The organism is Variovorax sp. Soil_C_19, assembly GCF_057657255.1.
Genome location: NZ_JBDGIV010000001.1, coordinates 387,329 through 443,409 on the forward strand (window position 1 = coordinate 387,329; position 56,081 = coordinate 443,409).

Annotated in this window: 54 protein-coding genes and 1 tRNA gene (2 of these 55 running past the window's edge); 39 read left to right on the forward strand and 16 right to left on the reverse strand. The window is 62.5% G+C overall.

The genetic code is table 11. The features are described from left to right. Nucleotides 1–162, reverse strand: partial view of a hypothetical protein gene (locus AC3A6R_RS01905; RefSeq protein WP_487860030.1) — the 5' portion only. Its footprint begins 138 nt before the window's first position; the window shows 162 of its 300 coding nt (coding positions 1–162); its start codon is at nt 160–162; its stop codon lies off the left edge, out of view. A 136-nt stretch (nt 163–298) separates the two neighbouring features. On the opposite strand from AC3A6R_RS01905, the gene AC3A6R_RS01910 reads away from it, so the two are divergent. Next, a complete protein-coding gene (locus AC3A6R_RS01910; RefSeq protein WP_487863609.1) occupies nt 299–1,072 on the forward strand; it encodes an AraC family transcriptional regulator in 774 nt (257 codons plus the stop codon). Between the two features lie 102 nt (nt 1,073–1,174). Here AC3A6R_RS01910 and AC3A6R_RS01915 read toward each other — a convergent pair whose 3' ends face one another. Together AC3A6R_RS01915 and AC3A6R_RS01920 are read right to left on the reverse strand one after the other, a co-directional pair. Further along, nucleotides 1,175–1,624 (reverse strand): SWIB/MDM2 domain-containing protein, encoded by a 450-nt coding sequence (locus AC3A6R_RS01915; RefSeq protein WP_487860032.1) that lies wholly within the window; start codon nt 1,622–1,624, stop codon nt 1,175–1,177. Nucleotides 1,625–1,778: 154 nt separating this feature from the next. Continuing rightward, nucleotides 1,779–2,648 (reverse strand): DMT family transporter, encoded by an 870-nt coding sequence (locus tag AC3A6R_RS01920; RefSeq protein ID WP_487863893.1) that lies wholly within the window; start codon nt 2,646–2,648, stop codon nt 1,779–1,781. A gap of 375 nt (nt 2,649–3,023) precedes the next feature. On the opposite strand from AC3A6R_RS01920, the gene aceA reads away from it, so the two are divergent. The 10 genes from aceA (at nt 3,024) to AC3A6R_RS01970 (ending at nt 12,722) form a co-directional block, all read left to right on the forward strand. Further along, complete coding sequence (gene aceA, locus AC3A6R_RS01925) at nt 3,024–4,355, forward strand: isocitrate lyase (protein WP_487860033.1); 1,332 nt, start codon at nt 3,024–3,026, stop codon at nt 4,353–4,355. 284 nt (nt 4,356–4,639) lie between these two features. Then, nucleotides 4,640–6,547 carry a threonine--tRNA ligase gene (gene thrS, locus AC3A6R_RS01930; RefSeq protein WP_487863610.1) on the forward strand — a complete coding sequence of 636 codons (1,908 nt, stop codon included), beginning with the start codon at nt 4,640–4,642 and terminating at the stop codon, nt 6,545–6,547. Nucleotides 6,548–6,651: 104 nt separating this feature from the next. Beyond that, nucleotides 6,652–7,263 carry a translation initiation factor IF-3 gene (gene infC, locus AC3A6R_RS01935; protein WP_487860060.1) on the forward strand — a complete coding sequence of 204 codons (612 nt, stop codon included), beginning with the start codon at nt 6,652–6,654 and terminating at the stop codon, nt 7,261–7,263. A gap of 167 nt (nt 7,264–7,430) precedes the next feature. Then, entirely contained in the window at nt 7,431–7,634 is a 204-nt protein-coding gene (rpmI, locus tag AC3A6R_RS01940; RefSeq protein WP_158720412.1) for a 50S ribosomal protein L35, read from the forward strand. Between the two features lie 26 nt (nt 7,635–7,660). Continuing rightward, on the forward strand, nt 7,661–8,020 hold the full coding sequence (gene rplT / locus AC3A6R_RS01945; RefSeq protein ID WP_012747009.1) for a 50S ribosomal protein L20: 360 nt from the start codon (nt 7,661–7,663) through the stop codon (nt 8,018–8,020). Between the two features lie 114 nt (nt 8,021–8,134). Continuing rightward, nucleotides 8,135–9,211, forward strand: coding sequence for a phenylalanine--tRNA ligase subunit alpha (gene pheS / locus AC3A6R_RS01950; protein WP_487863611.1), 1,077 nt, complete (start codon nt 8,135–8,137; stop codon nt 9,209–9,211). Nucleotides 9,212–9,260: 49 nt separating this feature from the next. Further along, nucleotides 9,261–11,693 (forward strand): phenylalanine--tRNA ligase subunit beta, encoded by a 2,433-nt coding sequence (gene pheT, locus AC3A6R_RS01955; protein WP_487863612.1) that lies wholly within the window; start codon nt 9,261–9,263, stop codon nt 11,691–11,693. Between the two features lie 7 nt (nt 11,694–11,700). After that, the gene (locus tag AC3A6R_RS01960) at nt 11,701–12,075 is read left to right on the forward strand and encodes an integration host factor subunit alpha (protein WP_487860037.1); all 375 of its coding nucleotides are present in this window, start codon (nt 11,701–11,703) and stop codon (nt 12,073–12,075) included. Nucleotides 12,076–12,139: 64 nt separating this feature from the next. Next, nucleotides 12,140–12,619 carry a MerR family transcriptional regulator gene (locus tag AC3A6R_RS01965; protein WP_487860038.1) on the forward strand — a complete coding sequence of 160 codons (480 nt, stop codon included), beginning with the start codon at nt 12,140–12,142 and terminating at the stop codon, nt 12,617–12,619. A gap of 26 nt (nt 12,620–12,645) precedes the next feature. Continuing rightward, a tRNA-Pro gene (locus AC3A6R_RS01970) sits at nt 12,646–12,722 on the forward strand. A 70-nt stretch (nt 12,723–12,792) separates the two neighbouring features. Here the strand turns inward: AC3A6R_RS01970 and AC3A6R_RS01975 are convergent. Next, the gene (locus AC3A6R_RS01975; RefSeq protein ID WP_487863613.1) at nt 12,793–13,698 is read right to left on the reverse strand and encodes a LysR family transcriptional regulator; all 906 of its coding nucleotides are present in this window, start codon (nt 13,696–13,698) and stop codon (nt 12,793–12,795) included. A gap of 108 nt (nt 13,699–13,806) precedes the next feature. On the opposite strand from AC3A6R_RS01975, the gene AC3A6R_RS01980 reads away from it, so the two are divergent. The 23 genes from AC3A6R_RS01980 (at nt 13,807) to AC3A6R_RS02090 (ending at nt 38,703) form a co-directional block, all read left to right on the forward strand. Continuing rightward, entirely contained in the window at nt 13,807–14,577 is a 771-nt protein-coding gene (locus AC3A6R_RS01980; protein WP_487863614.1) for an SDR family oxidoreductase, read from the forward strand. Nucleotides 14,578–14,595: 18 nt separating this feature from the next. Further along, complete coding sequence (locus tag AC3A6R_RS01985) at nt 14,596–14,865, forward strand: hypothetical protein (protein ID WP_487858636.1); 270 nt, start codon at nt 14,596–14,598, stop codon at nt 14,863–14,865. A gap of 46 nt (nt 14,866–14,911) precedes the next feature. Next, nucleotides 14,912–15,340: a hypothetical protein gene (locus AC3A6R_RS01990; protein WP_487863615.1), complete on the forward strand. Its 429-nt coding sequence runs from the start codon at nt 14,912–14,914 to the stop codon at nt 15,338–15,340. 258 nt (nt 15,341–15,598) lie between these two features. Beyond that, a complete protein-coding gene (locus AC3A6R_RS01995) occupies nt 15,599–16,657 on the forward strand; it encodes an RNA methyltransferase (RefSeq protein ID WP_487863894.1) in 1,059 nt (352 codons plus the stop codon). A 169-nt stretch (nt 16,658–16,826) separates the two neighbouring features. Next, on the forward strand, nt 16,827–17,987 hold the full coding sequence (locus tag AC3A6R_RS02000; protein WP_487863616.1) for a polysaccharide biosynthesis/export family protein: 1,161 nt from the start codon (nt 16,827–16,829) through the stop codon (nt 17,985–17,987). Between the two features lie 108 nt (nt 17,988–18,095). Next, complete coding sequence (gene wecB / locus AC3A6R_RS02005) at nt 18,096–19,250, forward strand: non-hydrolyzing UDP-N-acetylglucosamine 2-epimerase (protein WP_487863617.1); 1,155 nt, start codon at nt 18,096–18,098, stop codon at nt 19,248–19,250. After that, entirely contained in the window at nt 19,247–20,524 is a 1,278-nt protein-coding gene (gene wecC / locus AC3A6R_RS02010; protein WP_487863618.1) for a UDP-N-acetyl-D-mannosamine dehydrogenase, read from the forward strand. The genes wecB and wecC overlap by 4 nt, the downstream gene beginning before the upstream one ends. A gap of 1 nt (nt 20,525) precedes the next feature. Further along, nucleotides 20,526–21,524: a UDP-N-acetylglucosamine 4,6-dehydratase (inverting) gene (pseB, locus tag AC3A6R_RS02015; protein ID WP_487863619.1), complete on the forward strand. Its 999-nt coding sequence runs from the start codon at nt 20,526–20,528 to the stop codon at nt 21,522–21,524. Beyond that, a complete protein-coding gene (gene pseC, locus AC3A6R_RS02020) occupies nt 21,524–22,690 on the forward strand; it encodes a UDP-4-amino-4,6-dideoxy-N-acetyl-beta-L-altrosamine transaminase (protein WP_487863620.1) in 1,167 nt (388 codons plus the stop codon). The genes pseB and pseC overlap by 1 nt, the downstream gene beginning before the upstream one ends. After that, nucleotides 22,687–23,388 (forward strand): pseudaminic acid cytidylyltransferase, encoded by a 702-nt coding sequence (gene pseF / locus AC3A6R_RS02025; RefSeq protein WP_487863621.1) that lies wholly within the window; start codon nt 22,687–22,689, stop codon nt 23,386–23,388. Before pseC ends, pseF begins: the two co-directional genes overlap by 4 nt. A gap of 2 nt (nt 23,389–23,390) precedes the next feature. Continuing rightward, complete coding sequence (gene pseG, locus AC3A6R_RS02030; protein WP_487863622.1) at nt 23,391–24,518, forward strand: UDP-2,4-diacetamido-2,4,6-trideoxy-beta-L-altropyranose hydrolase; 1,128 nt, start codon at nt 23,391–23,393, stop codon at nt 24,516–24,518. A 52-nt stretch (nt 24,519–24,570) separates the two neighbouring features. Then, nucleotides 24,571–25,152 carry a formyltransferase family protein gene (locus tag AC3A6R_RS02035; protein ID WP_487863623.1) on the forward strand — a complete coding sequence of 194 codons (582 nt, stop codon included), beginning with the start codon at nt 24,571–24,573 and terminating at the stop codon, nt 25,150–25,152. Next, nucleotides 25,145–26,197 (forward strand): pseudaminic acid synthase, encoded by a 1,053-nt coding sequence (gene pseI / locus AC3A6R_RS02040; RefSeq protein WP_487863624.1) that lies wholly within the window; start codon nt 25,145–25,147, stop codon nt 26,195–26,197. The genes AC3A6R_RS02035 and pseI overlap by 8 nt, the downstream gene beginning before the upstream one ends. A 99-nt stretch (nt 26,198–26,296) precedes the next feature. Continuing rightward, a complete protein-coding gene (locus AC3A6R_RS02045; RefSeq protein ID WP_487863625.1) occupies nt 26,297–27,559 on the forward strand; it encodes a hypothetical protein in 1,263 nt (420 codons plus the stop codon). Beyond that, nucleotides 27,556–29,385 carry a hypothetical protein gene (locus tag AC3A6R_RS02050; RefSeq protein WP_487863626.1) on the forward strand — a complete coding sequence of 610 codons (1,830 nt, stop codon included), beginning with the start codon at nt 27,556–27,558 and terminating at the stop codon, nt 29,383–29,385. Before AC3A6R_RS02045 ends, AC3A6R_RS02050 begins: the two co-directional genes overlap by 4 nt. Continuing rightward, a complete protein-coding gene (locus AC3A6R_RS02055) occupies nt 29,382–30,632 on the forward strand; it encodes a lipopolysaccharide biosynthesis protein (RefSeq protein ID WP_487863627.1) in 1,251 nt (416 codons plus the stop codon). The genes AC3A6R_RS02050 and AC3A6R_RS02055 overlap by 4 nt, the downstream gene beginning before the upstream one ends. A 416-nt stretch (nt 30,633–31,048) precedes the next feature. After that, on the forward strand, nt 31,049–32,599 hold the full coding sequence (locus tag AC3A6R_RS02060; protein ID WP_487863628.1) for a heparinase II/III family protein: 1,551 nt from the start codon (nt 31,049–31,051) through the stop codon (nt 32,597–32,599). Then, complete coding sequence (locus AC3A6R_RS02065; protein WP_487863629.1) at nt 32,596–33,870, forward strand: glycosyltransferase family 4 protein; 1,275 nt, start codon at nt 32,596–32,598, stop codon at nt 33,868–33,870. The genes AC3A6R_RS02060 and AC3A6R_RS02065 overlap by 4 nt, the downstream gene beginning before the upstream one ends. Then, the gene (locus AC3A6R_RS02070; protein WP_487863630.1) at nt 33,867–34,481 is read left to right on the forward strand and encodes a sugar transferase; all 615 of its coding nucleotides are present in this window, start codon (nt 33,867–33,869) and stop codon (nt 34,479–34,481) included. The genes AC3A6R_RS02065 and AC3A6R_RS02070 overlap by 4 nt, the downstream gene beginning before the upstream one ends. Then, entirely contained in the window at nt 34,471–35,133 is a 663-nt protein-coding gene (locus AC3A6R_RS02075) for an acetyltransferase (RefSeq protein ID WP_487863631.1), read from the forward strand. The genes AC3A6R_RS02070 and AC3A6R_RS02075 overlap by 11 nt, the downstream gene beginning before the upstream one ends. Before the next feature lie 6 nt (nt 35,134–35,139). Further along, nucleotides 35,140–36,318 (forward strand): DegT/DnrJ/EryC1/StrS family aminotransferase, encoded by a 1,179-nt coding sequence (locus tag AC3A6R_RS02080; RefSeq protein WP_487863632.1) that lies wholly within the window; start codon nt 35,140–35,142, stop codon nt 36,316–36,318. After that, a complete protein-coding gene (locus AC3A6R_RS02085; RefSeq protein ID WP_487863633.1) occupies nt 36,315–36,701 on the forward strand; it encodes a VanZ family protein in 387 nt (128 codons plus the stop codon). The genes AC3A6R_RS02080 and AC3A6R_RS02085 overlap by 4 nt, the downstream gene beginning before the upstream one ends. Nucleotides 36,702–36,729: 28 nt before the next feature. Then, complete coding sequence (locus AC3A6R_RS02090) at nt 36,730–38,703, forward strand: polysaccharide biosynthesis protein (RefSeq protein ID WP_487863634.1); 1,974 nt, start codon at nt 36,730–36,732, stop codon at nt 38,701–38,703. A 64-nt stretch (nt 38,704–38,767) separates the two neighbouring features. On the opposite strand, the gene AC3A6R_RS02095 is transcribed toward AC3A6R_RS02090, so the two are convergent. The 9 genes from AC3A6R_RS02095 to AC3A6R_RS02135 form a co-directional block, all read right to left on the reverse strand. Beyond that, nucleotides 38,768–41,035, reverse strand: coding sequence for a polysaccharide biosynthesis tyrosine autokinase (locus AC3A6R_RS02095; protein WP_487863635.1), 2,268 nt, complete (start codon nt 41,033–41,035; stop codon nt 38,768–38,770). Next, the gene (locus AC3A6R_RS02100) at nt 41,032–41,466 is read right to left on the reverse strand and encodes a low molecular weight protein-tyrosine-phosphatase (RefSeq protein ID WP_487863636.1); all 435 of its coding nucleotides are present in this window, start codon (nt 41,464–41,466) and stop codon (nt 41,032–41,034) included. Before AC3A6R_RS02100 ends, AC3A6R_RS02095 begins: the two co-directional genes overlap by 4 nt. Nucleotides 41,467–41,528: 62 nt before the next feature. Beyond that, nucleotides 41,529–44,579: a YjbH domain-containing protein gene (locus tag AC3A6R_RS02105; RefSeq protein WP_487863637.1), complete on the reverse strand. Its 3,051-nt coding sequence runs from the start codon at nt 44,577–44,579 to the stop codon at nt 41,529–41,531. Further along, nucleotides 44,576–45,196, reverse strand: a complete 621-nt coding sequence (locus AC3A6R_RS02110) for a YjbF family lipoprotein (RefSeq protein WP_487863638.1) — start codon at nt 45,194–45,196, stop codon at nt 44,576–44,578. The genes AC3A6R_RS02105 and AC3A6R_RS02110 overlap by 4 nt, the downstream gene beginning before the upstream one ends. A gap of 131 nt (nt 45,197–45,327) precedes the next feature. Next, entirely contained in the window at nt 45,328–45,615 is a 288-nt protein-coding gene (locus tag AC3A6R_RS02115) for a hypothetical protein (protein WP_487863639.1), read from the reverse strand. A 189-nt stretch (nt 45,616–45,804) separates the two neighbouring features. Then, nucleotides 45,805–46,608 (reverse strand): 4-hydroxy-2-oxoheptanedioate aldolase, encoded by an 804-nt coding sequence (gene hpaI, locus AC3A6R_RS02120; protein ID WP_487863640.1) that lies wholly within the window; start codon nt 46,606–46,608, stop codon nt 45,805–45,807. 31 nt (nt 46,609–46,639) lie between these two features. Continuing rightward, nucleotides 46,640–48,106 carry an NAD-dependent succinate-semialdehyde dehydrogenase gene (locus AC3A6R_RS02125; protein ID WP_487863641.1) on the reverse strand — a complete coding sequence of 489 codons (1,467 nt, stop codon included), beginning with the start codon at nt 48,104–48,106 and terminating at the stop codon, nt 46,640–46,642. Between the two features lie 28 nt (nt 48,107–48,134). Next, nucleotides 48,135–49,658, reverse strand: a complete 1,524-nt coding sequence (locus tag AC3A6R_RS02130; protein ID WP_487863642.1) for a UxaA family hydrolase — start codon at nt 49,656–49,658, stop codon at nt 48,135–48,137. Nucleotides 49,659–49,663: 5 nt separating this feature from the next. Continuing rightward, nucleotides 49,664–50,659: a tripartite tricarboxylate transporter substrate binding protein gene (locus AC3A6R_RS02135; protein ID WP_487863643.1), complete on the reverse strand. Its 996-nt coding sequence runs from the start codon at nt 50,657–50,659 to the stop codon at nt 49,664–49,666. Nucleotides 50,660–50,782: 123 nt separating this feature from the next. On the opposite strand from AC3A6R_RS02135, the gene AC3A6R_RS02140 reads away from it, so the two are divergent. Further along, entirely contained in the window at nt 50,783–51,724 is a 942-nt protein-coding gene (locus tag AC3A6R_RS02140) for a LysR substrate-binding domain-containing protein (protein ID WP_487858665.1), read from the forward strand. Nucleotides 51,725–51,730: 6 nt separating this feature from the next. On the opposite strand, the gene AC3A6R_RS02145 is transcribed toward AC3A6R_RS02140, so the two are convergent. Then, nucleotides 51,731–51,964, reverse strand: a complete 234-nt coding sequence (locus AC3A6R_RS02145) for a hypothetical protein (protein WP_487863644.1) — start codon at nt 51,962–51,964, stop codon at nt 51,731–51,733. Between the two features lie 157 nt (nt 51,965–52,121). Here AC3A6R_RS02145 and AC3A6R_RS02150 point away from each other — a divergent pair, with 157 nt between their 5' ends. The 3 genes from AC3A6R_RS02150 to AC3A6R_RS02160 are packed head-to-tail and all read left to right on the forward strand — an operon-like array spanning nt 52,122 to nt 54,501. Further along, nucleotides 52,122–52,658 carry a hypothetical protein gene (locus AC3A6R_RS02150; protein WP_487863645.1) on the forward strand — a complete coding sequence of 179 codons (537 nt, stop codon included), beginning with the start codon at nt 52,122–52,124 and terminating at the stop codon, nt 52,656–52,658. 38 nt (nt 52,659–52,696) lie between these two features. Next, complete coding sequence (locus AC3A6R_RS02155; RefSeq protein WP_487863646.1) at nt 52,697–54,043, forward strand: SDR family oxidoreductase; 1,347 nt, start codon at nt 52,697–52,699, stop codon at nt 54,041–54,043. Then, nucleotides 54,025–54,501 carry a DUF2269 family protein gene (locus tag AC3A6R_RS02160; protein ID WP_487863647.1) on the forward strand — a complete coding sequence of 159 codons (477 nt, stop codon included), beginning with the start codon at nt 54,025–54,027 and terminating at the stop codon, nt 54,499–54,501. The genes AC3A6R_RS02155 and AC3A6R_RS02160 overlap by 19 nt, the downstream gene beginning before the upstream one ends. On the opposite strand, the gene AC3A6R_RS02165 is transcribed toward AC3A6R_RS02160, so the two are convergent. Both AC3A6R_RS02165 and AC3A6R_RS02170 read right to left on the reverse strand, forming a co-directional pair. Further along, on the reverse strand, nt 54,498–54,758 hold the full coding sequence (locus AC3A6R_RS02165) for a hypothetical protein (protein ID WP_487863648.1): 261 nt from the start codon (nt 54,756–54,758) through the stop codon (nt 54,498–54,500). The two genes, AC3A6R_RS02160 and AC3A6R_RS02165, sit on opposite strands and share 4 nt — an antisense overlap. An 8-nt stretch (nt 54,759–54,766) precedes the next feature. Next, a complete protein-coding gene (locus AC3A6R_RS02170) occupies nt 54,767–55,672 on the reverse strand; it encodes a ZIP family metal transporter (protein WP_487863649.1) in 906 nt (301 codons plus the stop codon). A 355-nt stretch (nt 55,673–56,027) separates the two neighbouring features. Between AC3A6R_RS02170 and AC3A6R_RS02175 the strand changes: the two genes are divergently transcribed. After that, nucleotides 56,028–56,081 carry the 5' end (the start) of a hypothetical protein gene (locus AC3A6R_RS02175; protein ID WP_487863650.1) on the forward strand. It continues 228 nt past the right edge of the window, so the window shows 54 of its 282 coding nt (coding positions 1–54); the start codon lies at nt 56,028–56,030; its stop codon lies beyond the right edge, outside the window.

A 56,081-nucleotide genomic window follows, 5' to 3' on the forward strand; every position in this document is an offset into this window, starting at 1 on the left:
GACGAGGTCCTCGCGTGCGGTCTGGCGCTCCGCAACGGATGCGCCGGCGTCCTCCAGCACGCGCACGTTGGCGAGGAAGGCGCCGACCGAGCCCTTGCGCACGGTCCGGCCGCCGAGCAGGGCGAAATCGTGATCGTCGGGCAAGACATCCTGGGCTTTCATGGCAATTCCTTCGGGAAGACGGGGATAGGTGGATCGATGAGGATTCCGATGCTAGGCAGAACCCCTTCGGCGGGCTTGCGGCGCTGGGCCGATCGACATCGCGATCGGGCCATGCATCGATCCGCGCAGGGACGCGATGGCTGCTGATCCTTCCCCACCGCACCTGCACCTCTCGGTCGATGCCCATGACGCCGCGCGCGTGACCCACGCGCATGCGCATGCGCAGGGACAACTGTTCGCCTTGCGCGCCGGCCTGCTGCTGATCGAGACGCCGGCCGGCCGGTGGGTGCTGCCGCCCGGTTGGATCGGCTGGATCGCGCCGCGCTGCACGCATGCGGCGCACAGCCGTGGCGCGACGGCCGGCTGGAGCCTCTACCTCGATCCGGCACTGACCGGCGCGCTGCCGGCGCAGCCGCATGTGTTCGCATCGACGCCGCTGGTCCGCGAACTCTTGGCGCGGCTGCTTTCGCTGCCGCAGGAGCCCGACGCCGATCAGGCGCAGCGCCGGTTGCGGCTGGTGGCGGTGCTGCTCGATGAACTGGCCGCGAATGCGGGGGCTTCGCTGCACCTCCCGATGCCGCGCGACGCGCGCCTGCTCGCGATGGCCGCCGCCCTGGCCGAAGACCCGTCGCCGGACGACACGATCGCGCAATGGGCCGGGCACATCGGCATGGCGACACGCACGCTCACGCGGCGCTTCGCGGCCGAGACCGGCTTGAGTTTCGCGCAGTGGCGCCAGCAGGCGCGGCTCTTCAAGGCGGTGCAGTTGCTGGGCGCTGGAGCGCCGGTGACCGCGGTGGCGCTCACGGTGGGCTACAGCTCGGTGAGCGCTTTCATCGAGACCTTCCGGCGGCATTTCGGCTGCACGCCTTCGCGCTTCCTTGCGCCGGCGGTGGACGCGATGCGCTGAGGCTTCGAGGAAGAAAAGCACGGACGAAAAAAAGCCGGCTTTCGCCGGCTTTCCTGAGCGACCCGGGTGCCTGCGGCACGGAGGTCTTTCGGGGTGGTGCGCTTACTTGACGTGCTTGCCGATCAGCGCGGCCAGTTCGAACATCGACACTTGCGGCTTGCCGAAGATTTCCTTCAGCTTGGCATCGGCGTTGATGTTGCGCTTGTTGGCCTTGTCCTGCAGGTTGTTCTTCTTGATGTAGTCCCACAGCTTGCTCACGACGGCGGTGCGCGGCAGCGGCGTGGAGCCGACCACGGCGGCGAGTGCCGGGCTGGGGGTCAGCGCCTTCATGAAGGCGGCGTTGGGCGTGCGCTTCTTGGCGGGAGCGGCCTTCTTGGCAGGGGCCTTCTTCGCGGGAGCAGCAGCCTTCTTGGCAGGAGCAGCAGCCTTCTTCGCCGGTGCGGCAGCCTTCTTCGCAGGAGCAGCAGCCTTCTTGGCCGGAGCCGCCTTCTTTGCAGGTGCAGCCTTTTTAGCCGGAGCTTTCTTGGCCGGAGCCTTTTTTGCAGTTGCCATGGTTGATTTCCTTTTTTGGTTGAACGTTCACCAATGAAAGACTGGCGTCTCCAGTGGCACTGCGGATGCTAAAGGAGAAAAAACGCGTTTCCAAGGGAAAAAACGCTTTTTTCATTGGGAGTTGTTGTTTTTTCAGAGGGGCGTATGCGTCTCTTCAGCTCCGGCGTGCGGGCCACGTGGCGAGCACCACGCCGACGAGTGCAAGCGCGAACGCAACCAGCTGTGCCGCAGAGAGGTTCTCCCCGAGCGCCAGCACGCCCACGAATGCCGCACTCACGGGCAGCATCACGGTGAAGACGCCGGCCTGCGCAGCGGGCACGTTGCGCAGGCCCGTCATCCAGAGCCACACCGTCCAGATGCTCGCGGCGAGCGCATAGAGCACGAGCAGCGCCCACATCTCGATGCGCACGGCCGAGAAGTCGAAGTGCCATGCGAGCCACACGCCGAACGGCATCGACAACACGAAGCCCCAGAGGTTGATCAGCGACGAGATCCGCTTCGGGCCGAGCCGGCCCGTGAGCGACTTGCCGATCACCGCGTACGCGGCCTCGCAGAGCACCGCGCAGAAGACCAGCAGGTTGCCGAGCCAAGGCATCGCGGACGGCGACGCGCCGCCGGGCGTTGCCGCGGGCGCATGCGCCGGCGTCAGCGCCAGCAGGCCGATGCCGAGTGCGGCGCAGCCGATGGCGAGTGCGATGCGCACCGTGATGCGCTCGCGCAGGAAGAGCCAGCTCGCCACCGCGACCGCAGCGGGGATCGACGCCATGATCACGCCGGCCGACACCGCGCTCGTCATGCTCACGCCGAACAGCATGCAGATCGAGAACAGGAAGTTGCCGAGGAACGACTCGAGGAACACGAGCCAGCGCGTGCGCCCGCTCATGGGAGGTTCGCCGGGCGCGCGGCGCAGCCAGTGCGGCATCGCGAGCGCCGCGATGCCGAAGCGCAGCCACGCGAGCAGCAGCACCGGGAACGCGACGGTCAGGGGCTTGGAAAGTGCCACGTAGGCGCCGACGAGCGACATGCTCAGGGCCAGGCAGCCATAGGCCGCGAGGCGGCTCGAGGTGGGGGCGGTAGCGGTCAATGGGAGCTTGTTGAACAAGGAGCCGCCGATGATGCCCCAGCCGCTCGACACCCAGGGCCGCACGGCGCGTGCTCGAGGCCGCGCCATTTTTCACACTGAAAGATTGACTCCACAATGCGGAATGGGCGCCTGCTGCGCTGCAATATTTTTTCTCAATATGAGAAAGACTATTTCATATAGAGGGATATGCGTCTAAGTTGTTGATTTTGTTGATGCAAAAATATGTCTTCTATAAGACATAAGAGTGGTGCGCAGGTTTAAAGTGGATGCCAAGGCCCCAGCGGCCGATGCCTTCAACAACCTCACGGAGTGACCATGCCCCAGACCCTTACCGAACAACTGAGCCGCGAACAGCAGATTGCCGCCCTCGAGAAAGACTGGGCCACCAACCCGCGCTGGAAGGGCATCAAGCGCAACTACAGCGCCGCCGACGTGGTCCGCCTGCGCGGCTCGCTGCCGATCGAGAACACGCTCGCGCGCCGCGGCGCCGAAAAGCTGTGGGACCTGATCAACGGCGGCGCCAAGAAGGGCTACGTCAACTCCTTCGGCGCCATCTCCGGCGGCCAGGCGCTGCAGCAGGCCAAGGCCGGCCTCGAAGCCGTCTACCTGTCGGGCTGGCAGGTGGCTGCCGACGGCAACACCTCGGAGACGATGTACCCCGATCAGTCGCTCTACGCTTACGACTCGGTGCCGGCCATGGTCCGCCGCATCAACAACACCTTCAAGCGCGCCGACGAAATCCAGTGGGGCCGTGGCCTGAATCCCGGCGACAAGGAGTTCATCGACTTCTTCCTGCCGATCGTGGCCGATGCGGAAGCCGGCTTCGGCGGCGTGCTCAACGCCTTCGAGCTGATGAAGAACATGATCGCCGCGGGCGCCGCCGGCGTGCACTTCGAAGACCAGTTGGCTGCGGTGAAGAAGTGCGGCCACATGGGCGGCAAGGTCCTGGTGCCGACGCATGAAGCCGTCGAGAAGCTGCAGGCCGCGCGTTTTGCCGCCGACGTGATGGGCGTGCCGACCATCGTGCTGGCCCGCACCGACGCCGAGGCCGCCAACCTGATCACCTCAGACCACGATGCCAACGACAAGCCTTTCCTCACCGGCGAGCGCACGCAAGAGGGCTTCTTCCGCGTCAGGAACGGGTCGGAGCAAGCCATCAGCCGCGGCCTGGCCTATGCCGAAGTGGCCGACCTCGTGTGGTGCGAAACCGGCACGCCGGACCTGGGCTTCGCGCGCGAGTTCGCCGATGCCATGCACGCCAAGTTCCCGGGCAAGCTGCTGAGCTACAACTGCTCGCCGTCGTTCAACTGGAAGAAGCACCTCGACGACAAGACCATCGCTTCGTTCCAGGACGAGCTTTCGGCGATGGGCTACAAGTACCAGTTCATCACGCTGGCCGGCATCCACAGCAACTGGTACAACACCTTCAAGTTCTCGCACGCCTATGCGCGCGGCGAAGGCATGAAGCACTACGTTGAAATGGTGCAGGAGCCGGAATTCGCGGCGCGCGAACTGGGCTACACCTTCGTGTCGCACCAGCAGGAAGTCGGCGCCGGCTACTTCGACGACGTCACCACGGTGGTGCAGGGCGGCGCGTCCAGCGTCAAGGCGCTGACCGGTTCGACCGAGGAAGAACAGTTCCACTGATCGGGCAGCTCTGTCCGCTCGAATGAAGCCCGGCCCGCGTGCCGGGCTTTTTTGCGTCTCTGCGGCTAGAATCTGCGCTTTCCTCCGTCACCAACAAGGGCGAGAAAGGCAATCTGGTTATGACACCGCGAACTACGGACACCGCACTGGTTGTCCGTCTCGAAGAAGGCAGCTTCCTCGAGACGGCCCGTTAGGCCGCGCGCGCTGGTTCTTCCAGCCAACCAGACCCCAGCAAAGCGCGGCCAACCCCCGCGCTTTTTGCTTTTTCTCAGCAGGTTTTTCACATGATCCAGATCACGCTTCCCGACAACTCGCGCCGCGAGTTTCCCGGCCCGGTTTCGGTGGCCGAAGTCGCCCAGTCCATCGGCCCGGGCCTTGCCAAGATGACGGTGGCCGGCAAGGTCGACGGCCGCCTGGTCGATGCCAGCGACGTCATCGACCACGACGCCAAGCTGCAGATCATCACGCCCAAGGACGACGAGGGCCTGGAGATCATCCGCCACTCGACGGCTCACCTGGTCGGCCATGCCGTGAAGCAGCTCTATCCGACGGCCAAGATGGTGATCGGCCCGGTGATCGAGGAAGGCTTCTACTACGACATCTCGTACGAGCGCCCCTTCACGCCCGAGGACATGGCGGCCATCGAGGCGCGCATGCGCGAGCTGATCGCGCAGGACTACGACGTCGTCAAGAAGATGACGCCGCGCGCCGAGGTGATCGAGGTCTTCAAGTCGCGCGGCGAAGACTACAAGCTGCGCCTCGTCGAAGACATGCCCGACGAGCAGGCCATGGGCCTGTACTACCACCAGGAATACGTCGACATGTGCCGCGGCCCTCACGTGCCGAACACGCGCTTCCTGAAGGTCTTCAAGCTCACGAAGCTGGCCGGCGCCTACTGGCGCGGCGACGCCAAGAACGAGCAGCTGCAGCGCATCTACGGCACGGCATGGGCCGACAAGAAGCAGCTCGACCAGTACATCCAGCGCATCGAGGAAGCCGAGAAGCGCGACCACCGCAAGCTCGGCAAGGAACTCGACCTGTTCCACATCGACGAAGTGGCGCCGGGCGTGGTGTTCTGGCACCCCAAGGGCTGGGCGATCTGGCAGCAGGTCGAGCAGTACATGCGCGCGATCTACCGCGACACGGGCTACTGGGAAGTGAAGGGCCCGCAGATCCTCGACAAGAGCCTGTGGGAGAAGACGGGCCACTGGCAGAACTACCGCGACAACATGTTCACGACGGAGTCGGAAAAGCGCGAATACGCGCTCAAGCCGATGAACTGCCCCGGCCATGTGCTGATCTTCAAGAGCGACCTGCGCAGCTACCGCGACCTGCCGCTGCGCTACGGCGAGTTCGGCCAGTGCCACCGCAACGAACCGAGCGGCGCGCTGCACGGCATCATGCGCGTGCGCGGCTTCACGCAGGACGACGGCCACATCTTCTGCACGGAAGACCAGATCCTCGAAGAGTGCGTGGCGTACACGGCGCAGCTGCAGAAGGTGTACGCCGACTTCGGCTTCACGGACATTCTCTACAAGGTCGCGACGCGGCCCGACAACCGCGTCGGCTCGGACGAACTCTGGGACAAGGCCGAGCATGCCGTCATGGAGGCGCTGCGCCGCTCGGGCGTCGACTTCATCATCTCGCCCGGCGATGGCGCCTTCTATGGCCCCAAGATCGAATACACGCTGAAGGACGCACTCGGCCGCCAATGGCAGTGCGGCACGATGCAGGTCGACTTCAACACGGCCGAGCGGCTGGGCGGCGAATACGTCACGGAATCGAGTGGCCGCGCCAACCCCGTTATGCTGCACCGCGCCATCGTCGGCAGCCTCGAACGCTTCATCGGCATGCTCATCGAGCATCACGCCGGCGCGCTGCCCGCATGGCTCGCGCCGGTGCAGGTGGCGGTGCTCAATATCAGCGAAGGGCAGGCCGATTACGCCAGCTCAGTGGCGAAAACGCTGCAGAATCAAGGGCTTAGGGTTCAGCTGGATCTGCACAACGAGAAGATTACGTATAAAATACGCAAGCATTCGTTGCAAAAGCTTCCCTATATCCTCGTCGTCGGCGACAAAGAGAAGGAAGCTGGTGCCGTCGCAGTGCGCGCCCGGGGCAATCAAGACCTCGGTGCAATGTCCCTCGAATCGTTCACGCAACGGCTCGTCCAGGATGTTGCTGACAAGCGTTGATTTGTCCGCGAGGCACCCCAAAGTGTGCTTTTCGAACCATTTTGCCGCTTGTCCGCGAGGGCTGACCCGGCGTCCGCTACAGATTTTGTAGCAATTTTTGAAGGATTCTGACCATCGCTACTGCATTTCGCGACCGCCGCCACCGCGAGGAACGCCAACACCGCCTGAACCGGGAAATCATGGCCCCGGAAGTCCGCCTTGTCGGCCCGGAAAACGAGCCAATGGGTGTCATGAGTCTCTCCGAGGCCTTGCGCCTTGCCGGTGAGGCCGATGTGGATCTGGTTGAGGTCGTCGCGGCGGCCAATCCGCCGGTCTGCCGCCTGATCGAGTACGGCAAGTTCAAGTACCACGAGCAGAAGAAGGCGGCCGAGGCGAAGTCGAAGCAGAAGGTCATCGAGGTCAAGGAAATCAAGTTCCGGCCCGGCACCGACGACGGCGACTACAACATCAAGATGCGCAACATCCGGCGCTTTCTTGAAGAGGGTGACAAGTGCAAGATCACGCTCCGCTTCCGCGGCCGCGAAATCACGCACCAGGAACTCGGTCTGGCCCTGCTGCAGCGCATTCGCGAAGAGCTGGGCGACACGATCGTCGTCGAGCAGTTTCCGAAGCTCGAGGGCCGGCAGATGATCATGATGATCGCACCGGGCCGCAAGAAGCCGGGCGCCAGCCCGAAGCCGGCTTCGTCGGAAACGCCGGCGCCCGCCTCGGCCTGAGCGAAACGCCCGCAAGGGCGTGACAGGGAAGGTTATCGAAGGGATTTCGCTGTTGCCGGCACTTCGCAAGAAGCGCAGGCAGCAGCGGGATGAAGAAGTGTCTCGGGGCCAACAAGTCCGTGGAGTATCCGCGGCGCCTCACGAGCACAAACTAAAGGAGCATTCACATGCCCAAAATGAAGACCAAGAGCAGCGCGAAAAAACGTTTCCGCGTTCGTCCCGGTGGCACCGTCAAGCGCGGTCAAGCCTTCAAGCGTCACATCCTGACCAAGAAGACCACCAAGAACAAGCGTCACCTGCGTGGTGCAACCGCAGTCCACGAGACCAACATGGTTTCGATGGCCGCGATGTTGCCCGGCATGGGCATTTGATCAACTGACGAACAAGGAGTAATCACATGCCTCGCGTCAAACGTGGTGTAACGGCTCGCGCCCGCCACAAAAAAGTTCTCGCACTCGCCAAGGGTTTCCGCGGTCGCCGCGGCAATGTCTTCCGCATCGCCAAACAGGCGGTGATGAAGGCTGGGCAATATGCCTACCGTGACCGCCGCACCAAGAAGCGCGTGTTCCGTCAACTGTGGATCGCGCGTATCAACGCCGCCTCGCGTGAACTGGGCCTGACCTACAGCCAGTTCGCCAACGGCATCCGCAAGGCCGGGATCGAGATCGACCGCAAGATGCTTGCGGACATCGCCGTGCACGACAAGGCCGCTTTTGCCGGCATCGTGGAGCAGGTCAAGGCCAAGCTGGCTGCTTGATTCTGCACAGCAGGGCGCTGCCTTCGGGCGGCTCCTGCGCCCACGGCTCAAGGGCTGGCGCTTGAAAAAGCTCCAGCTCTTTTTTATTTCCCCTCGAAATTTGTTGTTGTTGCTATGAACGAGTTGGACTCCCTGGTCGCCACCGCAGGCGCCGCCTTTGCCCAGGCCAAGACGCCCGCCGAGCTCGAGAACGCCAAGGCGCAGTTCCTCGGCAAGTCGGGCCGCATCACCGAGCTGATGAAGGGCATGGCCGCGCTGAGCGTCGACGAGAAGAAGTCGCGCGGTGCCGCGATCAACGTGGCCAAGCAGGCCATCGAGTCCGCGCTGACCGAGCGCCGCCAGCAGCTGGCCGACGAAGAGCTTTCGCTGCAGCTGCGCGCCGAGGCGCTCGACGTGAGCCTGCCGGGGCGCCGCCGCACCGCCGGTGGCCTGCACCCGGTGAGCCGCACGCTCGAGCGCATCGAGGAGATCTTCTCGAGCATGGGCTTCGACGTGGCCGACGGCCCCGAAATCGAGAGCGACTGGCACAGCTTCACCTCGCTCAACAACCCGCCGAACCATCCTGCGCGTTCGATGCAGGACACCTTCTATGTCGACCTGAACGGCGAAGACGGCATTCCGTACAACCTGCGTCCGCACACCAGCCCGATGCAGGTTCGCTATGCGCACCAGCACATCAAGAAGTACGCGGCCGAGTTCGAAGCCGCCGCGGCCGACAGCACCGGCACCGCCAAGGCGCCCGAGATCCGCGTCATCGCGCCGGGCCGCACCTACCGCGTCGACAGCGACGCCACGCACTCGCCCATGTTCCACCAGTGCGAAGGCCTGTGGCTCGGCGAGAACGTGAGCTTCAAGGACCTGAAGGTCGTCTTCACCGACTTCTGCCGTACCTTCTTCGAGCGCGACGACCTGGTGCTGCGCTTTCGCCCGAGCTTCTTCCCGTTTACCGAGCCCAGCGCCGAGATCGACATCCAGTTTGCGAGCGGCCCGCTGGCCGGCCGCTGGCTCGAGGTGGCGGGTTCGGGTCAGGTGCATCCGAACGTGGTGCGCAACATGGGGCTCGACCCCGAGCGCTACATCGGCTTTGCGTTCGGCATGGGGCCCGACCGGCTCACCATGCTGCGCTACGGCGTGAACGACCTGCGGCTCTTCTTCGACGGCGACTTGCGCTTCCTCTCGCAGTTCCAGTAAGCAAGCACCACGCTCCAGACACACACCTACCGAATACGAGATCGAAGAGATGCAATTCCCGGAATCCTGGCTGCGCGAGTTCTGCAATCCCCCGCTCGACAGCGCCGCACTGGCCGAAACGCTCACCATGGGCGGCCTCGAGGTCGAGGAGCGCCGCCCCGTGGCGCCGCCCTTCAGCCGCATCGTCGTCGGCGAGATCAAGGAAGCGGTGCAGCACCCCAACGCCGACCGGCTGCGAGTCTGCCAGGTCGACGCGGGGCAGGGCGCCTTGCTCAACATCGTCTGCGGCGCGCCCAATGCGCGCGTCGGCATCAAGGTGCCTTGCGCGCTCGTCGGCGCCGAGCTGCCGCCCGGTGAAGACGGCAAGCCCTTTCTCATCAAGCTCGGCAAGCTGCGCGGCGTCGAAAGCCAGGGCATGCTGTGCTCGGCGCGCGAGCTGCACCTGAGCGAAGACCACGGCGGTCTGCTCGAACTGGCCGTCGACGCGCCTGTGGGCGCCGACGTGCGCGAGGTGCTCAAGCTCGACGACGCGCTGCTCACGCTGAAGCTCACGCCCAACCTCGCCCACGGCCTCAGCGTGTACGGCGTGGCACGCGAACTCGCGGCGCTCACCGGCGCACCGCTCAAGACACCGGCCATCGCACCCGTGGCAACGTCGTTCGCCGACGTGCTGCCCGTGAAGGTCGAGGCGCCCGAACTCTGCGGCCGCTTCTCGGGCCGCATTGTGCGCGGCGTGAACACCCAGGTGGCCACGCCCGCGTGGATGGTCGAGCGACTCGCGCGCTGTGGCCAGCGCAGCGTCACGCCGCTGGTCGACATCTCGAACTACGTCATGTTCGAGTACGGCCAGCCCAGCCACATCTTCGACCTCGACAAGATCCACGGCGGGCTCACCGTGCGCTGGGGCAAGGCGGGCGAGCAGCTCAAGCTGCTCAATGGCAACACCATCGGCGTCGACGACAAGGTCGGCGTGATCGCCGACGACCAGGCCGTCGAATCGCTCGCCGGCATCATGGGCGGCGACGCCACCGCCGTGTCCGACGACACGCGCAACATCTACATCGAGGCAGCCTTCTGGTGGCCCGAGGCGGTGCAGGGCCGTTCGCGCCGCTTCAATTTCTCGACCGATGCCGGCCACCGCTACGAGCGCGGCGTCGATCCGAGCCGCACGGTGGAGATCATCGAGCGCATCACCCAGCTCGTCATCGAGATCTGCGGCGGCCAGGCCGGCGCCATGGACGACAAGATTTTGCACGTGCCCGAAGCCATGCCCGTCACGCTGCGCGTGGCGCGTGCCGCGCGCGTCATCGGCATGCCGCTCACGCAGGCGCAATGCGCCGATGCGCTGCGCCGCCTCGGCTTTGCGCTGAGCGAAGGCGAGGGCACCCTGAGCGTCACGCCGCCGCCGCACCGCTTCGACCTGCTGATCGAGGAAGACCTCATCGAAGAAGTGGCGCGCCTGATCGGCTTCAACAACCTGCCGACCACCGCGCCGCTCGCGCCCATCACCGCACGCGTGCGGCCCGAGGCGCAGCGCAGCCGCTTCGCGGTACGCCGCAGCTTGGCGGCGCTCGGCTACCAGGAAACCATCAACTTCAGCTTCGTCGAGGCGCACTGGGAGCAAGACCTTGCGGGCAATGCCAATCCCGTGAAGCTGCTCAACCCCATCGCCAGCCAGATGAGCGTCATGCGCTCGTCGCTCGTCGGCTCGCTGCTGCAGGTGCTCAAGTTCAACCTGGACCGCAAGGCGCCGCGCGTGCGCGTGTTCGAAGTCGGCCGCGTCTTTCTGCGCGACGACAGCGTGCTCACCACCGACACCACCGTGCGCGGCATTCACCAGCCCATGCGCGTGGCGGGCCTTGCCTGGGGCGACGCCGAGGCATCGCGCTGGGACGGCAAGCCGCAGCGCGTCGACTTCTACGACGCGAAGGGCGACGTCGAAGCGCTGCTCGCACCGCGGGTGCCGAGCTTCGAGCCGGCCGAGCATCCTGCGCTGCACCCGGGGCGCTCCGCACGCGTGCTGCTCGACGGCAAGGCCATCGGCGTCGTCGGCGAGCTGCATCCGCGCTGGCGCCAGAAGTGGGATCTCGCCTCGGCGCCCATCGTGTTCGAGCTCGAGCTCGATGCCGTCACCGCGCGTCCTGTGCCCGTGGCGCGGCCGGTGCCCAGGAACCAGGCGGTCGAGCGCGACATTGCCGTGGTCGTGGCCGAGGCTGTCACGCACAATGCGCTGATGCAGGCCATCCAGTCTGCGGCCGCCGCGCAGGGATTGCTGCGCGACGCCACGCTGTTCGACATCTATCGCCCACAGCCTGCGCGCGATGGCGCCGCGGGCGGCCTCGCGCAGGGGGAGAAGAGCATGGCGGTGCGCCTGAGCTTTCAGGACGACAGCGCCACGCTCACGGACGAGCAGGTCGAACCGGCCGTGCGCGCCATCGTCGAACAACTGGGCGCCCAGCTCGGCGCACGCCTCAGGGGGTGATGAAAAAATGAACGCTGCGGAATTCACGCTCGAGGCCCTCGAGACGCCCGCGCTCACCAAGGCGCACCTGGCTGACCTGCTGTTCGAGCAGATCGGCCTCAACAAGCGCGAGTCGAAGGACATGGTCGAGGCCTTCTTCGACCTCATCGCCAACAGCCTCATCGAAGGTTCCGACGTCAAGATCTCGGGCTTCGGCAACTTTCAGATCCGCGTGAAGGCGCCGCGCCCGGGCCGCAATCCGCGCACCGGCGAAGCCATCCCGATCGGCGAGCGCCGCGTCGCGACCTTTCATGCGAGCGCCAAGCTCAAAGAGCAGATCCAGGGCAGCGCCGAGCAGCCGAGCGGCACCGCCGAGGTCGAGTGGAGCCTGGGCGCCGAATAGTGCTTGTTGCGGCGCGCGTGCGTAGAGTAATCTCTAAGGTTTGCTGCGCACGGTCTTGATTTCAATGGAGAAAACACTCCCGCCCATTCCCGTCAAACGCTACTTCACGATCGGTGAGGTCGGCGAGCTCTGCGGCGTCAAGCCGCACGTGCTTCGCTATTGGGAGCAAGAGTTCACGCAGCTGCGCCCCATGAAGCGGCGCGGCAACCGGCGCTACTACCAGCACCACGAGGTGCTCATGATCCGCCGCATCCGCGACCTGCTCTACGACCAGGGCTTCACGATCAGCGGTGCGCGCAACAAGCTGCAAGAACTCGTGCAGGGCGAGCGCGACCGCCGCAAGGCCGGCGTGGTGCCGCTCGAGGGCATGGAAGCCGTCGAGATCGATCACGAAGCCTTCGAAGCGGCCATCCACCAGGACGAAGAAGCCGAGGCCAGCGCAGTTGCTGCACCGCGTGCCGTGAACACCATCGATCCCACGCAGCTGATGCACCTGCGGCGCGAGCTTTTCGAAATTCGTGAACTGCTGTCCGTCGGACGCTGATTTCTGCCGGCTATAATCGCTGGCTTCGGTGTGTGGCGCAGCCTGGTAGCGCACTTGCATGGGGTGCAAGGGGTCGAAGGTTCGAATCCTTTCACACCGACCAACAAAACGTCCAAGGGCGTCCGGTTTCATCGACCGGACGCCCTTTTTCAATGGGGCTGTCGGCCCTTGGCTCAGGCGCGAACCAGATGCGCATCCAGCAGCCCCTCGAGCCAGCCCGTGAACGCCTTCACGCGCCGCGTCAGTTGGTGCCGGCTCGGATAGACCAGATGCACGGGCAGCGGCGACGGCCGCAACTGCGGCAAGAACTCGATCAGTTCGCCACGGTCGAGATGGTCTTGAACGTCGAACCGAGGGATCTGGATCATGCCGAGTCCCGCCAGCGCACAGGCGATGTAGATCTCGGCATTGTTTGCGCTGGCCGTGCTGGGCAATGATCGCGTCATCGGCTTTCCATCTTCCAGCCATTCCCACGGCGCAGCGCGTCCGGACGACTGCGAGATGTAGTTGACGCAGGTGTGGCGCTCGAGATCGTGCGGGGAAAGCGGCAGCCCGTAGCGCGCGGCATACGCCGGGCTTGCACAGTTGATCAACTCGAAGGCGCCCAGCGGCGAAGCGACCAGGTTGGCGCTGTTGAGCGGTCCGACACGCAGTGCGCAATCCACTCCCGCCAACGCAAGATCGATCGCGCGATCCGTGGCCCCGAGCTCCACTTCGATGCCGGGAAACTCGGCGAACAGATGCGGAAGGGCCGGTGCCACGAAGCGCCTTGCGATCCGTGTAGGCATGTCGACGCGGATGCGCCCCGTGATGCCTTGCAACCCGGGGCGAAACTGCTGTTGCAAGTCTTCCATGTCGGTGATCAGCGAGACCGCACGCTCCAGGAGCGCCTCGCCATCCTGCGTCAATGTGACGCGACGTGTCGTTCGATGCATGAGCCTCGTTCCGAGCCAGGCTTCGAGCTGCTGCACCGCCGTGGAGACGCCGCCGCGCGACATCCCGAGCTGGTCGGCCGCCTGGGAAAAGCTGCCTGAAGCAGCCACCCTCACGAAGATGCGCAGGTGGTGGACGCGGTCCATTGGTTGATTGATCTGTTTTCTTGAACGGTCATGATTCTAGAAGCCGCTTTATCCCGTATCTCTAGACAAATAGACTGTCCATTCGTTTGTTCAACCAAGGAGTTCTCCATGGCCAAAGACCTCAGCGGAAAAGTCGCAGTGATCGCCGGCGGCGGCAAGAACCTCGGCGCACTCATCGCACATGAATTCCAGCGTGTCGGAGCGAAGGGTTTCGTCCTGCACTACAACAGCGAGTCGTCCAAAGGTGAAACCGAGAAGACCGCGGCGTCGCTCAAGGAGAAGGGCGCCGACGTGGTCACCTTTCAGGGGGACCTTTCGGTGGTCGACAACAACGCCAGGCTGTTCGACCTGGCGAAGTCGCAGTTCGGCGCGGTTCACGTCGGCATCAACACCGCTGGCATCGTCATCAAGAAGCCGATCCAGGATGTCACCGAAGAGGACTACGACAAGAGCTTCGACGCCAACTCCAAGGCCGCGTTCTTCTTCCTTCAGCAGGCAGGCCGGGTGCTCGAAGAGCGCGGCAGCATCGTCACCATCGTCAGCTCGCTGCTCGCGGCCTACACGCCGTTCTACAGCATCTATCCCGGCAGCAAGGCACCCGTCGAGCACTACACGCGCGCGGCCTCCAAGGAGTTCGGCGAGCGCGGCATCTCGGTCAACGCGGTGGGCCCCGGCCCCATGGACACGCCTTTCTTCTACGGCCAGGAGACGCCGGATGCCATCGCCTACAACAAGGCCGGCGCCGCGCTGAGCAAGTATTCAAAAACCGGGCTGACCGACATCGAAGACATCGCGCCGCTGATCCGCTTTCTCGTAACCGAAGGCTGGTGGATCACAGGGCAGACTATTTTCGCCAACGGTGGCTACACCACCCGCTGAAAAGAGGAAGAACCGCGCATGCACATCCTGCTCGTGATGGCCGGAGGGATCCTCCAGCTGGGGATCTTCATCCTGTTCGGATGGCTGTGGGGCAACAGCGCCGCTGCCATGGCGCTGGCCGCGAAGGCCTTCATGCCTTTCTGGCTCGTCGTTGCCGTGGTGAACATGTGGGTGGGCGTCACGCATGCGGGCTACAGTGTGAAAGACGAATCCCTCATCCTGCTGCTCAACTTCCTGGTTCCGGCGGTTGCGGCGGGGTTCGCTGCCTGGCAGCTTTCCCGCGGTTGACGATCCCGGACCGCCCCGCGGCACCGTTTCAGAAAGACCAAAAAGAATGTCGTTGCTCAGATCCATCACCGGCGCCGCACTCATCGTCGGCATCGTCAGCGGTTGTGCCACCGTGCGTCAGCAGGATCTCGATGCATGGGCAGGCGCCTCGGTAGAGGCCCTGGACGCGCATCCGCTCTTCCTCACGATGCCGATGTACCGGGCGCAAACCGCCAGCGGGGTCGAGACGCGCAACTACGTCAACAGCCAGGAAACGGAGCAGTGCTTCACCAACCTTGGCGCTCGCCGAGGAGACGGCAAGTACGTGAGCCACAGCGCGTTCACCAGCTGCTCCGAGAGCCGCACTGTCTGCAACAACATCTTCTACATCCAGGGTGGCAAGGTCATTCGCTATGCGCCGACCGGCGCCTGCTACACCGACGACAGCGTGCGGCCGAAGGTCGGTTATCTGGCACCCAGGCCGGCCGGGCAGTGACCGAGGCGGGCCGCTGGAGCGGTCTGCTACAATCCGGCCTCGCTCACAATGCTGAGCGTTGCCTGGCCAGGCAAGCTGAATCTCACACCAGCGCGTCGAAGTCACTACGACGAGAAAAACAACAATGACTTCCGCAAAAGAATATTTGCCGTAGCGTGGACCGCGTAAGAGTTCACGACCAAATTCCGAACAAGCCCGCCTGGTCTCAGCGCGGGCTTTTTCATGTCCCACCGCCCGGGCCTTGCACAATTGCCGCTGATGCGAATCCAAGAGCTGAAACGCCGACTGCGCGATGCTGGCGCTGGCCCAAGCCACCAGCAGCGCATCTTGCGCCTGTGGTCGCATGCATTGCCCCGAGGCAGCGGCAGGCGCCTGCCGGAGACCTTCTTCCCGTCTACCTTGCTCGCCGCGCTGCCAGCGATCGAAGCCGAGCTTGCGGGGCTTGCGCGCATCCAGGCCGTTCACCCTGGTGCCGACGGCGCCGAGCGCCTGCTTGTTGCCTTGGCCGACGGGCAAACCGTTGAAAGTGTGTTGCTGCCTCGAGACGGACTTTGCGTTTCGTCACAGGTCGGCTGCGCCGTGGGATGCCAGTTCTGCATGACCGGCCGTGATGGCTTGATCCGGCAGGTGGGCAGTGCCGAGATCGTGGCCCAGGTCGCCCTTGCGCGCACGCGGCGCCCCGTGCGCAAGGTCGTCTTCATGGGCATGGGCGAGCCCGCGCACAACCTCGACAACGTGCTCGAGGCCATCGAGCTGCTCGGCACCATTGGCAACATCGGCCACAAGAACCTCGTGTTCTCCACCGTCGGTGATCCACGCGTGTTCGAGCGGCTACCGCGTGAACGCGTGAAGCCTGCGCTTGCCTTGTCGCTGCACACCACCAAGACCGAATTGCGCAAGCGCCTCTTGCCGCGTGCGCCCGCCATGACGCCCGACGAGCTGGTCGACGCAGGCGAGCGGTACGCCCGCAGTACCGGCTACCCCATTCAGTACCAGTGGACGCTGCTGGAAGGCGTCAATGACGGCGAGGACGAGATCGACGGCATCGTCGCCCTGCTGTCGGGCAAGTACGGCGTGCTCAACATCATTCCGTTCAACGCGGTTGATGGCGTGGCTTTCGCACGCCCCGCTTGGGTGCGCTGCAAGCAGATCGCCCACACGCTGCACCAGCGCGGCATTCTCACCAAGCTGCGCGATTCGGCAGGGCAGGACGTAGAGGGCGGTTGCGGTCAGTTGAGAGCGCGGGCGGCACAGCGCGTGATCGAGCGCCAACCTGCATACATCCAGCCGCTGTCATATTTCCGAAGTGTTGGGTAGCAAAAGGTAATAGTCGTCATTTAGTTGGCATCCGAGTCGCCCTGGCAACGGTCTCAATCCCAAACGTTTTGCAACGAAAGATAAAATCCGAGCGAAAACGAGGCATTCAGCAACAGCGGGTCCTCTGTGAGCATGTCGCTCAAAAAGAAACAAAACGTAGAGGTCTGTCTTGATTCGAGAAGTAAACGCGGCTGCAGCGGCCGTCGCTGGGTTGTTGGTGCTGGCCGTGCTGCAAGGCTGCGCCGTGGTTCCAGGCATGGGCACTGCCGAGCCCTACCAGGTTGCCGAAGACCTGCCCCCCAAGTTTCAGTACCTCCCGGATGCGGCACCTGAAGACCGCATCACCCCCATCACCCCCGCGCTGGTGCGCACCTTCGCCAAGACCGCGCCCAAGACCTTGCCGCCAGAAGTGAGTGCGCTGTTCGGCAAGCCCCAGCGCTACACCATCGGCCCGGGCGACGTGGTTGGTGTCATCGTGTATGACCACCCCGAACTGCTGCCCAACGCGGGCGCAGTTATCTCTCAGCAGGTCGATCCCACTGGCGTTAGCGCCGCCCCAGGCTTCATCGTCGATTCTTCCGGGGAAATAGCATTTCCCTATGTGGGTCGCGTCAGAGTCGGAGGGCTAACGGAGGCGGAGGCTGGCGACTTGATCTCCAAGCTCATCGTCACCCAGGTGCGTGAGCCTGAAGTGACGGTCCGTATTCAGTCCTTCCGCAGCCGCCGCGCCTATATTGAAGGCGAGGTGCGGGCGCCGGGCTCGCAAATCTTCACTGACGTGCCCATGACCTTGAGCGAGGCGATCAACCGAGCCGGCGGCATCACCGCCAACGGGAACCGCTCGGCCGTCACCCTCGTCCGTGAGGGTAAGTCCATCGACATCGACCTTACCCGCCTACGCGAAGCCGGCCACGACGGCAACGAGATTCCTCTGAAGAACGGCGACAGCATTCGGGTGGCGCATCGCGAGGACGCCAAGGTGTACGTGATGGGCGAAATCCTGCACCCTTCGGCGCTGACGATGCGCAGCAACGGCCGGCTTAACTTGAACGAAGCGCTAGGCGAAGCGGGGGGGCCGATTCTCACCACCTCCAACCCTGGCCAGATATTTGTGATTCGCCAGGGGGCGACTGGTTTGCCTGCCATCTTTCACCTAGACGCCAAGAATCCCGCGGCATTGGTCCTGGCCCGGCAGTTCAACCTCGAACCCCAAGACGTGGTGTACGTCGACCCGGTGCCACTCGTGAGGTGGAACCGCGTTATCAGCTTGGTTCTGCCCGCGGCGCAAGTTGTGAACATGAGCAGCTCCACGGCAGATCGCGTTCGCTGATCCGATCCCGGCCGGTATGAAACACCGCAACAGCAGCTGGCCTGTTCCTTGCCCCGTTCAACCCCCGAGGCGTCCGCTTCGAGCGGGCGCTTTCAACCGCGTGCACCCATGAAAATCCTCCTCGTGTTTGGAACTCGGCCAGAGGCTATCAAGATGGCGCCGCTGGTGAAGCATCTGCAGACATTGCCGGACTTCGAAACCCGGGTGTGCGTGACAGCCCAGCATCGCGAGATGCTGGACCAAGTGCTCAGCCTTTTCGAGATCACGCCGAACTTTGATCTCAACTTGATGAAGCCCGGCCAAGACCTGACCGACATCACCGCCGGCGTGCTGCGAGGATTGAAGGAAACGCTGGCGCAGTGGAGGCCAGACGCAATGTTGGTGCATGGCGACACATCCACCGCGCTGGCTGCGACACTGGCGGCCTTTTACCAGCGCATTCCTGTGGGCCACGTCGAAGCGGGCTTGCGCACTGGCAATCTATATTCGCCGTGGCCCGAAGAGGCCAACCGCAAGCTCACCAGCGTGCTGGCGCATTGGCATTTCGCGCCCACGGAAGCCTCGCGCGACAACCTACTGGCCGAAGGAGTGGCTCCCGACACTATTCACGTGACCGGCAATACCGTGATCGATGCCCTTCTGCAGGTGCGTGATCGGATCAGAGACGATGCAGCGTTGCAGCAGCGCTTTGCCGAGCAGTTCCGCTTCCTCGACCCGGCCAAGCGACTGGTACTGGTGACAGGCCACAGACGCGAAAACTTTGGTGGTGGTTTTGAGCGGATCTGCGAGGCCTTGAACTGCATCGCTAGCACCCATGCTGACGTGCAAGTGGTTTATCCCGTGCACCTGAATCCGCAAGTGCAGGAGCCTGTCCGCCGCTTGTTGGGCAATGTGAGCAATGTGCATCTTATCGAGCCGCTAGATTACCTTCCCTTCGTCTATTTGATGGATCGCAGCACGATGATCCTGACCGATTCCGGCGGGATCCAGGAAGAGGCGCCCTCACTGGGCAAGCCCGTGCTGGTCATGCGCGACACAACCGAGCGACCTGAGGCCCTTGCTGCCGGCACCGTGAAGCTGGTGGGCACGGATGCCGATCGGATCGCGGCTCAAGCCCATGTGCTACTGACCGATGCCGCCGCATACCAAGTCATGTCTCACGCCCACAATCCATATGGCGATGGCCAAGCTTGCAAGCGTATTGCCCAGGTCTTGTCCTTTGCGAAAAAGACCAATTCCGTTTCTCAATCCGTAATCGCATGACATTCAAGACCATTTCCGTCATCGGCCTCGGGTATATCGGCTTGCCAACTGCTGCGGTTCTAGCTTCGCGCAAGGTCAAAGTCATCGGCGTGGACGTCAATCAAAAGGCAGTCGATATCATCAACAGCGGGCAGATCCATATTGTCGAACCGGATTTAGATATCGTGGTGCACGCAGCGGTGACAGAAGGCTATCTGCGCGCCACCACTCGCCCGGAATCCGCTGAGGCTTTTCTGATTGCTGTACCGACGCCATTCAAGAGCGGCCTCACGGGGGATCATGAGCCAGATCTGAGATATATCGAATCGGCGAGCAAGTCGATTGCTCCCGTGCTCAAGAAAGGCAATCTTGTCATTCTCGAATCCACTTCGCCAGTGGGTGCCACCGAGCAAATGGCAGTCTGGCTTTCGGAGGCCAGGCCGGATCTTACTTTTCCTCAGACACATGGCGAGAATTCGGATATCCGGATTGCTTATTGCCCCGAGCGGGTACTGCCTGGCCAAGTATTGCGTGAACTAGTTCAGAATGACCGAGTTATAGGCGGAATCACGCAAAGATGCTCGGAGGCCGCAGCTGCGCTTTACAAGATCTTCGTTGTAGGTGAGTGCGTTATTACCAATGCTCGCGCCGCTGAAATGTGCAAGTTGACTGAGAATAGCTTCCGAGACATTAATATCGCTTTCGCCAATGAATTGTCGATCATCTGCGACAACCTGGGTATCAATGTTTGGGAATTGATCAAGCTAGCTAATCGTCATCCTCGGGTCAGCATCTTGCAGCCGGGGCCTGGCGTGGGCGGTCACTGCATTGCAGTGGATCCTTGGTTCATCGTCAGTGCCGCATCGAAGGAATCTCGGCTGATTCGGACGGCCCGCGAAGTCAACGACGGTAAGCCCGAATGGGTGATCGAAAAGGTGAAACTGGCGGTTGCTGAATATTTGCAGGCGAATCCGACCAAAACTGCAACAGATGTGACCGTTGCGTGCTATGGCCTTGCGTTCAAGCCAGACATCGACGACTTGAGGGAAAGCCCTGCGCTTGCGATCACACGCCGCATCGCCTCCATTCATCCTGGCCCAGTCTGGGCGGTGGAGCCGAATGTCGAAATACTTCCGGACACGCTGGGCGATGTCGTCGCGCTGAAGCCCATGGCCGAGGCAAATTATCGAGCAGACATCAAGGTCTTGCTCGTCGATCACAAGCAATTCAAGGAGTCGAGTCCGCCGGAGGGAAAAGTTCTCGATTTCAAAGGCATCTGGATAAAGAAAAACTGAAATGTTTCAAGATCAAACTATTCTTGTCACCGGTGGCACCGGTTCGTTCGGCAACACTTTTGTGCCGATGACTCTCGCCAAGTACAACCCCAAAAAGATCATTATATTCTCTCGTGATGAAATGAAGCAATGGGAGATGGCAAAGAAATTTCACGGCGACAGTCGGGTGCGATTTTTTATCGGAGACGTACGCGATAAAGACCGACTCTACCGTGCTTTAGACGGAGTTGACCACGTTGTTCACGCGGCGGCCACAAAGATCGTGCCTACAGCAGAGTACAACCCATTCGAGTGTGTAAAAACTAATGTTATCGGTGCAATGAATCTTATCGATGCATGTATTGATAAGGGCGTCAAGCGTGTAGTCGCGCTTTCTACCGACAAGGCCAGTAGCCCGGTTAATCTCTACGGTGCCACCAAACTGGCGTCGGACAAGTTATTCGTTGCCGGCAACTCCTATTCGGGTGGTCATAACACGCGCTTTGCTGTCGTGCGTTACGGCAATGTCATGGGTTCTCGGGGCTCCGTGATTCCGTTTTTCATGTCGATCAAGAACAAAGGTGTGCTTCCCATCACAGATGAACGCATGACTCGCTTCATGATCTCTCTCGAGGAGGGCGTCGAATTGGTTTGGCATGCCTTTGAGGACATTGAAGGCGGCGAGATCTATGTAAGAAAGATTCCTTCCATGAAAGTCACCGACCTCGCTCGAGTTGTCGCGCCGGAAGCACGGCAAGAGGTTATTGGAATTCGACCCGGCGAGAAGCTGCACGAGCAAATGATCAGCTCTGAAGACGCCTATTACACCTACGAATATCCGAAACACTTCAAAATTTTGCCGGCCATCAATGGTTGGGCCACATGCGAGAAACGCATCAAAGACGGTAAGAAGGTCCCCGAGGGTTTCGTGTACGCAAGTGACAACAACCCAGATTGGATGAGCGCTGATGCACTGAGTAGCTGGATTGAAGCCAATCGCGAAAAGATCGGGAGCTTCTAATGCAACCCATCCCCTATGGTCGGCAAGATATCACTCAGGTGGACATTGACGCAGTCGTATCCGTGCTGCAGTCAGATTTTCTGACGCAGGGGCCCGTAGTGCCTGCTTTCGAAAAATCTGTAGCCAGCTATTGCGGTGTCGAGTACGCACTTGCCGTGAATAGCGCTACTTCGGCGTTGCACATCGCTTGTCTGGCGCTAGGGCTCGGGCCTGAAGAATGGCTGTGGACTTCGCCGATCTCCTTCGTCGCGTCCGCCAACTGCGGGTTGTATTGCGGTGCTAAGGTGGGATTCGTGGATATCGATCCGCGTACCTACAATCTTTGTCCTAAAGCATTGAAGAGTAAGCTGGAGCAGGCTGAGCGAGAGGAACGGCTGCCCAAAGTGGTAGTCCCCGTCCATCTATGTGGCCAGCCATGCGATATGCGCGCAATCCATGAACTTTCGAAGCGCTATGGCTTCAAGATCATCGAGGATGCCTCTCACGCAATCGGTGGCCGATATCTAGGTAACTCCATCGGCAATTGTGAATATAGCGATATCACCATTTTCAGTTTTCATCCGGTCAAGATCATTACGACAGCAGAGGGTGGAATGGCCCTTACGAATGACAAAGTTTTGGCGCAGGAGATGGAGCTTTTGCGTAGCCACGGCATTACTCGCGATCCGGCACTAATGACCAAAGGGATAGACGGTCCCTGGTACTACCAGCAGGTCGCGTTGGGTTACAACTACCGTATGACAGAGTTGCAAGGAGCACTGGGCGTTAGCCAGATTAATCGTTTAGAGGAATACGTTCTCCGCCGCCATGAATTAGCTCGTCGCTATGATGAATTGCTACAAAACCTGCCAGTGACCATCCCTTGGCAACATCCAGACGGTTATTCGGGTTTGCATTTGTATGTCATCCGCCTGCAATTGAATGAGATCAAGAAAACTCATCTACAGGTATTTGAAGCTCTACGGGCGCAGAATATCATTGTCAATCTGCATTACATCCCGATTCACACTCAGCCGTATTATCAAAGTATGGGCTTCAAAGCGGGAGAATACCCAGAGGCGGAGCGTTATTATGCTGAAGCGATAAGCCTTCCGATGTATCCTGCTATGACGGAAGACCAACAAAACGAAGTTGTCTTTTGCCTGACAAAAGCGCTTGGAGCATGAAGCTCGCCATCATTCCTGCACGTGGAGGCAGCAAACGCATTCCGCAAAAAAACATAAAGCCTTTCTGCGGAAAGCCTATGATTCAATGGTCTATTGAGGCCGCTATTGTCAGCAATTGCTTCGATCGCATCATTGTTTCTACTGACGATTCCCAGATCGCAGATGTGGCACGCCGCGGCGGCGCGGAAGTACCGTTCATACGACCGGAAGATTTATCCGATGACCATACTGGAACGGTGCCTGTCATTGCTCACGCAATCCGTTGGGTAAACCAGAATATCGCACCGGTCGAACTGGCTTGCTGCATTTATGCAACAGCCCCCTTCATTCTCGCAAGAGATTTGCAGCGAGGTCTGGCCTCCATGCAGGAGCAGCACTGCTCTTACGCCTTCTCTGTCACCAGTTACGCCTTTCCCATACAGCGTGCCGTGCGGATCACGTCCGATTGTCGGATTGAGATGTTCCAACCTGAACATCTGCAAACCCGCTCTCAAGACCTGGAGGAGAGTTGGCATGATGCAGGGCAGTTTTATTGGGGTCGCGCTTCAGCGTGGTTGCAGGGCTTGCCGTTGTTCGGCTTGGACTCCAGCCCGGTGGTACTGCCGCGCCATCGCGTGCAGGATATCGACACGCCTGAAGACTGGGCACGCGCCGAATGGTTGTTCAAGGCCATGCAGGCAGAGCCACGGCAGATCTAAAGATGAAAGTCGTCCTCCGCGCAGATGCCTCGTTGCAAATCGGCACTGGCCACGTCATGCGTTGTTTGACGCTGGCCGACGCGCTGACTACAAAGGGGGTGGAGTGTCAGTTCATTTGCCGCACGCACGAAGGCAACCTGATTGAGTTCATTCGCAGCAAAGGTTATATCGCCCACACATTACCCGTTGTCACGGGCGTAAGCGTAGGCTTGGCCGCGGCCGCCGTCAGTCTGGACGCATTCATTCCGGACCTCGCTCACAGCCGTTGGCTTGGTGTTACGCAGGCTCAAGACGCTGAAGAATGCGCCGTCATCCTCGCGGCGCAGCGCCCTGACTGGCTCATCGTGGACCACTACGCGCTCGACGCCAGTTGGGAGCGCGCGCTAGTACCGCACTGCAGTCAGTTGATGGTGATAGACGACCTCGCGGACCGGCCCCACGTCGGCGATCTACTTCTCGATCAGACCTTTGGTCGCGACGCGGCAGACTACCGCCCCCTCGTGCCAGCCGACTGCCGCCTACTGTGCGGCTCGCAATACGCCCTGCTGCGCCCCGAGTTTGCCGCCATGCGCCCGTACAGCCTCCAGCGCCGCGCTCGGCCAGCCTTGCGCGAGTTGCTGGTCACCATGGGCGGCGTCGACAAGGACAACGCCACCGGCCAAGTGCTGCAGGCACTGCACAACTGCCCGTTGCCTGCAGACTGCCGGATCACGATAGTTATGGGCGCAACGGCACCGTGGCTGAACGAAGTGAGGAAACAGGCGCAGCACATGTCCTGGCCGACTCAGGTGCTGGTCGGCATCAGCAACATGGCGCGATTGATGGCCGCGAGCGATCTGTCGATCGGTGCGGCGGGGGCGACATCTTGGGAGCGGTGCTGCTTGGGCTTGCCCTCCATCATGTTCGTGCTGGCGAACAACCAACGCGAGATCGCCGAAGGGCTAAGCAAAGCAGGGGCTGCATACTTGGGGAGCCCCTTGAGTCTAGAGACTCAACCGCTAATTCCCCTTGAGATATTCGCCACGATCGCCCTAGGGGAAATGAGCGCTTCCGCCGCAGAGGTAACAGATGGGTTGGGTGTAGTCCGAGTCTCCAAAACATTGATCAACGAAGTTCACTATGCGAATTAGCTTCCTTTGTAGCGACGAACAGCATCCTGTAAATCATCCTCTAAAAAGCTGGATGGCTGCACAACAAGGGGTCCATGAAGTACAACTCTTCCGCAAGAAAAGTGAACTTCCGGGTGGCGATATCCTGTTTCTGATCTCATGTGCAGAGATATTAGGTGATGCCGACCGCTCTGCTTACCGCGTTACGCTCGTCCTGCATGCAAGCGACTTGCCTCGCGGTCGGGGATGGAGTCCGCACGTCTGGCAGGTTCTGGAAGGCGCGGACGAGATCACCCTAAGCCTGCTAGAAGCCGAAGATAAGGTGGACAGCGGGCGTATCTGGAAGAAGCTCAAACTCCCCGTTCCTAAAGGTGCATTGTGGGATGAAATTAATGCTCGCCTCTTCGAGGCGGAGATTGAGCTCATCGACTTTGCTGCACGTGAATTCGACCGAGTGAGCCCAATCATGCAGAATACTACGATTGAACCTAGCTATTACCCTCGGCGAAAGCCTGGCGACAGCCAAATCGACCCTTTTCAAAGTATAGCGAGCCAGTTCAACAAAATCCGCGTTTGCGACCCCTATCGCTTTCCAGCATTCTTCGAATTGCAGGGCAAGAAATACAAACTGACTCTGGAGAAGATCGATGACTAAGCGCATTAACATTGCAGGACGCGATATCGGCGACGGTTGTGCGCCTTACATCATCGCGGAAATGTCGGCGAACCATAACGGCAACCTAAATTCGGCATTGCGCATCATAGAAGAAGCCAAGCGTGCCGGCGCGGATGCCATCAAGATCCAGACCTATCGGCCTGACACCATTACACTTAAATCAGATCTTCCTGATTTCCAGATCACGGATGGCCTCTGGGCCGGTAGAACTCTTTACGACCTATATGAATGGGCACACACCCCTTGGGAGTGGCACAAGCCGCTGTTTGAGCACGCCCGCAAGCTCGGCATCACCATTTTCAGTTCACCCTTCGACAATACCGCAGTCGACTTACTCGAAGACCTCAACGCCCCGGCCTACAAGATCGCCTCCTTTGAAGCCATCGACCTCCCCTTGATAAAATACGTCGCCAAGACGGGAAAGCCGATGATAATCTCAACTGGAATGGCTAACTGCGAGGAGATCCAAGAAGCGGTGGATGCGGCCAGAGCTGGAGGTTGCAAAGAGTTGGCAATTCTGCATTGTGTCAGTGGATATCCTGCGCCGCCAGAAGATTACAATTTGCGTACCATCCCAGACATGATAGGGCGATTTGGTCTGGTTACTGGCCTTTCCGACCATACGATTGATAACACAACTGCTATCTCAAGCGTAGCATTGGGTGCATCAATCATCGAAAAGCACTTTACTTTAGATCGAGCTGGAGGAGGAGCTGATGATAGCTTTTCCTTGGAGCCTGCTGAGCTTTCTATGCTTTGCGAGGGGAGCAAAACTGCCTGGTCCGCACTGGGGCGAGTTGACTACGAGCGTAAATCGAGTGAGAAAGATAATGTTCGATTTCGTCGCTCGCTGTACTTCGTGAAAGATTTGGAGGCAAATAGTACTATCACGTCAGATTCGATCAGAAGCGTTAGGCCTGGATTTGGTGCTTCACCTAAGCACTTCCATTCTGTAGTTGGAAAAAAGGTCAAGATGACTGTTTTTGCCAATACTCCAGTCAAGCTAGAGGACTTGATCGATTGACGCTGTGCGTTTTCCATCTGGGATCCCTGAGCCATTTCCCTAAATGAAGTGCAGCTCAGCGATGGCGGCGTTTGAGATCGAAAAGCAGGGATATAGGTCGTGGTATTGAATTCAAAGCAAAGATTAGTTCGCCTGATTTTCGGTGCATACCTGCTCTTGGTTCAAATTGTTCTCCCTCTTCTCTCACCTTTGCGAATAGCTGGTGATGTAGAGCCAGGTGAGATTCGAAACTTGATTTTGCCCGTCATATTCGTATTGCTTGTGTCCGCAATGGGTCTGGGACGAATTCTGAGAATTCGTTCCTTGATTCAAATGGGTTTGGCGTTTGCCCTTTTGTCTGCTGCTCTGATTGGTATACCGAACCTTCTTGATTCAGATACGCAAAGATATTATTTTTCTCACCTGTTTCAAATATCTAGCGCTTTCGTAATGCTGAGTGTTGGTTGGTGGGCGATAGATTGGTTTGGCTTCAAGTTTTGGCGACGCTTCGCCATCTTCTCACTGATTGCCACGCTAATATCCACTGCAATAACGCTTACGGCACTTGGTCGCGGTGACGTGGGGCGCCTGTATACCCCGGCCTATGCGCTCTTGTTTGTTGCCTCTTTTTCCGCGGTTTATTCGAAAAAGATGTCTGTGATGACAATTGTTGGATTGTTTGTTTCCAATAAGCGGGGGCCCATTGTTGCGGTGATGTTAATTTTTATTCAGTATCTTCTCGGAAGCTTGAAGGATAAAAAACGTGCTCACCGCGGGCAACTTCTAAAAAAGCTGTTCGGTATATTGATTTCAGCAGGGTTTGTGGTTATTTCAGCGGTTCTGCTTGTGAACTGGGCTGCTCAGCCGGAAAACAGAGAATCTGCTATTGGCCGGGCGGTGAACATTACATCCGGACGCCTGATTGAAATAGTGGACGCACGAGCGTCAGATCGCACATTGGATGAACTTTCATCCGGGCGATTCGATGAGATTAGGCAAACCGTGAAAAACCTGCGCGCCGTGGACTTTCTTTTTGGATCGGGGGCTGGTTGGAGTGTCGTACTTTCAGAGGGCAAAGTTGTTCAGAACATTCATTTTTCTCCACTTTCAATAGCTGCTGTATTTGGCGGTCCCTTTTCGATTCTCGTTTACGGCTTTTTCGCAGTCTTGGTGCTTCGCGCTGTTCGACGTAAGGAAGATCCGGAAAGCCTTTCGGTTGCAGAGAGAATGGCGCCGCTCTATCTTTCGGGTGCTCTGGCGCATTCCTTTTTTGCATATTCCCTTTTTATTGATTGGCTAGTCTTTTTCTTCGCTGGAGTGTTAGTGCATTCTTTAAGCGGTAAACGTCGCAGAGAACGAGCCCTTCTCGAGGCAGCTGCATGAAAAAGATAGTATTCTTTATTTCCGGTGCATGGAGTTCGTCTGTGTCGGACTTGGTAGAAGAGGGAGATCTTGTGCTGTGCGCTCCTGGCTCGAGGCCGGGAGAGGGGGTTTCTTACATTGAAATCCCGGCATCACTTGAGGAAAATGCAGGTGATGTCGCAAGCTGGGTTGCTAGTGCTAGTGCTAGTGCTAGTGCTAGTGCTAGTGCTAGTGCTAGTGCTAGTGCTAGTGCTAATGCTAGTGCTAGTGCTAGCAGCGAATCTATTCGGGCTCAAAGTTGCATCGATTGCTTTTTGAATGATTACTATAGCTATTCGATCAAGCCCCTTGCTTCATTGATGTTGGGGCTAAGAGATTGGCTGGATGCGACGAAAGTTAGTAAGGTGCTCGTGGTTTCCGCGAAGACAAGCGGTACACGCATCCCATTAGTAGGTTTTCGGACCACGGAATCGCTTAGGGGCTCTCCGAATCTCCTGAACTCTCGCCTAAATGAGTTATTACCTTTAGTTTTCCCCGGCATCGAATTCACATTCGAATACGTTAGAGGTGACCTTCTATGCTATGAATGGATTCGAAAGCTAGTGATCGGCTCGTTCAATATCGCATGCGTCGTCACATTCATAACAAAGACGTCGTGGTTCAACTGGCGGCGCGAACCGGTTAAGTACGGCTCCAGACTTGGGAGTGTTGTTCTGGTGCGAACCGAGCATCAATTGCGTTTCGCTCGCAGGTTACTGGAGGGTTCTCTTGAGGCAGGATTACTGATTCTTCCGCAAGTCAGTCAAGGGCTGTTTAGGAGTTTGGTCAAATTCGCTAGGGGGACTCCGGCAGAAATACCAAAATTCGGAATAACGCCACTCATGGCTTCTAGAGCACTTGCGCGCTCGATACAAGAGGTTTACGAGCTGAGAAGATTCTCCCGCAACGCGCCGATTCAATCTCTTAAGGTGGCTGGGTTGGAAATACCTCTGCGAATTTCGGATGTTGCAGATGAGATTTGTTTGGTTTGGGTGGCGTTGCTGTATAAAAATGTCCTTTCTGAGTTCTTAAAAAAAGCGAGGCCTGTACGGCTTATTAATTTTGAATTGGTCGGGCGGATGGCGGGATTGGAGACATTGGCAGCACGCGAAAATCGCGTGATCAATCTTACGGTTCAATCTGCCTTGATTTCTTCGGCTCCGCTTCCAATTTTTCCTCACAGTGATCGATTTTTTGTTGATAGTGCAACGACCCTAGCGATGATTTCCAATAATGGGGTCAAGAAAAAGGGGGAGGTTACATATGGTGGACCTCCCTATCCACTTCGTAGGGTGCGTGCTGCGAAGGGTCATAAAGATATCGTTTTCTTCTCTCAGCCCTATGAGAATGCTGTTGCGCTTCACATAGTGTCAATGCTTTGCCAATGGGCGCGACGCATCGGCGGAAGGGTGACGCTTCGACTGCATCCCCGAGACAGGCGCCTAAATTACGAATCACTGTTTGCGGTTTTTGCCGACGTGCTCAACTTGGATAAAGGTTCTGGAATTGTAGAAATAATTGATTTGCACCAATTGTGCGTTACTCGTACTTCTAGCGTGGCGAAGGAGGCTATAGCCATGGGCGTGCCAGTGCTGCTTTGCCTTTGGAGTGAATTTGATCGTTCCGTTAAGTCGGACTATATTGTTGATTTGAACAAAAGTCGATATTGCTCATATTCCGAAGAGGATTTGTTTTCGGTTCTGAGCGATTCAGAGGGTTTGACATCTAGTGCGAAAGAACTTGCTGATCGAATGTTTGCTGGGAAAACGATGGAAGATCTTTCAAGAAGTCTTTGTTTGACGAAATGACTCTTCTGTCGTCGCAATTTCTCGCTGGCATTCTTCGAGCTTCAACCCTCGCGCTTAGGTTTGGGCTCATGTTTTTTTTGGCTCGCAATTTGCCTCCGGCGGTTGTCGGCATATTCGGTCTATACTGGGCTGCGTTACAGTTGGCGAGTTCTTTGGTAACGTTGGATGTGTATGCCCATTCATCTAGATTGTTGCTCAAGCAGCAAGCAAACATTCATCAGACGATGGCTTTGCACATGGGGTTCATGGTGCTGGCAGTCTTTTTTTTGGCGCCTATCTCTACTTATGTTTTCTATCGGGGCAGTTCGTTGGTGCCGCTGATATTACTTTTCATGTTTATCTTCCATTTGCCGTTGGAGGTGATTTCGACAGAGATTGGGCGGCTTTTGATTCCGCTCGGTAAGCCGTTGTTTTCTAATGTTATTCTTTTCGTTCGATCGGCGCTCTGGATTATCCCGCTGGTACTCGCGATGGAAAGTAAAGCTGTTGAAATAAATTTGACGGCGGTGGTATTTTTCTGGGTATGTGGATCAATTTTAGGCGCGGCGCTTGCGCTTGTTTTCCTCCGATATGCTCTTGGCCGCATGGTTCGACCTAAGATTGATTTTCTTTGGGTCCGGAATGCTGTGCTCGGAGGGGGGTATTTTTTAGTCGCGACTCTTTTGTTTCGAGCAATTCTTGGCCTTGATCGCTTCTTGGTTGAACATTTTCTAGATGTGAAGGCGGTTGGGATTTACTCCCTTTTTGCTTCAGTGTGCCTAGGCGTGCTTGGTTTGATTGAATCAAGCGTGTCAGCTTGGCACTACCCTAAGTTAATCAAGTTCATCCAAAGCAGAGATGTCGTTGCGGCAAGGGCGTGTTTAACGGTATTTGTTAGAAAAAATAGTCTAGGCGCGCTCGGTTTGATGGGTCTCATAGGGGCGGCGTTCCCGATTATTACGCGGCTTTACTTGGATGCAATTTATTTTGAGCACATCGAAGCGTTTTTCATAATCGCATTGGGCGTGATTGCGTATTGCTTGTCGATGCCGTTTCATTACGTTGTATACGGATTTCAAAGGGATCGACTGCTTATTTTGAATTATTTCGTTGGATTGCTGGTGTTGCTGGGCTGGTCTTGGTTTTTTATGTCTCCATTGGGGGTGTTGGGAGCGGCTGTTATGCTTGCCTTGGCCTTAACGTCGATTGCCATTGGAAGATTCTTGCAAGCATTTTTCCTTATGCGGAATTTCGATCGAAATGTCTAGCAAACTAAGGCCTGATCCTTGTTTTGTTTTTAGATGCGGCGCTATTTGGGGGGTGGGTAGTGCTGGCTTGCTGTGGCGGCATTTTGGTTCAGACAAACAAAGCCGTTGGCGGAGACGTCCTGCTCGAATCTATGACTAGCGTTTCCGTGAAAATCACAACAATCTTTGCGCTTGGCCTCGGCAATTTGTACAGAGTGGCAAGCTACCGTCTAGGAATACGGCTGCGACTGAGCCGAGTACGCCGTTTGCGAGCTACTTACGTCCGCGGTCCGTTCTTTCTGCCGTGCAGGCGAGAGCCGGTGCTCTCGAGGCCAGTGTCATCGTGGCAGCACTCGGCCCGTCTCCTTAGTTTCTGGCCGATCTCGATTTCCGCCAATCCGCCGGATTGGCATGCCAATCCGCTAACGGGCATACGTATGCCTGCGCCGCAGCGGCCTTGGTGGGAGATATCGGACTTCGATCCGGCCGTCGGCGATATCAAGCTTCTGTGGGAGCTGTCGCGCATGGACTGGGTCTTGGCTTGGGCGCAGCGCGCCCGCCAGGGCGAACAGGCTGGTCTCCACCGCCTCAACCAGTGGTTGAACGATTGGTGTAGCGCAAACCCGCCTTATCACGGTCCAAACTGGAAGTGCGGCCAGGAAGCGTCGGTGCGCGTCATGCACCTTGCCATGGCTGCAGTGGTGCTGGGACAGACGCGTAACACCACGTCGGCGCTTTGCGATCTGGTGCACATGCACCTTCAGCGGATTGCGCCCACCGTCCAGTACGCCATGGCACAAGACAACAACCACGGCACATCGGAAGCCGCGGCGCTGTTCATCGGGGGAAGCTGGCTGGCGGCGCATGGGCATAGCGAGGGTGAAGGATGGCGGCGCCAAGGGGTGCGTTGGCTCGAGGACCGTGCTGCACGGCTCATCGGAGAGCAAGGCACGTTCAGCCAGTACTCGCTGAACTATCACCGCGTGATGCTCGACACCTTCTCCATGGCGGAGGTCTGGCGCAGGCAGATGTCGGAGCCGGCGTTTTCGCATCGCTGGTATCAACGCGCTGCCGCTGCCACCCGGTGGCTGTACTCGATGGTCAGCTCAGCCGATGGCGATGCCCCTAACGTCGGCGCGAACGACGGCGCTCGACTGCTGCAACTGGCCGACACCGTCTACCGCGATCACCGCCCAACGGTACAGTTGGCGATGGCCTTGTTCGAGCAGCGCCGCGCCTACGCGGAGGATGGGCCGTGGAACGACGCGTTGCGTTGGCTCGACGTCGATCTGCCAGCCGTGGCCGCTGAGGCACCGGCCAGCATGATGGCGGACGACGGAGGCTTCGCGATGTTGCGCAAAGGGGCAGCCTTCGCATTGCTGCGCTACCCGCGATTCCGCTTCCGCCCCAGCCAGGCGGACGCGCTGCACGTCGACCTGTGGGTGGACGGCCTCAATCTGCTGCGCGATGGCGGCACGTTCAGCTACAACACCGACCCGCGCTGGCTCAAGTACTTTGGTGGCACGGCCAGCCACAACACGGTGCAATTTGATGACCGGGACCAGATGCCCCGGCTGGGCCGCTTTCTGCTGGGCAACTGGCTGAAGACTTCCTTCCATGAACCACTGTCGGAGGATGAGTCGGGCTGGACGGTCGCTGCAGGCTACCGCGACGGGCAAGGCGCGCTGCATCGGCGGCGTATCCGGCTCGAAGCCGGGGGCCTGCGCATTGAGGACGAGGTGAGCGGATTTCGCGACAAGGCTGTGCTGCGCTGGCGTCTGGCACCTGGGCCTTGGCGCCTCGATGGCATGCAGGTGAACAATGGGAAGTTCGCGTTGAGCGTGGAGTCGACTGAAGAGATTGCGCGATTCGCCATCGAAGAAGGCTTCGAGTCGCGCCACTACATGGAAAAGACGCCGCTCCCGGTTCTCGAGGTCGAAGTCCGAAAGCCCTGCAAGGTCGTTACCTGCTTGCGATGGAATGTATGAAGGTTCTTTATTTTCACCAGCATTTCTCGACGCCAAAGGGCGCCGCGGGAATCCGTTCCTACGAAATGGCCCGACACCTTGTGGCGCTTGGCCACCACGTCACGATGGTGTGCGGCAGCTACAACGGCGGCGAAACCGGGCTTACGATTCCGTTTGCGCGAGGTCGCCGGCGCGGTCGCGTCGACGGCATCGACGTCGTTGAATTCGAACTGGCCTATTCCAACAGCGACGGGCTTTTCAAGCGTGCGATGCTGTTTGTGAAGTTCGCGATGCGCAGTGTCGGGCTCGCGCTGACTGAGCCTTGCGATGTGGTGTTCGCTACCACCACGCCATTGACGGCCGGCATCCCGGGCATCTTTGCGCGTTGGCTCCGCCGCAAGCCCTTCGTGTTCGAGGTGCGGGATCTCTGGCCGGAGCTGCCCAAGGCTATGGGCGTGATCCGCAATCCACTGGTGCTGGGCGCCATGTCGTTGCTCGAATGGGCGAGCTATCGATCGGCCCATCGAGTCATTGGCCTGTCGCCCGGGATCGTCGAGGGAATAACACGCCGTGGCGTGCCGCGTGAGCGCATCGCGCTGGTGCCCAATGGCTGCGACTTGCGAATCTTTGGTCAGTCGTCCGAGCCTTGGCGGCCTGCCGGCGTCGCCGATAGCGATCTCCTGGCAGTTTTTGCCGGCACGCACGGAATGGCCAACGGGCTCGATGCGGTGCTGGATGCGGCGCGCGAGTTGAAGCGCCGCAATCGCCGTGACATCAAGCTGCTCTTGATCGGTCAAGGCAAGCTGAAGGAAAAGCTGAAGCAGCGTGCTGCGCGGGAAGATCTCGACAACGTCGTGTTCCACGAGCCCGTGGGAAAGGCTCGGCTCGCCGGCTTGATGGCGCGCACCGATGTCGGCCTGCAGATCCTGGCCAACGTCCCTGCGTTCTATTACGGCACGTCGCCCAACAAGTTCTTCGACTACATCGCCGCGGGGTTGCCTGTGTTGAACAACTACCCGGGATGGCTGTCCGATCAGATCCTCGGGAGCGCGTGCGGCTTTGCCGTCCCACCTGACGACCCGGCGGCCTTTGCCAATGCCCTCGAGCAGGCCGCAGAAGATCGTGAGGCCTTGAAAGCCATGGGGCGGCGCGGTCGCGCATTGGCAGAACGAGAGTTCGATCGCTCAAAGCTGGCAGCGAAATGGGCCGCTTGGGTTGTCGGCGCTTCGCCTCGCGCAGCGGATGCAGACCCGCGCCTGCTTGATGAAGACAAAGGCATGGAACCGAAATGAAGCGCGCTTTCGACATCGCCGTTTCCTTGGTGGCGTTGGTGCTTCTGTCTGTTCCGCTGCTGTTGCTGGTTGCACTGGTTCGCGCCAGGCTCGGCAGCCCGGTGTTCTTTTGTCAGCAACGCCCTGGTTTGGGTGGGCAGCCTTTCGAGGTGATCAAGTTCCGCACGATGACCGATGGGCGTGGCGCAGATGGCAGTCTGCTTTCCGATGCACAGCGCCTTACGCCGTTCGGCCGTTTCCTACGGGCCAGCAGCATGGATGAATTGCCCGAGCTTTGGAATGTCCTCAAGGGAGAGATGAGCCTGGTCGGCCCGCGCCCCTTGCTGATGGATTACCTGCCGCTGTATTCGGCTGAGCAGGCCCGCCGGCACGAAGTCCGCCCCGGAATCACCGGGTGGGCGCAGGTTAATGGCCGCAACGCACTGAGTTGGGACGAAAAGTTCAATCTCGATGTCTGGTACGTCGACAACCGCACGATGGAACTGGACATCAAGATCCTGTGGCTCACTGTTCGCAAGGTACTTGTGCGCGAGGGTATCTCTGCGAGCGGCGAGGCGACCATGCCTCGATTTGTTGGCAACTCAAAAATGGAAGCAGCCGATGAGCAATGATTTGTTTGCCGTTTACGGTGCAAGCGGGTACGGCCGCGAGGTCATGCCGCTTGCCAGGGCGCAGTTGGCACGCGCGGGTATCGCCGCCGACCGTCTGGTTTTTATCGACGATCGGCCAGAAGCTGAAGCAGTCAATGGTCAGCGTGTGATGAACTACGACCAGTTCCTGCGAGCAGACGCGAGTCAACGTCACGTGGTCGTGGCCATTGCGAACAGCCCAGTTCGAGAGAAGCTGGCGATGCGTTGCACGGCGGACGGGGTTTTGGCTTGGAGTGTCGCAGCTGCCAACGTTGTTAGCCTGGACGACGTGGTGCTCGGCGAGGGTGCGGTGCTTAGCCCGTTTGTGACGCTGACGTCGAACGTTCGCATCGGCCAGCACTTCCACGCGAATATCTACAGCTACGTCGCACACGATTGCTTGATTGGCGACTTCGTCACTTTTGCGCCAGGCGTCAAGTGCAACGGCAACGTCACCGTCGAAGCGCATGCCTACCTTGGTACGGGCGCCGTGATCAAGCAGGGGTCGCCTGGTAAGCCGCTGGTCATCGGTCGTGGTGCCGTGGTTGGTATGGGCGCCGTGGTTACCCGAGATGTGCCGCCCGGCGCCACAGTGGTCGGAAATCCGGCCCGTCCTTTTCCCCCCAAAGGCTGATTTGTTGTGTTGAATACCTCTTTCTCTCCCTGGCCCAGCTTCACCACCGAAGAAGCCGAGGCCGTGCAGCGCGTGCTGCTGTCCAACAAGGTCAACTATTGGACCGGGCAGGAATGCCGCGAGTTCGAAAAAGAGTTCGCCACCTGGGCGGGCGCCGCGCACGCGGTATCGCTGGCCAACGGCACGCTTGCGCTCGACGTTGCCTTGAAGGCTCTGGGTATCGGGCCGGGTGACGAAGTGGTGGTCACGCCGCGCACCTTCATCGCCAGTGTGTCGTGCGTGGTCAATGCGGGCGCGACGCCCGTGTTTGCCGATGTGGAGGCCGACAGCGGGAACCTTTCGGCGGCCACCATTGCCCGCGTGCTCACGCCGCGCACGCGCGCGGTGATCTGCGTGCACCTGGGAGGCTGGCCCTGCGACATGGATCCGATCATGGCGCTGGCCGAGCAGCATGGCTTCAAGGTGATTGAAGACTGCGCGCAGGCGCATGGCGCCAGGTACAAGGGCCGCGCGGTCGGCGCCATCGGCCATGTGGGCGCATGGTCGTTCTGCCAGGACAAGATCATGACCACGGGTGGCGAGGGCGGCATGGTCACCACCAACGACGAGTCGTTGTGGCGCGCCATGTGGGAGTTCAAAGACCACGGCAAGAGCCACGATGCGGTGTTCAAGCGCGAGCACCCGCCCGGCTTCCGCTGGCTGCATGAAAGCTTCGGCACCAATTGGCGCATGCTCGAGATGCAGGCCGTCATCGGCCGCATCCAGTTGCGCCGTTTGGCCGACTGGACGGCACAGCGCACGCGGCACGCCGAAGCGATCTGGGCCGCCTGCCAGCCGCATGCGGCGGTGCGTGTGCCCGCGCTGCCCCAAGGCAGCGTGCATGCGCACTACAAATGCTATGTCTACGTGCAGCCGTCGCGCCTCGCGCCCGGCTGGACCCGCGACCGCATCGTGAGTTCCATCCAGGCCATGGGCGTTCCGTGCTACCAGGGCTCGTGCTCCGAGGTGTACCTCGAGAAGGCTTTCGACGGCACCGGCTGGCGGCCGGCCGAGCGCTTGCCGGTGACGCGAGAGTTGGGCGACACCAGCATCATGTTCCTGGTGCACCCGACGTTGACGGCCGCCGAGATGGACGCAACCTGTGCGGCCATTGCGCGCGTGCTTGACGACGCGAGCGCAGCATGAGCGTGCTCGCCGTGCTCAGCCGGTGGCCGCGGCCCGGTGCTGCGGTCTGGCGGTGGCTGTTGGGGCTGGCGATGCTCGCGCTGCTGGTGCTGAGCCTGGCGCCATTGTCGAGCAGCCTGCCCAGCACGGGATGGGACAAGGGCAACCACGCACTCGGGTTTGCGATCTTGGGTTGGCTGGGGCGGTGGAGTTGGCCCGGCCGTATGGCGATCGTCCTGCCCGCGCTGCTGGGCTATGGCGCACTGATCGAACTGCTGCAATCGTTTACGCCCGACCGGCTCGCCGAGTACGGCGACCTGCTGGCGGACGGCGTGGGCCTGTTGCTCGGTGCCGGAGTGGCGTTTTTGTTTGAGCGATGGCGCTCCACAGGCCCGAGGCCGTGATGACCCAAAGTTTGGCGAAGGAATTGTCATGATCGATCGGATGGCTCAGCCGTTGCTGGCATTGCCGCGTTCCGTGAAACGGTTGCTGGCGCTGACCATGGACGCGGCTCTTTGCGTGCTGTGCGTGTGGCTGGCGCTCAGCCTGCGGTACGAAGCATGGGTAGAACTAAACGGTGTGCATTGGCTGGCGGTCGGGGCCGCGATCGTGGTGGCGCTACCGGTGTTCATCTTCACGGGGCTCTACCGCGCCATCTTCCGCTATGCCGGCAGCGCGGCAATGATGGCGGTCGTGCGTGCCTGCCTCGTGTTTGGCATCGCCTATTTCCTGATGTTCACCGTCATCGGTGTTCCCGGAATCCCGCGCACGGTAGGCTTGTTGGTGCCAGTGCTGCTTTTCCTGGCAATTGGCGCATCTCGCATGCTCGCGCGCTATTGGCTCGGCGGCCTTTACATGCAGGTGTTGCGCAGCAAGTCGCTGCCGCAGGTGGTGATCTACGGCGCGGGCAAGGCCGGGCGTCAACTGGCGGCGGCACTGTCGCACAGCCCCGAGATGGTGGTTCGCCGGTTTGTCGACGATGCCGTGCAGATGCAGGGCCGCACGCTGAACGGCTTGCCAATTCACGCGCCATCGTGGCTCAAGGCCAATGCGGCAGCGCATGGCGTCACCGACGTGCTGCTGGCGATGCCCTCGGTTTCGCACAGCCGCAGGGCAGAGATCCTGAACGAGCTGCTGTCGCTGCACCTGCATGTGCGCACGCTGCCCGGCATGGCCGATCTGGCGCAGGGCCGCGTGCAGGTGAAAGACCTGATGGAGGTCGACATCGAAGACCTGCTGGGGCGCGACCCGGTGGCGCCGGTCGATGACCTGCTGCACCGCCATGTGCGCGGCAAGGTGGTGCTCGTGACCGGGGCAGGCGGCTCCATCGGCAGCGAGCTGTGCCGCCAGATCGGGCAGTTGTCTCCCTCGACGCTGCTGCTGGTCGAGTGGAGCGAGTTTGCGCTCTATGCCATTCACCGCGAGCTGGAGCAGGCCGCGCCCGCGGTCAACGTGGTGCCACTGCTGGCGTCGGTCAGCGACGGCGCGCGCATGCGCCAGATCATGGGCGTGTGGCGCCCCGACACCGTCTACCACGCTGCGGCCTACAAGCACGTGCCGCTGGTCGAGCACAACCCCGTCGAAGGCCTGATCAACAACACGCTGGGCACGCTGACCACCGCGCTGGCCGCACGCGACCATGGCGTGTCGCAGTTCGTGCTGGTCAGCACCGACAAGGCGGTGCGACCGACCAACATCATGGGCGCCAGCAAGCGCCTGGCCGAGATGACGCTGCAGGGCCTGGCGCAGCAGAAGCCGCACACCTGCTTTTCGATGGTTCGCTTCGGCAATGTGCTCGGCTCCAGCGGATCGGTGGTGCCGCTGTTTCGCCAGCAAATCGAGGCGGGCGGGCCCATCACGCTCACGCATGAAGACATCACGCGCTACTTCATGACGATTCCCGAGGCGGCGCAACTGGTGATCCAGGCCGGCGCCATGGCCGAGGGCGGCGACGTGTTCGTGCTGGAGATGGGCGAGCCGGTGCGCATTGTCGACCTGGCCCGCCGCATGATCGAACTCTCAGGCCGCACGGTCTGCGACGAACAGAACCCCGAAGGCGACATCGAACTGCGGATCACCGGCCTGCGCCCTGGCGAGAAGCTCTACGAAGAACTCTTGATCGGCGACAACGCGATGCCCACGGCACATCCGCGCGTGATGAAGGCGCACGAGGCCTGCCCACCCTGGGCACAGCTGGCGCAGCAGATCGAAGAACTCGGCGTGTTGCTCGAGCGCAATGACGTGCCGGCGATCAAGAGCAAGCTCAAGCTGCTCCTCGGGGGCTACCAGCCACACGCCGAGGTGGTGGACTGGGTCTATCTGGAGCGCCAGCGCCGGACGTCGTCATTGCCGGCAGCTGCTGCGGCAGATGCAGCTGCGGCGGAACCAGGATTCGCACCGATCTGAGTGATCTGATCGGCCTCGCGAGGCCTCGGGATCGCGCTGCGCCGCAATCCCGATCCTGCGCAGATTATTCGTTGTACTTGTACTCGGTGTATCGGTAGCCGCCGTAGCGATAGCCATGGCTGCCGTAGTGGCGGCGCGTCAGGTCGATCCCGTTGAAGATCACGCCGGTAACGGCTTTGCCGGCATGCGAGAGGCGCTTGGCGCTTTCGTTGAGTTCGCCGAGTTGCGTCTGGTCCGCACGGGCCACCAGCAGCACCGCGCCCATGTGCGGTGCCACACCGGCCGTGTCGGCAGCGACCAGGACGGGCGGCGTGTCGATGATCACGAGTTCGTACTGTTCGGAGGCCATCTCGAGCACACGCAAGAAGCTCTCCGACATCAGCATGTCCGCCGGATTCGTCGGCAGCTTGCCGGTGGTCAGCACGTCGAGGTTGGGTAGCACTTGCCTGCGGATCGCCTGCTCGGCAGAGAGTTGGCCGGTCAGCAGTTCCGAGAGGCCGCCCTCGCGCGGAAGCCCAAACTGCTTGTTCAGGTGGCCCTTGCGCATGTCGGCATCGATCAACAGCACCCGCTTGCCGGCATGCGCCATGATCGCGGCGAAGTTGCCGGAGACGAAACTCTTGCCGATGCCCGGCGTCGCGCCGGTGATGAGCACCCGGTTGTTGCCGGCTTCGAGCGTGGTGAACTGGAGCGCGATTCGCAGGCTGCGCAGCGCCTCGATGGGCGGGCTGTCGGGGTGGGTGGCCGCGAGCAACTGAATGCCCTTGGCACCTGCGGCAACGCGTTGGTCGAGCATGGTTTGTTCGGCGGTGAAGGGCACGACCGAATACACCGCCAGACCAGTATGAGCCTCGATCTCCTGCGGATCCTTGATGCCGGTGAAAAAGCGGCTGCGAACGATTGCGAGTGTGATGCCGCCCAAGAGGCCCAGCACAAGTGCCAGTGCGACCACAAGCGACTTCTGCGGCTTGACCGGGACCTTTGTCTTCACTGCCTTGTCGAGCAGGCGCACATTGCCGGTCTTGCCCTCTTTCACCAAGCGCAACTGCAGTGCGTTGTTCTGCAGCGATTGGTAGAGGCCGCTGTTCACCCGCACGTCGCGCTCCAAGCGCAATGCGTCCTGTTGCATCGTGGGCATGCGGCTCACCCGGATGTTGAGCCCGCCGAGTTCTTTCTCGATGGCTGCGATCTGCCCATCGATGATCTTCACGCGTGAATTGATATCGGTGAAGCGGGCAGCCACCTCGCGTCGGCGCTGCTGTGCTTCGAGAAGCTTGGTCTGCAGCTCGATGGTCTGTGCCAGCACACCTCTGGCCTCTTCGTCGAAGGCCACGGTACCGTTCTTGTTGCGGAAACGGGTGTAGGCGTCTTCCGAAGCTTCGAGCTGACGTTTGAATTCAGGCAGTTGCTCGTTCAGGAAGGCGAGTGTCTTCTCCGCCTCGGCCGCCTTTCGTTCGACATTTTGCTGTACGTACTGCTCGCCGATGGCGTTGAGAATGCGTGTAAGCCAGTCTCGGTCGCTGTCTTGCAGTTCCACGTTGATCACGTTCGATTGCTTACCCTGCTCGCTGAGTTGCAAGCGCTTTTGCAGCTCTTCGATGGTGCGCAGCTGCGAAGCGCGCGAAACGACGAATTCCGCGCCAGGTTTACCTTCGAGCTTGTCGATGAGCAGGTCGATAGCGCCGCTCTCCAGTGGCTGGCGCAGCGGTTGGCCCACGACGCCGCCGAGCGGTTCGTCGAGTAGCTCGTGCTGCAGCGTGTACTTGCCGCCGCCCTGCGCGGTCACACGGAACGGCCCTGTGTCTTCGAAGTCGGCTGGAACGTCGAAGCGCGCCACGTTGATGCGTTCCTTCCCCGTCACATGGCCGCCAACACCGAAAAATCCTGGGTTCGAAAGTCTGTCAGCCCGCCGCGCCAGCCACTGGCCCAGCACCGGCAGGTAGCGCGGCTGGGCATCGATGTATGCTCGCGTCTGGTTTACTGCTGCACCTATCACCAGCCGCGAGCGAATGATCTGGATTTCACCTGAGGCGGGCGTCTTCACGTCGAAAAGATTGGATGCATCGCCGAGAAAACCCTTCGCGTCGGGCGCAGCATCTTCGACTTGGATCAGCAGATTCGACTGATAGATCGGCGTCGAAAGAAGGGCGTAGGCGACGCCGACCACGAGCGCGAAAGTCGTGACACCGATCACCAGCCATTTGCGATCGATCAGGATGTCGATCCATTCGGACAGGTTGATGATGTCGTCATCGGCCGCCGAAGCAGCCGACGCCGCAGCCCCCTGCCCAGGGCGTGCAGGATTCGAATTAGTGACAGCAGGAGTGTTCATTTGAATCGCCGAATGCGTTCGGCCCATGTCTCGACGCCGGCGTCGATGAGTTGGAGTGCGTGCTCGAAGGCTCCCTGGCCCATCTTGTATGGGTCGGGAATGTTCAGCTTGGCGGTTTCGGCAAGGCGAAAGACCTTGCCGCGCGTCAGCGGGTAGTTGTTCTCGATGTGGCGGCGCTGGCCCTCGTCCATGGTGAGGATCAGGTCGACCGGGGCGCACATCGACTGGGTGATCTGGCGCGCACGGTGTTCGCTCAGGTCGAGCCCGCGCGCGGCCATCAGCTCGCGAGCGATCGGGTCTGCCGGGTGGCCGATCAGGGCTCCGGTGCCGGCCGACGATACGGTGAGCTGCGGAAGGGCATTGGCCAGCAGGATGTGGGCCATAGGGCTGCGGCAGATGTTGCCGATGCAGACCACGAGGATGGACTTCATGGTGCGCTCCTTCCTGCTTGATCGCGTGAGAGGTGGGTTGTCATGCAAACACTCATTGGCTGCTATTGGCTATTGCTGCTGCTGTCGAAGTTCAAGATGTTGTCCCCCGCACGAGGTGCTTTGTTGGACGGCGGCGCAAAGTCGAAGGCGCCGCGGTCGCGCACGGAGGTGAGTTCGTACAAGGTATTGGTGCGGCCGAGCCGCGCGCCGCCGTCGCGCGTGAGCGGCGACCATCCAAAGCCGATCGAGAACTTGCTCGACCGCGGAAGCAGGGCGTCCAGCGGAATCGACAGGTAGATGCCCTTGTCGAAATCGCCTTCGCCGAACTGCTGCGCCGAGACGTTCGTCTTGGTGGCATAGGCCCCGAGCACTAGCCCGTTGTCGAACCGGCGGATGATCTCGAGCGTCACGCCGCGGTCGCCCGCAAGGTACTGGCCGGCGCTGACCTTTGCCAGCACGCCGTTCCAGCCGGTGTCCCAGTAAAGGCTCGCGTGGCCGGTGGTCACCTTGTAGTCGCGCAAGCCGAAGTCTTGCGCAAAGTCGCGTTGCCGCACGCGGTTGATGTCGACGCCAAAGGCAATGGGCGAGCGCGCCGGCCGATAGAGCCATTCGGCGCCGACGCCCGCGAACATCGATTCGAGCAGGCCGCCATAAGCGCTGTAGTAGTGGTTGGTCGACCACTGGCCCACGTGCGTGAGCTGCAGCGAAGGAATCGTGAAGCGCCGCGACGTCACGTACTCGCGCTGGAAGGTGCGCACGCGCGGCAGTTCGCTGGGCGCGGTGTAGGTGAACTTGTCGTAGTTGTCGGCCAGCCGCAGGTTGACGTTGCCGCTGAGCCAGGTGCGCGGCGTGAAGCGGTATTCGGCGGTGGCCTGCACGCCGAGCTGGTAAAGGATGAAGGCGTCGGGGCCGCCCACGATCTGCCCGTAGCTCGGCGCAAGCCCGAAGCTGAACTTTTCGCGGGCCTTTTCCCATGGCCCGAGGGTGGGTGCGGCAGGCGCATTGCCTTCGGCCGCGCTGCGCTCGACAGGCGGGAGCGGTGCCGACAGCTCGGGCGTGGCGGCAATCTGCGGCCTTTCGCCGCGGCGCGGCAGTGCGGGCTCGTAGTCGCGCTTCGACACGGCGCGGGCCTGATGCGGCGGCAGCGCCTTGATGCGCGCGGTCACCCATTCGGCCCGATCGATCACTTGCGCATGCACCGCGAGCCCGCGCTCCGAGTAATGAAAGACGAAGCTCTTGAAGGCGTCCGGCGCGTCGTGGTGCAGCACCGCAATGGCTTTTTCGACGCGCGCGGTGCGATAGACGGTGTTGCTGTCGGTCACCCACACATGCACCACGTCGTGCTTCGGCGCGATGCGCTCGACGGTCCATTCGGTTTGCGCCTCGATCTCCATGGCCGTGGCCGCCCAGCCGGGCGAGCGCTCGGGCCCTTCGGCCCTGAAGCCCGGCAGCGGCCGGTCGGCCACCTTGGTGGTCTGGGCATTCGCCATATTGCCCGCCAGCGTGATGCCGACCATGAACTTGTCGCCACGCTCGAAGCCCGTCGACAGCGTGATCGTGGGCGAGACGCGGTAGGTCAGGCCGATGTTGAAGGGCGAGCGCTGGCGCTGGTTGTTTGCTTGCGGCTCGTTCTGGTAGTTGTTGCCGTCGTATTCGAGCTTGAGCGTGAGCGGGTCCCAGGGTGTGCGCCACTGCACCCCGCCGAACAGCGCGGCGGGGCCACGGAAGAAGGAGCCGAACCGGCCGGTGTTGGTGCGCGAGTTACCGCGTGTATCAAAGCGGTTGCCCAGCAGCTTGAACGGATTGCCGATGTTGCCGCTCGCCCCCAGGTAGCCCCAGCCGATGCCGAGGTTGAAATCGAAGTCGTTCCAGCGCTTGCTGGCGACCAGGTACTCGCCCGAGAACAGGCCCGTGCCGCCGATGTCGCGAAAGCCCAGTGCCACTTCGGGCACGCGAGCACTTTCCTTCTGTAACCGCAGCTTGATGTCGATGCTCTTGTCCTTGAGTGACTGACCGGTGTTGCTGGCGGCATAGGCGCGGTTCGAGATCGACGTGTAGCGAAAGCCTGCCTCCATCCAGTCGAACGGCTGGAGCATGAAGTTCAGCCGCGTGTAGGGCCAGATGGACGTGAGCGATACGCGCCCGTCGCCGGCTTGTCCCATGCGTGCCGAAGGCGTCTGCAGCAGGCCGATTTCGCCCCAGTCGTTGCCGCTGACGTCGAGCGGGCGCGGCTGGGTGGCGACGGTGTCTGGCAGGGCGGCGCTCAGTGTGGGTGCGGTGTACGTGAGCGTGGCTGCGGCAGCCGGCGCGGCCGAAGGCGCTGCGACAGGAGCGGGCGTCGTTTCGGCGCCGGCCGATTCCTGCGGCGACGGGCCCTGTACCGCCAGAAACTTGATCATGCCCTCCGACAGCGCAGCGAGTTCGGGCATGCTGCGTGGCGGCGCCCAGATCCACGCCCCCGGGGCGGGCTCGTCGGCGGGCTCGGCGTTCCAGGCAGCGATGGCGGCGCGCGTGGTGCGGCCATCAGGCTGGGCAATCCAGGCCCAGTCGGCACCGCCTTCGGGTGCGCAGCCGGCCAGGTAGTCGAGCACCGTGCGCCCGGCCTCGTGCCTCACGCGGCAGAAGCTGCCGTCGGGCTGCACCACCGTCACCCAGCGCAGCACGGGTGGAGGCACCACGAGCCGCTGGCCTTCGTCGAGCACGGGATCTTGTTCGGGGTTGGCCTGGAGCCAGCGCGCATCGACGATGCCGAGCGCCACGCGGCCGGTGACCGGCAGGCTGTTTAGCACTGACAGCAGTTGCTCGCGTGCGAGCCGCTCGCTGGGCGATGCCGACCGCACGGCCGCTTCGACGCTGACCAGCAAGGTTTCCTTCAACAGCTGCTGGGCCAGCAGCTCCTGCGGCACCTGCCAGGCCAGGCCGGGGTTCGCCACCTGCTCGGGCTGGCGCAGCAGCCAGTCGCTGAGCCGCTCGCCCGCCCGCACCTGGTCGGCGCGCGCGGTCAGGCGGTCGTTCGGCGCGGCGTGGGTGGAAGGAACCGTCAACACGATCGCTGTAGCCAGCAGGCTGAGGCGGAAGGGGAGGTTGATCGGGCCGAGCGGTGCCAAAGTCATGAACCAGCGCTTGTCGAGGCAATGTTGGCCGGGGCAGGCGGGTTCCATCGCTCGAAGCTCAGGCACAGGTCGCGGGAAAGGCACTGTTCCGAATACACCACCTCGAACCGGTCGTCCACAGGCGAGAGGCCGAAGCGCGCCGGCGGCAGCGCGGCCGAAGCGGGGTGCGTGCTGCTGCGTTCCTCGACCCAGCGCAGCGACTCGGCGGACCGGCCGGCGAGCAGCGTGTCGCGCGGAGGATCGATCGGGCGTTGTTCGACCTGGTCGCGAATGCCGGCGCGGTAGCCGGGCATGAGGTCGCGTTCACGTTCGAACCGCACTGCCGAAGGCTCGCCTTTGGCGGCCTGGGCCCACGTGGGCACGTTCGAGAGGCGCACCGCGCGCCAGTCGGTCGTGAGCCCGGCCGTGGAAACCACGCGCCCGTGGCGCAAGCGCACTGCTTCGCCCGAGGCGCTGTACCAGACCTCGGTGGGACCTTCAGGATGGGGGTCGACGTATCCGAGCACGAGAAAAACGGTGCGGCCTTCGAAGGAGGCGCGAAGATAGCTGAATTCCGGGCGGAATACCGGGGAGTCCGATGGCGAGGCACTGAAAAGTTGCCGGGCGGTGGCGAGCATTGCCGAGGAGCCCGAAGAGCATCCGCCCAAAAAAAAGGATGATGCGAGAACGCAACATCCTAATTTTTGGACCGCGCCAGTGGTGCGCCGGACTCTCGCTGAGAACCCCCCCTTGCGGAGGGCTCCGGCCATTACCTGGTGGTGCCGGTGGTTCCGGTCGTGCCGCCCGGGCCGCCCGGGGGAATGTAGAAGCCGCCGCCGCCGCCGCCACCGCCGCCGGCAGTTGCTGCGATGACCACACCGGTCACTGCGCCGATGCCGATCATTTGTTCGCGGGTCAGGGAGCCACCCGACGCTGCTTGGCGGGCTTGTGAGGCGTTGGCCGGCTGGGCCGCTTGGGCGGGCTGTTGTTGAGCCAGCGCAGGGACGGAAGCCAGGGCTGCCAAGGCCATTGCGGCGATCAGGTGAGTGTGCTTCATGATTTCCCTTTTCAGAGGTGGATTGGGCGCGTATCGAGGTTACTTGCACAGATGCATTGTTACGACTCGCTGGGTGGATACTACCACTCTCAGAGCGGTGGAAGCTACCCGCATGAGAGGAGAAACGCTTCGGGAAGACCCGTTTTTCGCCGGAATTGCGACTTTTGTTGCAAATGGTTTCCCAAATTCTCAGTAAGCGGCACGCGAGCCGGCTTCGGCAGGCGCTGCCGCGCCCTTGAACTCGCCCGCAAGCCCCCGCGCGGCGCCCGCGAACAGCAGCAGGTCGACGCCCACCGCGACGAAGGTGCAGCCGAGTTCGAGATACCGCCGTGCGAGCTTCGGGTCGGAGGTCAGCGTGCCCGCGGCCTTGCCCGATGCCACGATGGTGCGCATGGCCGCTTCGATCGCGGCCTGGACCTTCGGATGCCCGGGCCGCCCGCGATGGCCCATCGATGCGGCCAGGTCGGCCGGGCCGATGAACACGCCGTCGACGCCGTCCACTGCGCAGATCTCGTTGAGGTTCGACAGCGCCGTTACGGTCTCGGCCTGCACCAGCAGGCAGACCTCGTCGTCGGCGACTTCGAGGTAGTCGATGCGCCCGCTCCACTGCGAAGCCCGGCCGACGGCACTGCCCACGCCGCGGACGCCCAGTGGCGGGTAGCGCGTGGCCGCGACCAGCGCGCGTGCCTGCTCGGCCGTGTCGACCATCGGCACCAGCAGGTTCTTCGCGCCGATGTCGAGCAGCTGCTTGATCAGCGCGGCGTCGCCCTGCACCGCACGTACCACGGGTTCGGCCGGGTGGGGCGCAACCGCCTGCAGCGTGGCGAGCGTGGAGCGCAGGTCGTTGGGCGCGTGCTCGCCGTCGATCAGCAGCCAGTCGAAGCCGGCGGTGGCGCTGACCTCGGCCATGTACGGATCGGCCATCGACAGCCAGAGGCCGACCTGCGGCCGTTTCGCGGCCAGCGCGGATTTGAAGTTGTTGTGGGCAGGCATGGGGGAGGTGTCCTTGGGTGGGGTGTTTGCGTCAGTCCAACTGGCCCTGGCAGACGTATTTGGTGTGCAGGTAGTCGTCGAGCCCATGAACCGACCCTTCGCGGCCGTAGCCCGAATCCTTCACGCCGCCGAAGGGCGCGGCCTCGGCGGCGAGCGCGCCCTCGTTGATGCCGATGATGCCGGCCTCGAGCGCATCGGCCACGCGCCAGACGCGGCGCACGTCGCGCGAATAGAAGTACGCGGCCAGCCCGAACGGCGTGTCGTTGGCTTGGGCGATCACCGCCGCCTCGTCGGCGAAGCGCGTCAGCGGCACGACGGGGCCGAAGGTCTCTTCGCAGGCGCAGGCCATCGTCGCGTCGGCATCGGCCAGCACGGTCGGCGCAAAGTAGTTCGGCCCGAGCGCGGGCAGCCGCGTGCCGCCGGTGAGCACGCGCGCGCCGCGCGTGGTGGCGTCGTGCACATGGCGCTCGATCTTCTCGACCGCGCGCGCATTGATCATCGGGCCGATCTGCGAAGCGCTGTCCGACGCCGGCCCCACGCGCAGCGCGGCCACGCGGGCAACGAGCAGCGCGGCAAAGCGGTCGTGCACGGCCTCGTGCACGAACACGCGGTTGGGGCACACGCAGGTCTGGCCGCCGTTGCGGAACTTGGCCGCCATCAGGCCGTCGACCGCGGCCTCGAGGTCGGCATCGTCGAACACGATGAAGGGCGCGTTGCCGCCGAGTTCGAGCGAAAGCTTCTTGAGCGTGTCGGCCGAGCGCCGCGCCAGGTGCTTGCCCACAGGCGTCGATCCGGTGAAGGTGATCTTGCGCACGCGCGCATCGTCGAGCCAGGCATCGACCACCTGGGGCGTGCGCTCGCGCGAGGCGGTCACGATGTTGAGCACGCCCGCAGGCACCCCGGCCTCGGCCGCCAGCGCCACCAGCGCGAGCGAGGTCAGCGGCGTGTCCTCGGCCGGTTTGCAGACCACGGTGCAGCCGGCCGCGAGCGCCGGCGCGATCTTGCGCGCGATCATCGCGGCCGGAAAGTTCCAGGGCGTGATCGCGGCCACCACGCCCACGGGCTCGCGCAGCGCGAACATGCGCCGGCCGGCCAGGGGTGCGGGAATCACCTCGCCGTTGGCGCGCGTCGCCTCTTCGGCGAACCACTCGATGTAGCTCGCCGCATAGGCGACCTCGCCGATGCCCTCGGCCAGCGGCTTGCCCTGTTCGCGCGAAATCATGCGGCCCAGGTCGTCCTGGTTGGCGAGCACCAGGTCGTTCCAGCGCTTGAGGATCTGCGCGCGCTGCTTGGCCGGCGTGCGGCGCCAGGCCGGAAAGGCGGCTTGCGCCGCATCGACCGCGGTGCGGGCGGCGGTGGCGTCGGAATCGGGCACCTGCGCGATCGGCGCGCCGGTCGCCGGATCGGTCACGTCGAACATGCGGCCGGCCGGTCGATGCCATTCGCCGGCAATGAAGTTCGCGCTGCGCTGAAGGTCGGGGCGGGAGAGGGTGAGCATGTCTGTTGTCTTGGAGATGGGTGCGTATTCAGCTCACGATGCCGAGGTGCCAGGGCACGAATTCATGGTCGCCAAGGCCGAGCGCCTCGCTGCGCGTGCGTTCGCCCGAGGCATGGCGCAGGATCTGTTCGAAGATGCGCTCGCCGAGCTCCGGCACGCTGAGCTCGCCGTCGAGCACCACGCCGCAGTTGATGTCCATGTCTTCTTCGAGGCGGCGAAACATCGGCGTGTTGCTCGCGAGCTTGATCGTCGGCGCCGGCTTGCTGCCGAACATCGAGCCGCGGCCGGTCGTGAAGCAGATCAGCTGCGCGCCGCTCGCGATCTGGCCGGTGACCGCCACCGGGTCGTAGCCCGGCGAGTCCATGAAGACGAAGCCGGCCTTGTCGATAGGCTCCGCATATTCGTACACCGCCTGCAGCGGCGTGGTGCCGCCCTTCATGGCCGAGCCGAGCGATTTCTCGAAGATGTTCGCGAGCCCGCCGGCCTGGTTGCCGTGGCCGACCACGCCGTTGAACTGCGCGTTCTGCCCCGCCGCATAGCGCTCCCACCAAGCCAGGCGGTCGAGCAGCTTCTGCCCGACTTCTGGCGTGACGGCGCGGCGCGTGAGCATGAACTCCACGCCGTGGATCTCGGGCGTCTCGCTCAAGATGGCGGTGCCGCCGTGGCGCACCAGCAGGTCCATCGCGGCGCCGAGCGCGGGGTTCGCGGTGATGCCCGAGAAGCCGTCCGAGCCGCCGCACTCCAGGCCGACCTTCAGATGGTGCGCGCCCACGCGGGTGCGCACCGCGGCATTGGCCTCGGGCAGCATCTCTTCGACCGCGCGGATGCCGGCCTCGATGGTCTGGCGCGTGCCGCCCACCTCCTGCATCACCAGCGTGCGCAGTAGCCGGCCCTGTTCGAGGCCTTGCGAGTCGACCAGCGCGTCGACCTGGTTGCGCTCGCAGCCCAGCCCCACGATCAGCACGCCGGCCAGGTTGGGATGGCGCGCATAGCCCGCGAGCGTGCGGCGCAGCACGTCGAAATGCTCGCTCGGCGACGACATGCCGCAGCCGCTGGTCTGCGCGAAGGCGGCCACGCCATCGACGTTTGGAAAGGCCGCGAGCCGCTCGGGCGTGAAGTGCGCCGCGATGCGCTTGATGACCGTGGCGGAGCAATTGACCGACGACAAAATGCCGACGAAGTTGCGCGTGCCCACGCGCCCGTCGGCCCGCACGAAGCCCATGAAGGCCGCGCGTTCCGACTCGGGCACGTAGTCGACCGGGCGCACGTCCTGGCAAAAGCCCGGGTCGCGGTACGAGTCGACCAGCGTGAGGTTGTGGCTGTGCACGTAGTCGCCGGCCTCCAGGCTGCGCGAAGCGACACCGATCACCGTGTCGTACTTCTTCACCTGCTCGCCGGCCGCGATCGCCCGCGCGGCGATCTTGTGGCCCGCGGGGATCTGGGCGCGTGCGCGCACGCCGAAGCCGGCGATCGTCTCGCCGAGCGCGATCGGGGTCTTGGCCACCAGCACGTTGTCGTTCGGGTGGAGGCGCAGCAGGCGGGCGTCGTTCATGTCGTTCAGCCTTTTTCCATCAGCTCCTTGAGGTTGAGCTTGCGGATCAGCTCGGTCTCCTGTCGGTAGACGGCCTCGACGTACTTGCGGTAGTCGGGGCCGTCCTGGTACATGACGGGTGCGTCGATGCTGTCGGCCACTTTCTTGAATTCGTCGCTGTTCACCGCCACGCGGAAGGCGTCGCGCAGCTTCTTCTCCACCGCGGGCGGCAAGCCGCGGGGCGCGCCGATGCCGTTGGGCGCTTCGACCACCACGTCGTAGCCCAGCTCCTTGAGCGTGGGCGTGTCCTTGAAGCGCGGCGTGCGCGCATCGCCCCAGGTGGCGAGCAGGCGCAGCTTGCCGCTTTCGACGTGCGGCGCCCACGAGCTGCTGTCGGCCAGCACGTCGACCTGCTCGCCGAGCACGTCCTGCAGCGCGGCCGAGCCGCCCTTGTAGGCGATGGCGTTGAACTTCACGCCGGCCGCCTGCGCGAACTGCTCCATGCCCACGTGCGTGGCGCCGCCGATGCCCGCATGTGCATAGCTGATCGCGCCGGGCTTCGCCTTGGCCTGCGCCACGAGGTCGGCCAGCGACTTGAAGCGCGAATTCGCATGCACCGCGATGCCGAAGGTCTGGCCCGAGGTGCGGGCGAGAAAGCTCAGGTCCTTGAGCGGATCGATCTGCACCGTGCCGATCTGCGCAAAGCGCGTGACCGAGATCGGGATCTGCCCGATGGTGTAGCCGTCGGGGCGGGCCGAGGCGAGCGCCTTGGTGCCGATCATCCCGGAGGCGCCGGCGCGATTCTCGAGCGCGACCGGCTGCCCGAGTTCGCGCGCCGCGATCTGGCAGATCGCGCGCATGGAGCGGTCGGCTGTGCCGCCGGCCGGCCAGGGGCAGATGAAGGTGATCGCGCGCTCGGGGTACTCGGCCGCGAAGGCGCGGCCGGTGGTGGCGGCGAGCGCGGCGGCGCCGAGGCCGCCCAATACCAGCTGCCGGCGGGGAAGGGTGCGATGGATGCTCATTTGTTGTCTCCGTTGTCGGGTTCGAAAGGCCACGCGCATTCTTCAGCAGACAATCATTGCAATCCAATGAAATAGCGGACTCGCTTCATAGCCTGGAGGTTATGTAGACGCCGCAAGCACCCCATGAGCCAGATCGACCGCGTTCTTCGTTCCAACCTCAAGCTGCGGCATCTGCAGATGCTCGTGGCGCTCGACCAGTTCAGGCATCTGGGCCGGGCCGCGGAGTTCCTGTCGGTCACGCAGCCCGCGGTGTCCAAGTCGCTCGCGGAGATCGAACGCATGTTCGGCTTGGCGCTGTTCGAGCGCTCCACGCGCGGCACCGAACCCACGCCCTATGGCGACAGCGTGGTGCGCTTTGCCCGCTCGGTGCTCGCCGACTACGACCGCACACGCGACGAGATCGCCGCGGTCGCGAGCGGCGCCGCAGGCCGCACCAGCGTGGGCGCCATGGTGGTCGCCACGCCGGTGTTGCTCGCGCGCGCGGTCGAGATGCTCAAGGCGCACTCCGCGCAGACGACGGTGCTGGTGGAAGAGGGCGACCTCACACGCCTGCTGCCCAAGCTGCGCCTCGGCGAGCTCGACCTGTTCGTTGGCCGGCTCGAGCCCGGCTATGCGGCGCCCGACCTCGAAACCGAGGCGCTGCATGCCGAGCCGATGGCGGTGGTGGTGCGGCCCGGCCATCCGCTCGCGTCGAAGCGCCGGCTCGACTTCGCGGGGCTCGCCAAGGAGCCTTGCGTGATGCCGCCACCCTGGGCGTCACTGCGCGTCAAGCTCGACCAGATGTTCTTTCGCGACGGCGTGCATCCGCCGGCCGACATCATCGAGTCGGCCTCGTTCCTGGCGCAGGTCAGCTTCGTGCAGCAGCGCGATGCGGTGGCCTTCATGGCGCGCTCGGTCGCGCGCCATTTCGAGCGGCAGGGCATGCTCAAGGTGCTGCCGATCGCGGTGCCGATCGATCTGCCGCCGGTGGGCCTGATCACCTTGCGCGGCCGCAGGCGCACGCCGAGCACGCAGCAGCTCATCGAGTGCCTGCGGCGCGCTGCCAAGGCCAAGTCGCCGCGCTGACCCCGTCTATTGGCTCGACGGGCTGGCAGGCGCGGCGGGCGGGTTGCCCGTGCCGGGCGTGGTCTGGAGTTGCGGCGCGCTCTGGGTCGGCGTCTCGGGCTTGACCGGGCCTTCTTCGCGCGTCTGGATGAGCAGGTTGTAGAGCAGCGCGAGCAGCAGCACCGTGATCGCCGCGCCAATGCCCCAGCGGAACACGCGCTTGTTGTCGCGCTCGTCGCTCTTCGCTTGTTCGGTCTTCATCATTCTTGATTCACCCCTTCAATGCGGTGCAATCACGCTGCCTCGGCAGGGGGCAGCGGGGTGTCGGACAGCGACTCGGGTCCTTGGCGATGCCTGCCTACGCGGTGGTGCTCCGCATCGCACGCGCGTGCGCCGCCTCCGCGGCCATGCTCCGCGCATGCAGCAGCAGCAAGAAGACGACCCGCAAGATCCTTCACGCGACACGCGCGCGCGTGCCTGCCCGCCGTTCCGGTCCGCCATCCGCACCGGCCTGATCGCAGGCGCCTTCGCGAGCGTGGCCTCGACGATCGCGCTGTCGGTATTGGGGCGTTGCCAGATCGCCAGCGCCAGTGCACCGACCAATGCGACGAGCCACTGGATCTGGGACCGCACCGCGCTGATCAGGCGGTCGCCCTCGCTGCGCCACACGCTGATCGGCTACGCCATCCACCACGGTTCCGCTACCTTCTGGGCGGTGCTCTACGCCTGGCTCCATGCCAACCGCAGGCCGGCGCAGTCGGTGCCCGCGGCGCTGTCGGGTGCCGGCGTCGCGGCGGCCACTGCCTGCGCCGTCGACTATCTGGCGACACCCCGGCGCCTGACGCCCGGGTTCGAGCACCACCTGTCGCGGCCGGCCATGGCTGCGGTGTATGCCAGCTTCGCAGTGGGCCTGGCGCTCGGCTGCGCAGTGGCCAATCGCCCGCCGCGGCATTGACGCGCGGATGCCAGCGGCATGGTGAAAGAAGGCCGGCCATGCGCGTGGTGATCGTCGGCGCATCGGGCTTTCTCGGCCGCGCATTCGCAGCCGCCTTCGCGGCGCACGGCGCCGACCTGCTGTGCACCGCACGCGACCCCGAGCGCGCCCGCGCCGAGGCGACTTGGCCGCAGGCACACACGCAGTGGCTTGGCGCCGACCTGATGCAGGTTCCGCCCGCGTCGTTCTGGGCCGACCACCTGCGTGCCGGCGACGTGGTCATCAATGCCGCGGGCGTGCTGCGCGAGCGCAACGCAGGCGAGTTCGAGGCGATCCATCACCTCGCGCCGGTGCAGCTTTTCGACGCTTGCGCCGCGACGGGCGCCGCGCTCGTCATCCAGGTGTCGGCGCTCGGCGCCACGGTGGACGCGGCAAGCGCCTACCACCGCAGCAAGGGCGCCGCCGACCGGCACCTGCGCCAGTGCCGCGTGGCGTCGGCCATCGTGCAGCCTTCGTTGGTCTGGGGCGACGAGGGCGCGAGCGCCAGGCTGTTCGCCACACTCGCCGTGATGCCGCTGCTCGCGCTGCCCGGCGGCGGTGGCCAACTGGTGCAGCCGGTGCACCTGCACGACGTGGTCGCGGGCGTGGTCGCGCTGGCCGAGGCGCGCCCCGTGCGCAGCCGCACCATCGCCTTCGTCGGTCCGGAGCCGGTACGCTTTGGTGACTACCTCGCCGACCTGCGCCGCCAGCTCGGCCATGCACGCGGCGCCTGGGTGCTGCCGCTGCCCGAAGGCCTGTTCCGCTTCGGCGCGCGGCTCGCCGGCCGATGGAAGGGCAGCTTCCTCGATGCCGACACCGCAGGCATGCTGCTGCAGGGCAATGCCGCGCCGGCCGACGAGTTCGCGCAATGGCTCGGGCGCGCGCCGCGCTCGCACCGCAGCTTCGTCCCCGCGCAGGGTGCCGAGGCGCTGCGGCGTACGGCCTGGTTGCAGTGGATGCTGCCGCTGCTGCGGTGGTCGGTGGCGGCGGTGTGGATCTGGACCTTCGTGGTGTCGATCGGCCTCTATCCGCGCGACCAGAGCCTGGCGCTGCTCGCGCGCGTGGGCGCGCACGGCACGCTGGCCGAATGGCTGCTGAACGGTGCGGCGCTGTTCGACCTGGCGCTCGGCATCGGCACGGTCGCGCTGTCCGCCGCCTGGCGCGCCCGCGTGCTGTGGCCGCTGCAGCTTGCGCTCATGGCCTTCTACACGGCGGCGATCACCTGGGCCATGCCCGAGTTCTGGCTCCATCCCTTCGGACCGTTGTCGAAGAACCTGCCAATGGCCGCCGCCGTCGCGCTGCTATGGGCGATGGAGCCGCCGCGTCCAGTCAAGGAGAAGAAACCGCCATGGAATACCTCGTCCTGAAATACCTGCATGTGATCTCGTCCACGCTGCTGTTCGGCACGGGCATCGGCTCGGCCTTCTACCTGCTCGCGACCACGCTCTCGCGCGACGTGCGCGCGGTGGCGGTGGTGGCGCGCATGGTGGTGCGCGCAGACTGGCTGTTCACCGCGACCACCGCGGTGCTGCAGCCGGTCACCGGCTTCATGCTGGTGCAACGCATGGGTCTGCCGCTCTCGACGCCATGGCTCAAGGCTTCGATCGTGTGCTATGCGCTCGCGATCGCCTGCTGGCTGCCCGTGGTGTGGCTGCAGATGCGCCTGCGCGACCTGGCCGCCGAGGCCGCGCGCGAGGGCACGCCGCTGCCGCCGCGCTACTGGCTGCTGTTCAAGTGGTGGGTGGCGCTCGGCGTGCCGGCGTTCTTCCTGTTTCTGGCGCTGTTCTGGCTGATGATCGCGAAGCCGGCGCTCGGAGGAAGTTAAACAGATGTCTTGGCCCGCTCGATGATGCAGCGCACCGTGATGGCCAGCGTGCAGAGGTAGCGCGCATCGGCCGCGAGCGACCGGATCATGGCGGCCACGAGGTCATCGAAGTCTTCTTCCGATGGGCGCAGGCCGGCCTCGTCGTGGCGCAGGTCCAGCGCCCGGCGCACGCGGTCCTGCGCCTGCATGTAGTCGGTGCGCAGCAGCACGCTGCGCGCCAGCAGCACATCGAGGTTGAGCAGGTCGAGCGCGTTCATCGCAAGCCTCATCCGAGCGCCGTGTCGAGCACCATCATCACGACGAAGCCGACCATCAGCCCGCCGGTGGCGAAGGCCTCGTGGCCCTGGCGGTGCGACTCGGGAATGATCTCGTGGCTGATGACGAATAGCATCGCGCCGGCCGCGAGCGCCAGGCCCCAGGGCAGCAGGCTCGCGGTCAGCGTGACCAATGTGGCGCCGAGCACTGCCATCACGGGCTCCACCAGACCTGACGCGACGCCCAGGCCCGCCGATGCCAGCCGCCCGTAGCCCACGCCGCGCAGCGCGAGCGCCACGACCATGCCCTCGGGCACGTCCTGGATCGAGATACCGGTGGCCAGCGCGGTGGCGGCCACCGGATCGGAGCCCGCGAAGGCCACGCCGATCGCCAGGCCCTCGGGCAGGTTGTGCAGCGCGATCGCCAGCACGAACAGCCAGACGCGCTTGAGCTTGACGGCCCGGGGCCCTTCGACGCCTTTGATGAAATGCTCGTGCGGCACGACGCGGTCGATCGCCAGCAGCAGCGCCGCGCCCAGCAGCACGCCGCCGCCCACGATGCCACCCGCGCCCCAGGCGCCGAAGCCCTGCGTGCCGGCAGCCTCGAGGGCCGGAATGACGAGCGAGAACGATGTGGCTGCGAGCATGACGCCGGCGCCGAAGCCCAGCATGGTGTCGAAGGTGCGCTGCGAGAACTGGTGCGACAGCAGCACCGGCAGCGTGCCGAGCGCGGTCGCCAGCGCGGCCAGCGAACCGCCGAGCAGCGCGCCGCGCACGCGGGCATCCCCCAATGCCACCGCCTCGAATGCTTCGAGCAAAAGAAACACCACGCCGGCCGCGACGATGCAAAGGCCGAGCAGCCGGCGCCAGGACCGCCTACGGCCGGCGCGTGCGAACAGCAGTTCGAGGGTCGTCATCTTGGAACCAGAAGAAAGGTGTTCGCAAAAAAAGGAGCGGCGACCTTGATGGCCGCCGCCCAACTCGCACCCACGAGAGAAAAGGTTGTCGAGCCGGTGTTTGTTCACCCTGGATGAAGATTCGGTGCGGCGAATGTGGCAGCGCGTAGGAGCGTTTCTCGTGTGGGCTGCAAATGCAGACTACATGCGCCTCCCTCGCATGAGGCATTGAGCTTTGGTTTGCTCAGCTGCCGTGAGGCAACCGCGCGTGCCCGCGCATGTCTGCCTCGGGCATGCCGATTGCCGCTCCTATCTAGCGCCGGAAACCGCATTGCTTCCGGACCGACTCCTTCTTTCTCGATGCTGGATAACTGCCATGAAAAGATCGCGGCGGCGCGCGGGCCGCGCCAATGAGTGCTACGAACTGCTC

Coding starts and splice junctions, on each gene's coding strand:
- pseG (WP_487863622.1), top strand. CDS start 23,391: ATGAAAGTCGTCCTCCGCGCAGATGCCTCGTTGCAAATCGGCACTGGC.
- AC3A6R_RS01910 (WP_487863609.1), top strand. CDS start 299: ATGGCTGCTGATCCTTCCCCACCGCACCTGCACCTCTCGGTCGATGCC.
- AC3A6R_RS02070 (WP_487863630.1), top strand. CDS start 33,867: ATGAAGCGCGCTTTCGACATCGCCGTTTCCTTGGTGGCGTTGGTGCTT.
- thrS (WP_487863610.1), top strand. CDS start 4,640: ATGATCCAGATCACGCTTCCCGACAACTCGCGCCGCGAGTTTCCCGGC.
- rpmI (WP_158720412.1), top strand. CDS start 7,431: ATGCCCAAAATGAAGACCAAGAGCAGCGCGAAAAAACGTTTCCGCGTT.
- AC3A6R_RS02085 (WP_487863633.1), top strand. CDS start 36,315: ATGAGCGTGCTCGCCGTGCTCAGCCGGTGGCCGCGGCCCGGTGCTGCG.
- AC3A6R_RS02105 (WP_487863637.1), bottom strand. CDS start 44,579: ATGACTTTGGCACCGCTCGGCCCGATCAACCTCCCCTTCCGCCTCAGC.
- AC3A6R_RS02055 (WP_487863627.1), top strand. CDS start 29,382: ATGACTCTTCTGTCGTCGCAATTTCTCGCTGGCATTCTTCGAGCTTCA.
- AC3A6R_RS02035 (WP_487863623.1), top strand. CDS start 24,571: ATGGCTGCACAACAAGGGGTCCATGAAGTACAACTCTTCCGCAAGAAA.
- AC3A6R_RS01915 (WP_487860032.1), bottom strand. CDS start 1,624: ATGGCAACTGCAAAAAAGGCTCCGGCCAAGAAAGCTCCGGCTAAAAAG.
- AC3A6R_RS01960 (WP_487860037.1), top strand. CDS start 11,701: ATGAACGCTGCGGAATTCACGCTCGAGGCCCTCGAGACGCCCGCGCTC.
- AC3A6R_RS02165 (WP_487863648.1), bottom strand. CDS start 54,758: ATGAACGCGCTCGACCTGCTCAACCTCGATGTGCTGCTGGCGCGCAGC.
- AC3A6R_RS01990 (WP_487863615.1), top strand. CDS start 14,912: ATGTCGTTGCTCAGATCCATCACCGGCGCCGCACTCATCGTCGGCATC.
- pseC (WP_487863620.1), top strand. CDS start 21,524: ATGCAACCCATCCCCTATGGTCGGCAAGATATCACTCAGGTGGACATT.
- wecB (WP_487863617.1), top strand. CDS start 18,096: ATGAAAATCCTCCTCGTGTTTGGAACTCGGCCAGAGGCTATCAAGATG.
- aceA (WP_487860033.1), top strand. CDS start 3,024: ATGCCCCAGACCCTTACCGAACAACTGAGCCGCGAACAGCAGATTGCC.
- AC3A6R_RS02090 (WP_487863634.1), top strand. CDS start 36,730: ATGATCGATCGGATGGCTCAGCCGTTGCTGGCATTGCCGCGTTCCGTG.
- pseB (WP_487863619.1), top strand. CDS start 20,526: ATGTTTCAAGATCAAACTATTCTTGTCACCGGTGGCACCGGTTCGTTC.
- pheS (WP_487863611.1), top strand. CDS start 8,135: ATGAACGAGTTGGACTCCCTGGTCGCCACCGCAGGCGCCGCCTTTGCC.
- rplT (WP_012747009.1), top strand. CDS start 7,661: ATGCCTCGCGTCAAACGTGGTGTAACGGCTCGCGCCCGCCACAAAAAA.
- AC3A6R_RS01995 (WP_487863894.1), top strand. CDS start 15,599: ATGCGAATCCAAGAGCTGAAACGCCGACTGCGCGATGCTGGCGCTGGC.
- AC3A6R_RS02150 (WP_487863645.1), top strand. CDS start 52,122: ATGCAGCAGCAGCAAGAAGACGACCCGCAAGATCCTTCACGCGACACG.
- AC3A6R_RS01920 (WP_487863893.1), bottom strand. CDS start 2,648: ATGTCGCTCGTCGGCGCCTACGTGGCACTTTCCAAGCCCCTGACCGTC.
- AC3A6R_RS02110 (WP_487863638.1), bottom strand. CDS start 45,196: ATGCTCGCCACCGCCCGGCAACTTTTCAGTGCCTCGCCATCGGACTCC.
- AC3A6R_RS02050 (WP_487863626.1), top strand. CDS start 27,556: ATGAAAAAGATAGTATTCTTTATTTCCGGTGCATGGAGTTCGTCTGTG.
- AC3A6R_RS01975 (WP_487863613.1), bottom strand. CDS start 13,698: ATGGACCGCGTCCACCACCTGCGCATCTTCGTGAGGGTGGCTGCTTCA.
- AC3A6R_RS02145 (WP_487863644.1), bottom strand. CDS start 51,964: ATGAAGACCGAACAAGCGAAGAGCGACGAGCGCGACAACAAGCGCGTG.
- AC3A6R_RS02125 (WP_487863641.1), bottom strand. CDS start 48,106: ATGCTCACCCTCTCCCGCCCCGACCTTCAGCGCAGCGCGAACTTCATT.
- AC3A6R_RS02115 (WP_487863639.1), bottom strand. CDS start 45,615: ATGAAGCACACTCACCTGATCGCCGCAATGGCCTTGGCAGCCCTGGCT.
- AC3A6R_RS02075 (WP_487863631.1), top strand. CDS start 34,471: ATGAGCAATGATTTGTTTGCCGTTTACGGTGCAAGCGGGTACGGCCGC.
- AC3A6R_RS02130 (WP_487863642.1), bottom strand. CDS start 49,658: ATGAACGACGCCCGCCTGCTGCGCCTCCACCCGAACGACAACGTGCTG.
- AC3A6R_RS02065 (WP_487863629.1), top strand. CDS start 32,596: ATGAAGGTTCTTTATTTTCACCAGCATTTCTCGACGCCAAAGGGCGCC.
- AC3A6R_RS02135 (WP_487863643.1), bottom strand. CDS start 50,659: ATGAGCATCCATCGCACCCTTCCCCGCCGGCAGCTGGTATTGGGCGGC.
- hpaI (WP_487863640.1), bottom strand. CDS start 46,608: ATGCCTGCCCACAACAACTTCAAATCCGCGCTGGCCGCGAAACGGCCG.
- pseI (WP_487863624.1), top strand. CDS start 25,145: ATGACTAAGCGCATTAACATTGCAGGACGCGATATCGGCGACGGTTGT.
- pheT (WP_487863612.1), top strand. CDS start 9,261: ATGCAATTCCCGGAATCCTGGCTGCGCGAGTTCTGCAATCCCCCGCTC.
- AC3A6R_RS02170 (WP_487863649.1), bottom strand. CDS start 55,672: ATGACGACCCTCGAACTGCTGTTCGCACGCGCCGGCCGTAGGCGGTCC.
- AC3A6R_RS01965 (WP_487860038.1), top strand. CDS start 12,140: ATGGAGAAAACACTCCCGCCCATTCCCGTCAAACGCTACTTCACGATC.
- AC3A6R_RS01985 (WP_487858636.1), top strand. CDS start 14,596: ATGCACATCCTGCTCGTGATGGCCGGAGGGATCCTCCAGCTGGGGATC.
- AC3A6R_RS02140 (WP_487858665.1), top strand. CDS start 50,783: ATGAGCCAGATCGACCGCGTTCTTCGTTCCAACCTCAAGCTGCGGCAT.
- pseF (WP_487863621.1), top strand. CDS start 22,687: ATGAAGCTCGCCATCATTCCTGCACGTGGAGGCAGCAAACGCATTCCG.
- wecC (WP_487863618.1), top strand. CDS start 19,247: ATGACATTCAAGACCATTTCCGTCATCGGCCTCGGGTATATCGGCTTG.
- AC3A6R_RS01980 (WP_487863614.1), top strand. CDS start 13,807: ATGGCCAAAGACCTCAGCGGAAAAGTCGCAGTGATCGCCGGCGGCGGC.
- AC3A6R_RS02100 (WP_487863636.1), bottom strand. CDS start 41,466: ATGAAGTCCATCCTCGTGGTCTGCATCGGCAACATCTGCCGCAGCCCT.
- AC3A6R_RS02060 (WP_487863628.1), top strand. CDS start 31,049: ATGCCTGCGCCGCAGCGGCCTTGGTGGGAGATATCGGACTTCGATCCG.
- AC3A6R_RS02160 (WP_487863647.1), top strand. CDS start 54,025: ATGGAATACCTCGTCCTGAAATACCTGCATGTGATCTCGTCCACGCTG.
- AC3A6R_RS02155 (WP_487863646.1), top strand. CDS start 52,697: ATGCGCGTGGTGATCGTCGGCGCATCGGGCTTTCTCGGCCGCGCATTC.
- AC3A6R_RS02095 (WP_487863635.1), bottom strand. CDS start 41,035: ATGAACACTCCTGCTGTCACTAATTCGAATCCTGCACGCCCTGGGCAG.